Below are 56,758 nucleotides of genomic sequence, written 5' to 3' on the forward strand. Positions count from 1 at the left end.
CTGGACACGACCGAACCGTCCGGCTGGGCGGCCAGCGCGACATCGACATTGCGCCAGGCGCCCGTGGCGGCATCCTGGAAACGTATCGGCCCGGCGGCCAGTTCGGTGGTGAGGGAACCGTCCTTGTTGACCCACGTGGTCGACGTCTCGGTCCGCTCCGACAGGGCTTCGACCCTCTTGCCGGACAGCTTCGCGGCCACGCGCGCCGACGCGATGTCGGCTGCCTGCGTCACCGTCTCCTGCCGCGTCTCGGCCGCGGGTGCCTCCGGCGACCGGGCCGCGGCGGCACCGGTCCCGTCGAGCACGGTGACGGCCAGGGCGAGGGCGAGACCGCCCGCGATGTGCCGCAGGCTCCTTCCCGTCCAGGGCCGTCCCCGCTCCTCCGGAGCGGGTATGTGAATCGTCATGATTCCTCGGTCTCGTAGTTCCTGACGCACCGTCTTGCGGTGCATCCGCGAAGATACAGAGGGATAAATCGACAAAGAACTCGCAAAGGTTGCGCAAAGTGATGGGATGGTTCCGTTCGGTGGAGTGATGTGCGGCACTCTTCTCCGCGCGTTCACGTACCGGTCCCGAAGGCGGGGAGGGTGCTCCCGCCCGTGCGGCGGGCGGCACGCATGCCCATGGCATCGGAGTGGAGGGCGGCGGTTCCGTGCGCGGGCGGAAGTCCGGTCAGGGGGCGGCCGATGGGTGGACCGCGCAGGGGCGGCGCTCTCTTCGCACCGCCCCTCTCGCGGGCTGTGGGCGGCTCTCGTCGCACGGGTTCGTGGCGGGGGCGGCGACCGTCTGGCACGGGGCGGCGGCATGCGGCGACCGCGGTGGCGGCGGAGGTGGTGAACGCGCCGTTCGCGGAGTCGGTGTACGCGCCGTTCGCGGAGTCGGGCGCGAGGCGGCACGGACGACGGACGCCACCTGGGACCCCGGGCATCACCCCGAGGCGGATGAGCGGGCGGACGGGCCTCGGGTGCCGGCCACGGCGATGCCGGCCGGGGCCGGGTACGGGGCCACCCCCGCTTCGGTGCGGGCCTGCTCGCCTTCGCGCCGACCAGGTCCGAGGCCAACGCGTACGACATGCCCGGTGGGCGCTGCGTCCGCCTCTACGCCCACGAGGGCGTCCCGCACGGCACCCGCCTCCGCCTCCGGCCCCACCGTGAACCCGGGACCGCCCGCCCGGCGTCTCGGCCTCCGCCGACCCGAGAAAGGCTTCGGGCCGACGGCCCCGCTTGCGCATCCGGTACGTGACCACGGGCGGAGACCGCCTGCTCCTTGTGGGAAGGGGCCCGGCGCACCCCTCTCATGGGGTTTCGTGCTGCGATCGGCCCGCTCCGGCAGCGGGAGGCGGATGCCGCGGGCGGAGTCAGATGTTGATGATCGTGGTGTGTCCGCCGCACAGGACCGTGAGGTCCTCCGGGTCCGAGGTCAGGATCGTGACGGGCCCGGGTGCTGCCAGGGCGGTGGCCGCGAGCATGGCGTCGATGGCGTACTTGTGGCCGTGCAGGCCGGCGTCGGCGAGGAGGGCGGCGGCACGGCGAGCGATCGGCTCGGTGACCGGTTCGACGACCAGGCGGGAGAGCGTCCACTCCAGGGCCGGGCGGTTGATGCGGGGGTGGACCACTTCGACGAGGGTGGCCGCCGAGGTGATCACACGGAGGTCGTCGGCGCGGGCCAGGGCGAGCCAGGCGGTGACCGCGCGGTCGCGCAGGACGGCCTTGGCCAGCCCTTCGCTGTCGAGGACGAGGGTGCCGCCGGGGACCGCGGGGGAGAAGGTCACGCGGCGCTCGCTCCGCGTCCCGTCTGCTCGCGTCGTGCCTGGGTGAGCCGGTCGCGGAGAGACTGGACCTCTTCGTCCGTGACGGGGCCGTGCTCGGCCTCGGCGACGGCGATGAGTTCGTTGAGGTTGTCGCGTTCGATCTGGCGGGCGACGGCCGCGGCCACATAGGCGGACAGGCCGGAGGGGCCACCGCGGGCCTTGGCGGCTTCGGCGATGTCGCGCGGCATGGTGATCGAGTACTTGCCGGTGGGCTCACTCATGCTACTGATCCTACCTCTCATCCTCCGCCTTTCTCGGGAGATGCGATCTCCTCTCTCTGGCATTGCCCCACGGGCGATGCGCTGATCTGGAGGGAGGGGGTGGTTGCGATGCGGAAGCTCACAGAGCGGCCACGAGGAGTGCCGAGGGGAGGCATGGGGAGAGGGTGGTGATCGCTTCACGGCCTCGGCGGGGTGATCTGCTGGAGACGGAGACGGAGGGAACGTCGGGGCGCCGGCCGGCGGACGCGGTGCCTCATCGGTCCGGGCCGTTCGGAAAGCCGCGGCGGATGATCATGGTCCGGTACGCGAAGTGCCCGCATGGACGCCAGGTCCTTTCCAGCAGGCGCATCGACGCGCTTCCGAACGCGTACGGCTGAGTGGTCGTCACCTTTTCCGTGAGCGTCCCACGGATGTCCCGCATGGGCCGGTTTCGGGACGGCGGAGCGCCTCACCTGACGGGCGGATTGAGATAAAAGGGCAGGTCACGGGTGTTTCGGTGAGGGGAAGTCGAGAAGTGCAACGGCCGTATGGCCTGTGTGTGTTCCGGCATCAACAGAGAAGCCCCTGACCCGCATTTCTGCGGGTCAGGGGCTTCTCTGGCACTTCCTGCGAAGTGCCCCCGGCAGGATTCGAACCTGCGCACACGGCTCCGGAGGCCGTTGCTCTATCCCCTGAGCTACGGGGGCGTCCGCCGCGTTCGGCGGCGACGGGTAGAACACTACCAGCTCCCGGGGCGTGCCCGTGAACAGGTATTTCCGGGGGTGTCACCGGGGGAGGGGTCCCCCGCACGGGGCGGAAGTGGGTAAAACCCGGACGCGGTCGTCGGGGGCGCCCTACTCTCGTTCGTGTGTCAGGCGCGTCCGGCCGGGTGCTCGTTGTCGACGACAACAAGGTGATCCGGCAGCTGATCAGGGTCAATCTCGAACTCGAGGGGTTCGAGGTCGTGACCGCGGCCGATGGTGCCGAGTGTCTGGATGTCGTGCACCGGGTCCGTCCGGATGTCGTCACCCTGGATGTCGTCATGCCTCGTCTCGACGGGATCAGGACGGCCGAGCGGTTGCGGGCCGATGCCCGGACCCGGCATCTCCCGGTCGCCCTCATCAGCGCCTGCGGCGAGCGCGAGGTCGCCGAGGCCGTCGCCTCCGGCGTCGACGCCTTCCTCCCCAAGCCCTTCGAGCCGAACGAACTCATCGCTGTCGTGAGGCAGTTGTTGTTCTGCGAGCGGTCGAAGCGTTCGGGGGCGGCCGGGCCCGACGGCGGAGAGGAGCCGGCCACAGCGGTCGGTGGGCCGGCCTCCGCCCTGGTGGACGCGGCCGGGGACGGTCTCCTCGGTCCCCGGGGCGGTCCTCCCGGGTCCCGGGAGGGCGTTCCCGGGCCCCGCGATGGTCTTCTCGGGCCCCGCGACGGCCTTCCCGGCCCTCGCGACGCCTTTCCCGGCCCCCGTGACGGTCTCCTCGGGCCCCAGGATCGCTTCCTCGGTCCCCAGGACGGGCTCCTCGACTGACCGGCCGAGCCCCTTTCCGACCGGAACCGGCCGAAGGCAACCGGAACCGACCGGAGTCGGCCGATCATTCGCTCCAGCCGGTCCGTCGATCACTCGTCCCGGTCGGTTCAGCGGTCCGTCGCCTTCCGATCGGCTCGCCGACCGACATCGCCACCCCCGCCCGGCCGACCAGCCGACCAGTCGCCCCGCCCCTGCCGGTCCGGGAACCTCCCCGGCCGGGAACCTCCCGGTTCGGGAACCTCCCGGTTCGGGAACCTCCCGGTTCGGGAACCTCCCGGTTCGGGAACCTCCCGGTCCGGAAGCCTCCCGAACCGAAACCCCCAGGACCGGCAACCCCCGGGACCGGCAAACCCCCCGCACCCCCTGCCCGCATGCCGAAACCGGTTCGCGTCGGTACCCCCCTCCTCCCCTAGGCTGGTCCCGTGACCCCCGCTGACCTCTCCCTGACCGTGTTGCGCGCCGTGCGCCGCGCGGTCGACGACGGTGCCCTGCGGGTCGACGTCCCTCCCCGGGTGAAGGTCGAGCGGGCCCGGCCCGGCGGCGCGGGGGAGTACGCCAGCAGCATCGCCCTCGTCCTCGCCCGGCCCGCCGGGCGCAGCGCCCTCGACGTCGCCGGGATCATCGAGGAGCGGCTCCGGGACGTCCCGGAGCTCCGGCGCGTCGAGATCACCGGGCCCGGGTTCCTGAACTTCACCCTGCGGGGAGACGCCGACGCCGACCTCGTACGGGGGATCCACGACGCCGGCCCCTCCTACGGGCACGGCGACGCCCTCGCCGGCACCACCGTCCGCCTCGCCCGCGCGACCGAGCCGCGCGCCGTGCTCGTGACCGGCGTCCTCGTCCGGCTGCTGCGCACCCAGGGAGCCGACGCCGGGACCGGGGAAGGCGGCGAACGGGTCCACGTGCGTCCCGGGACCCCCGCCGCCTCCGCCACCTCCCGCGAAGACGCCGACGCACTCCGGTGGGCCTTCCTGCGCCCCGCCCCCCACGACCGGCCCCTCGACCCCGCCCCCCTCCTCGTCCAGCACGAGCGCAATCCCCTCTTCCGGGTGCGCTACGCGTACTCCCGGACCCGCAGACTGCTCGTCAACGCACAGCAGCTCGGCTTCTCCCCCTCGTACGGCACGCACGACGCACACGGCACGTACGACGCACACGGCACGCACGACGCACACGGCTCGTACGACACGTACAGCTCGCACGACGCGCACGAGCCCCACGGGGCCCCCGCCGGCGCGGCCGTACTCCTCGGCCTCCTCCGTGACCACCCCGCCGTCCTCCTCGCCGCCGCCCGCCACCGCGCCCCCGACCGGGTCGCCCGGCACCTGGAGGCCGTCGCCGACGCGCTGCTCGCGTTCCAGCACACCGTCCTGCCGCTCGGCGACGAGAAACCCTCGGCCGCCCACCGCTCCCGGCTCGCGCTCGCCGAAGCCGCCGGGACGGTGCTCGCCGGCGGCCTCTCCGTGCTCGGCATCAGCGCACCCGACCGGATCTGAGAGAGCAGACACAGACATGAGCCGTTCCGCCCACCCCGCAGGGCCCCGCCACGCCGACGTCCTTCCCGAGGGCCACTACTCCGCCCCGCCCGCCGACCTCAACGTCCTCGACCCGAAGGTGTGGTCCAGGACCGTCACGCGGGACGAGCGCGGGATCGTCACCGTCGGCGGGATCGGGGTCGACGCGCTCGCCGAGGAGTTCGGCACGCCCGCCTACTTCCTCGACGAGGCCGACTTCCGCGCCCGCTGCCGTGCCTGGGCCGACGCCTTCGGCCGGGACGCGGACGTGTTCTACGCCGGGAAGGCGTTCCTCTCCCGGGCCGTCGTGCGGTGGCTCGCGGAGGAGGGACTGAACCTCGACGTCTGCTCCGGCGGCGAACTCGCCACCGCGCTCTCGGCCGGCATGCCCGCCGAGCGCATCGCCTTCCACGGCAACAACAAGAGCGAGCAGGAGATCGAGAAGGCGGTGAGCGCCGGCGTCGGGCGCATCGTCCTCGACTCCTTCCAGGAGATCGTCCGCGTCGCCCACGTCGCCCGGTCCCTCGGCAGGCGGCAGCGCGTGCAGATCCGGGTCACGGTCGGCGTGGAGGCCCACACGCACGAGTTCATCGCCACCGCCCACGAGGACCAGAAGTTCGGCATCGCGCTCGCCGGCGGACAGGCCGCCGAGGCCGTGCGGCGGGCGCTGGAGCTCGACGGACTCGAACTCGTCGGCATCCACTCGCACATCGGCTCCCAGATCTTCGACATGGCCGGTTTCGAGGTGTCCGCCCGCCGTGTCGTGGGGCTCCTCGCCGAGGTGCGCGACGAGCACGGCGTCGAGCTGCCCGAGATCGACCTCGGCGGCGGCCTCGGCATCGCGTACACCTCCGAGGACGACCCGCGCGAGCCGCACGAGATCGCCAAGGCGTTGAACGAGATCGTGGGGCGGGAGTGCGAGGCCGCCGGGCTCCGGACGCCCCGGATCTCCGTCGAGCCCGGACGGGCCATCGTCGGTCCCACGGCCTTCACCCTCTACCGGGTCGGCACGATCAAGCCGCTCGAAGGGCTGCGGACGTACGTGAGCGTCGACGGCGGCATGTCGGACAACATCCGCACCGCCCTCTACGACGCCGAATACAGCGCCAGCCTCGTCTCGCGGACCAGCGACGCCGAGCCGATGCTCTCCCGCGTCGTCGGCAAGCACTGCGAGAGCGGTGACATCGTCGTGCGGGACGCCTTCCTCCCCGCCGACCTGGCGCCTGGCGACCTCCTCGCCGTGCCGGCCACCGGTGCGTACTGCCGCTCCATGGCCAGCAACTACAACCACGCGCTCCGCCCGCCCGTCGTCGCCGTCCGCGACGGCGAGGCGCGCGTCATCGTCCGCCGCGAGACGGAGGAAGATCTCCTGCGCCTGGACGTCGGGTGATGAAATAGTCGGGTGATGGAATTCATGTCTCACGATCCGGACGAGGGGCGGAAACCCCCGTCCGGTGAGTGAGACTGGTCCTCGCCGCAGAGGCCGTAGAGACCGTAGAGATACGAACGCAGTAACTACGAAGCAGTACGAGAAACGAGGTCGGATGATGCGTACGCGTCCGCTGAAGGTGGCGCTGCTGGGCTGTGGAGTGGTCGGCTCAGAGGTGGCGCGCATCATGACGACGCACGCCGACGACCTCGCCGCGCGCATCGGCGCCCCGGTCGAGCTCGTCGGCGTGGCGGTCCGCCGTCGGGACAAGGTCCGCGAGGGCGTCGCCCCGGAGCTGGTCACCACCGACGCCACCGCCCTGGCCGCGCGCGAGGACATCGACGTCGTCGTGGAGGTCATCGGCGGGGTCGAACCGGCCCGCACCCTCATCACCACCGCCTTCGAGCACGGCGCCTCCGTCGTCTCCGCCAACAAGGCGCTGCTCGCCCAGGACGGCGCGACCCTCCACGCCACCGCCCAGAAGTACGGGCAGGACCTGTACTACGAGGCCGCCGTCGCCGGCGCCATCCCGCTGATCCGGCCGCTGCGCGAGTCCCTCGCCGGCGACAAGATCAACCGCGTGATGGGCATCGTCAACGGCACGACCAACTTCATCCTCGACAAGATGGACACCTCCGGCGCCGGCTACTCCGAGGCGCTGGACGAGGCCACCGCCCTCGGGTACGCCGAGGCCGACCCGACCGCCGACGTCGAGGGCTTCGACGCCGCCGCCAAGGCCGCCATCCTCGCCGGGATCGCCTTCCACACGCGGGTGCGCCTGGACGACGTCCACCGCGAGGGCATGACCGAGGTCACCGCCGCCGACTTCGCCTCCGCCAAACGGATGGGCTGCACCATCAAACTGCTCGCCATCTGCGAGCGGGCCGCCGACGGGGACTCCGTCACCGCGCGCGTGCACCCCGCGATGATCCCGCTCAGCCACCCGCTGGCCTCCGTCCGCGAGGCGTACAACGCGGTCTTCGTGGAGGCGGAGGCCGCCGGGCGGCTCATGTTCTACGGCCCCGGCGCCGGTGGCGCGCCCACCGCCTCGGCCGTGCTCGGCGACCTCGTCGCCGTGTGCCGCAACAAGCTCAACGGGGCCAACGGCCCCGGCGAGTCCGCGTACGCCCAGCTGCCCGTCAGCCCCATGGGCGAGGTCGTCACGCGGTACCACATCAGCCTCGACGTGGCCGACAAGCCGGGCGTCCTCGCCCAGGTCGCGACGGTCTTCGCCGAGCACGGCGTGTCCATCGACACGGTGCGCCAGCACGGCCGTCAGGACGGAGGCGGCGAGGCGTCCCTCGTCGTCGTCACCCACCGCGCGCCCGACGCCGCCCTCTCCGGGACCGTCGAGGCACTGCGCAAGCTCGACACCGTGCGCGGTGTCGCCAGCATCATGCGTGTTGAAGGGGAGTAAGGACCCATGACCAGCAAGGGCACCCACCAGTGGCGCGGCATCATCGAGGAGTACCGGGACCGCCTTCCGGTCACGGACACGACGCCGGTCGTCACGCTCCGTGAGGGCGGTACGCCGCTCGTTCCCGCTCAGGTCCTCTCCGAGCGCACGGGCTGCGAGGTGCACCTCAAGGTCGAGGGCGCCAACCCCACCGGCTCCTTCAAGGACCGGGGCATGACCATGGCCATCACGCGGGCCAAGGAGGAGGGCGCGCGGGCCGTCATCTGCGCCTCCACCGGCAACACCTCCGCCTCCGCCGCCGCCTACGCGGTGCGCGCCGGCATGGTCTGCGCCGTCCTCGTGCCCCAGGGCAAGATCGCCCTCGGCAAGATGGGCCAGGCCCTCGTGCACGGCGCGAAGATCCTCCAGGTCGACGGCAACTTCGACGACTGCCTCACCCTGGCCCGCTCCCTCTCCGACAACTACCCGGTGGCGCTGGTCAATTCGGTCAACCCGGTCCGCATCGAGGGCCAGAAGACCGCCGCGTTCGAGGTCGTGGACATGCTGGGCGACGCCCCCGACATCCACGTCCTGCCGGTCGGCAACGCGGGCAACATCACCGCGTACTGGAAGGGGTACGGGGAGTACGCCGCCGACGGCACGGCCTCCCGCCGGCCGCGCATGTGGGGCTTCCAGGCGTCGGGTTCCGCCCCGCTCGTGCGTGGCGAGGTCGTCAAGGACCCGTCGACGATCGCCACCGCGATCCGCATCGGCAACCCGGCCTCGTGGGAGTACGCGATCGCCGCGCGCGACGCGTCGGGCGGCTTCATCGACGAGGTGACGGACCGTGAGATCCTGCGCGCCTACCGCCTGTTGGCCGCGCAGGAGGGCGTCTTCGTCGAGCCCGCCTCGGCCGCCTCGGTCGCCGGTCTGCTGAAGGCCGCCGAGCAGGGCAAGGTCGACCCCGGCCAGCGGATCGTCTGCACCGTCACCGGCAACGGCCTCAAGGACCCCGACTGGGCCGTGGCCGGCGCGCCGCAGCCGGTCACCGTCCCGGTCGACGCCGCGGTCGCCGCCCAGCGCCTCGGCCTGGCCTGATCCCGCCCTTCGCGGGGCCCCCGTCCGGGCCCCGCGCGCGGAAGGTCCCCGCTCGCCGTGCGGGGGACCGGCACCGCTCGAAACCCGATCAGGAACGTACATAGGCGCACAGGTTGGCGCGCGACACGCATCGTGCGCCTCCTGTGCGCCCTATGTCGCCGCGGAACCTTCCTTCGATAGGCTGTACCGACCCGCCCCGACGCATATGCGCGGTGTTGTTGCCGTTGTCGCCCCCGTGGCCGAAACGGTCCCCGGGTCCCGGTGTACTTCTCTCGAAATACCCGTTGTCCGACATACCCGTTGCCGCAATCAAGGAGAGTCAACGAGCGATGGCCGGTCCAGCGTTCCGCGCCGCCGCCGTACGGGTGCGCGTCCCCGCCACCAGTGCCAACCTCGGTCCGGGGTTCGACGCCTTCGGGCTGGCCCTCGGCCTCTACGACGACGTGGTCGTCCGGGTCGCCGACTCCGGGCTGCACGTGGACATCGCGGGCGAGGGCGCCGGGACGCTCCCGCGCGACGAGAGCCACCTGCTCGTACGCTCCCTGCGCACGGCCTTCGACCTGCTCGGCGGGCAGCCGCGCGGCCTGGAGGTCGTCTGTGCCAACCGCATCCCGCACGGCCGGGGCCTCGGCTCCTCCTCCGCCGCCATCTGCGCCGGCATCGTCGCCGCCCGCGCCGTGACCATAGGCGGCGACGCCCGGCTCGACGAGGCCGCCCTCCTGGAGCTGGCCACCGAGATCGAGGGCCACCCCGACAACGTCGCGGCCTGCCTGCTGGGCGGTTTCACGCTCGCCTGGACCGAGTCCGGCGCCGCCCGCGCCATCAGGATGGACCCCTCGGACTCCATCGTTCCGGTGGTTTTCGTCCCCGGGAAGCCGGTCCTGACCGAGACCGCGCGCGGCCTCCTCCCGCGCACCGTCCCGCACGTAGACGCCGCCGCCAACGCCGGCCGCGCCGCCCTCCTCGTCGAGGCCCTGACCCGCCGTCCCGAACTCCTGCTCGCGGCCACCGAGGACCGGCTGCACCAGGAGTACCGGGCCCCCGCGATGCCCGAGAGCGTCGCCCTCGTCAACCGGCTGCGGGAGGACGGCGTTCCCGCCGTCATCTCCGGCGCGGGCCCCACGGTGATGGCCCTCGCCGAGCCCGGGACGGCCGACAAGGTCGCCCTGCTCGCGGGCGACGGCTGGGCCGCCAACCGGCTCGGCCTCGACGCGTCCGGAGCGAGCGTCCTGCCGCTGGCGTCCCCGTGAGGGGACCGGGACGCGGGGCGGCGCCCCGGACGAACGGGGGGACCGGGGCGTGGAACGCCACCCCGGCCGGGTGCGGAAAACCGCCGACGACAGGAGATTGCCGGTGAGGGAGAGGGGGAATGTTTGTTGGAGCCGGTAGTGTTAACCTCAAGTCTGCACCCGACCTCCTTGTGGAGCGGTGCGGAGTGTCCCCTCAGGGACCACCCTTTCTTCCGGGAGCCTCCCCAACTGCCTGAGCAGCCCGCCTGAGCAGTTTCGAGCACGCTCCGGAACCGGCACGACACCCCTCGCTCTTCCTCCGTGAGGGCCGAGCAGGGGGCCTCGGGCCGGACCCACAGCACGTTTCCTCTCTTCCGCCGCACCCGGCGGGACCACCGCCCCGGACTCGGTCCACACATCAGGACCCTGCCGGACAGCACAACCGGTCGCCGAGCCAGATGGCCGACGTCCGCTCCAGGGAAGGACCCTTCGTGAGCGACACCACCGATCTGATGGGCGTGACTGCCGACAGCAGTGTCGACAACGCCGCGCCCGCCGAAGGTGCTGCCACCGGCGGCACCGCACGGCGCCGCCGCTCCGGCACCGGCCTCGACGGCATGGTCCTGGCCGAGCTGCAGCAGGTCGCGTCCGGCCTCGGCATCAGGGGCACCGCGCGGATGCGCAAGAGCCAGCTGATCGAGGTCATCAAGGAGGCGCAGGCCGGAGGAGGCTCCGCCGCCCCCGCCAAGACCGCCGACGCCGCCGAGGCCAAGCCGAAGCGCCGCGCCACCTCCAAGGCCCGCACGGGCGAGACGGCCGCCGAGCCCGTCGCCGAGGCCCCCGCCGCTCCCCAGGCGGAGAAGGCCGAGAAGACCGCCGGCCAGCAGCAGATCGAGATCCCGGGCCAGCCCTCCCCCAAGACTCCGTCGGAGCAGGGGAGCGCCGCCGACGAGCAGCCGGCCGGCGAGCGCCGCCGCCGTCGCGCCACCGCCCCCGCCGGTTCGCCGGAGGGCGGGACCGAGGCCGACCGGGCGGTCAGGACCGAGACCCGTACGGACACCCGCACCGAGCCCCGTGAGACCAGGGCCGACGCGCAGACCGACACCAGGGCCGAGGCCGCCGTGGACGGCGCCGAGGGCCGCGGCCGCCGTGACCGCGGCGAGCGGGGCGACCGGGGGGAGCGCGGCGACCGCCGCGACCGCCGGGACCGCCAGCGCGACCGCAAGGGCGACGACCAGCAGCAGGGCGGCGGCCAGCAGGGCGGCCAGCGCAAGGAGCGCCAGGGCCAGGGCCAGGGCGGCGGTCAGGGCCAGCAGGGCGGCCAGCAGAGCGGCCCGCAGGACGACTACGACGACGAGGCCGGCGGCCGCCGGGGCCGTCGCGGCCGCTACCGCGACCGCCGCGGACGCCGTGGCCGCGACGACTTCCAGGCCGGCGAGCCGCAGGTCGCCGACGACGACGTCCTGATCCCCGTCGCGGGCATCCTCGACATCCTCGACAACTACGCGTTCATCCGGACCTCCGGCTACCTGCCCGGCCCGAACGACGTGTACGTCTCCCTCGCCCAGGTCCGCAAGAACGGCCTGCGCAAGGGTGACCACGTCACCGGTGCCGTGCGCCAGCCGAAGGAGGGCGAGCGCCGCGAGAAGTTCAACGCGCTGGTCCGCCTGGACTCCGCGAACGGCATGGCCGCCGACTCCGGCCGCGGCCGCCCGGAGTTCAACAAGCTGACCCCGCTCTACCCGCAGGACCGGCTCCGCCTGGAGACCGACCCGGGCGTGCTGACCACGCGGATCATCGACCTCGTGTCGCCGATCGGCAAGGGCCAGCGCGGTCTGATCGTGGCCCCGCCGAAGACCGGCAAGACCATGATCATGCAGGCGATCGCCAACGCGATCACCACCAACAACCCCGAGTGCCACCTGATGGTCGTCCTGGTCGACGAGCGTCCGGAAGAGGTCACCGACATGCAGCGGTCGGTCAAGGGCGAGGTCATCTCCTCGACCTTCGACCGCCCGGCCGAGGACCACACCACCGTCGCCGAGCTGGCCATCGAGCGCGCCAAGCGCCTCGTGGAGCTGGGCCACGACGTGGTCGTCCTGCTCGACTCGATCACCCGCCTGGGCCGCGCGTACAACCTCGCCGCCCCGGCCTCCGGCCGCATCCTGTCCGGTGGTGTCGACTCGACCGCGCTCTACCCGCCGAAGCGCTTCTTCGGTGCCGCGCGCAACATCGAGGACGGCGGCTCGCTGACCATCCTCGCCACCGCGCTCGTGGACACCGGTTCGCGCATGGACGAGGTGATCTTCGAGGAGTTCAAGGGCACCGGCAACATGGAGCTCAAGCTCGACCGGAAGCTCGCCGACAAGCGCATCTTCCCGGCCGTCGACGTCGACGCCTCGGGCACGCGCAAGGAGGAGATCCTGCTCGGCAGCGACGAGCTGGCCGTCACCTGGAAGCTGCGCCGCGTGCTGCACGCGCTCGACCAGCAGCAGGCGATCGAACTGCTCCTCGACAAGATGAAGCAGACGAAGTCGAACGGCGAGTTCCTCCTCCAGATCCAGAAGACCACCCCCGGAGCGAACAACAACGACTGACGCGGTCCACCGGACCCGCGTCGCACGGCGGAGGCCGGGCCCCGGCCCGTGACTCCGCCGTGGTCCGCGCCGCCCGCCGCGCCCACCGTGTCCGCACGGTGGGCGCGGCGTCGTCTCCGGCCGGCGTCGTCTCCGGCCGGTGCCGGGCCCGGCACGGTGTACGGCCCCGGCGGCCCCGTGCCGGACCCCCGCGGTCCCGGACGGCCCCCGCCCGTTCCCGTACGGCCGCGGGCGCGGCTCCGGCGGCCCGGACGGCACCGGGGGCCGGTTCCCGCCGGGGAGTCGTCGGGGCGGTCGCGGGAGCCGCGGAGGCGCCCGGGAATACCTCCGGGCCGCCCCCGGTTTTGGGAGATGCGGCCGGTCCTGGCAGACTGGTACGTCGGCCCCGGTTCACGCATGCCGCAACCCGCAGCAGCGACCCGGTGCCCTCCCGGAACATAGGAGACACCTTGAAGCGCGAGATCCACCCCGAGTACGTCGAGACCCAGGTCAGCTGCACCTGTGGCGCGTCGTTCACCACCCGCAGCACCCTCACCGACGGCACCATCCGTGCCGAGGTCTGCTCCGAGTGCCACCCGTTCTACACGGGCAAGCAGAAGATCCTCGACACCGGCGGCCGCGTCGCCCGCTTCGAGGCCCGCTTCGGCAAGGCCGCCGGCTCCGCCAACAAGTAGCGAGCCCCTGCGCCGGTCCACGGTCGCCCCGCGCGGGTGGCCGGGACCGGCGCTTTGGCGTCCCCGTAGCAATCCGACGAAAACCAGGAGCCCCCGATGTTCGAGGCGGTCGAGGAACTGATCGGCGAGCACGCCGACCTCGAGACGAAGCTGGCGGACCCCTCGGTCCACGCGGACCAGGCGAACGCGCGCAAGCTCAACAAGCGCTACGCCGAGCTGACCCCGATCGTCGCCACCTACCGCTCCTGGAAGCAGACCGGTGACGACATCGAGACCGCCCGCGAGCTGGCGCACGACGACCCCGACTTCGCCGCCGAGGTCAAGCAGCTGGAGAAGGACCGGGAGGAGCTGACCGACAGGCTCCGCCTGCTCCTCGTCCCGCGCGACCCCAGCGACGACAAGGACGTCATCCTGGAGATCAAGGCCGGCGCCGGCGGCGACGAGTCCGCGCTCTTCGCCGGCGACCTGCTCCGCATGTACCTCCGGTACGCCGAGCGCGTCGGCTGGAAGACCGAGATCATCGACGCCACCGAGTCCGAGCTGGGCGGCTACAAGGACGTCCAGGTCGCCGTGAAGACCAAGGGCGGCAACGGCGCCACCGAGCCCGGCCAGGGCGTCTGGGCCCGGCTCAAGTACGAGGGCGGGGTGCACCGCGTCCAGCGCGTGCCCGCCACCGAGTCCCAGGGCCGCATCCACACCTCCGCCGCCGGCGTCCTCGTCACGCCCGAGGCCGAGGAGGTCGAGGTCGAGGTCCACGCCAACGACCTGCGCATCGACGTCTACCGCTCGTCCGGCCCCGGCGGCCAGTCGGTCAACACCACCGACTCCGCCGTCCGCATCACCCACCTGCCGACCGGCATCGTCGCCTCCTGCCAGAACGAGAAGAGCCAGCTCCAGAACAAGGAGCAGGCCATGCGCATCCTGCGCTCCCGGCTCCTCGCCGCCGCCCAGGAGAAGGCCGAGGCCGAGGCCGCCGATGCCCGTCGCAGCCAGGTCCGCACGGTCGACCGCTCCGAGAAGATCCGGACGTACAACTACCCGGAGAACCGCATCTCGGACCACCGCGTCGGTTTCAAGGCGTACAACCTGGACCAGGTGCTCGACGGCGAACTGGACGCGGTGATCCAGGCGTGCGTCGACGCCGACTCGGCGGCGAAGCTCGCCGCCGCGTAAGGACCCGAGCCCCACCCCGCACCACGGAGGACCAGCGTGCAGTCACTTCCTGAGGGGCGATCCCCAGGCCCCCGCAGCCTGCTGCTCGCCGAGGTGGCCCAGGCCACCCGGCGGCTGGCCGACGCCGGCGTCCCCTCCCCGCGCTTCGACGCGGAGGAGCTCGCCGCGTTCGTGCACGGCGTCAAGCGGGGGGAGCTGCACCAGGTCAAGGACGCGGACTTCGACGCCCGCTACTGGGAGACGATCGCCCGCCGTGAGGCCCGCGAACCGCTCCAGCACATCACCGGACGGGCGTTCTTCCGCTACCTGGAGCTCCAGGTGGGGCCCGGCGTCTTCGTGCCGCGACCGGAGACCGAGTCGGTCGTCGGCTGGGCCATAGACGCCGTGCGCGCCATGGACGTCGTCGAGCCGCTCATCGTCGACCTGTGCACCGGCTCCGGGGCCATCGCCCTCGCCATGGCGCAGGAGGTGCCGCGCTCCCGCGTGCACGCCGTCGAGCTGTCCGAGGACGCCCTCGTCTGGACCCGGAAGAACGCCGAGGGCTCCCGCGTCACCGTCCACCGGGGCGACGCCCTGACCGCCCTGCCGGAGCTGGACGGCCAGGTCGACCTGGTCATCTCCAACCCGCCGTACATCCCGCTCACCGAGTGGGAGTACGTGGCGCCCGAGGCCCGCGACCACGACCCGGACATGGCGCTCTTCTCCGGCGAGGACGGCCTCGACACCATCCGGGGCATCGAACGCACCGCCCACCGTCTGCTCCGCCCCGGCGGCCTCGTCGTCATCGAGCACGCGGACACCCAGGGCGGCCAGGTGCCCTGGATCTTCAACGAGGAGGCCGGCTGGACCGACGCCGCCGACCACCCCGACCTGAACAACCGGCCGCGCTTCGCGACCGCCCGCAAGGCGACGCCGTGACGGCCACGACTGCCCCGACCGCGGCGTCCGCGACCGCGACGACCGCGACGAACCACGCGTACGAGGAGGCCGGGAACTGATGGCACGGCGATACGACTGCAACGAGGCGACCGACCGCGTGACCGGCCTGCGCGAGGCCGCGTCCGCCGTCCGCCGGGGCGAACTGGTCGTGCTGCCCACCGACACCGTGTACGGGATCGGGGCGGACGCCTTCAGCAGCGAGGCCGTGGCGGACCTCCTCGCGGCCAAGGGACGCGGCCGCAACATGCCCACGCCCGTGCTCATCGGCTCCCCGAACACCCTCCACGGCCTCGTCACCGACTTCTCCGAGCAGGCGTGGGAGCTGGTCGACGCCTTCTGGCCCGGCGCGCTCACCCTGGTCGCCCGGCACCAGCCGTCCCTCCAGTGGGACCTCGGCGACACCCGGGGCACCGTCGCCGTCCGGATGCCGCTGCACCCGGTCGCGATCGAGCTGCTCACCGAGGTCGGCCCGATGGCCGTCTCCTCGGCGAACCTCACCGGCCACCCCTCGCCGGAGGACTGCGACGCGGCGCAGAACATGCTCGGGGACTCCGTCTCCGTCTACCTCGACGGCGGCCCCACGCCCGGCATCGTCCCCTCGTCCATCGTCGACGTGACCGGCCCGGTGCCGGTGCTGCTGCGCCGGGGCGCGCTCTCCGCGGAGGAGCTGCGGAAGGTCGTACCCGACCTCGAGGTGGCCAGTTGACGGCCCCTGAGGGGCGTGGCATAGCGGGGTACGACGACAGCGACACCTTCCGCATCCTCCACGTCAGCACCGGCAACGTCTGCCGCTCGCCGATCACCGAGCGGCTGACCCGCCACGCCCTGAGCGACCGCCTCGGCGATCCCCTCGGCGGCGGCCTGATCGTGGAGAGCGCGGGCACCTGGGGGCACGAGGGCGCCCCGATGGAGGCCAACGCGGAGCTGGTCCTCGCCGACTTCGGCGCGGACCACAGCGGGTTCGTGGGCCGCGAGCTGCTCGACGAGCACGTCATCCGCGCGGACCTCGTCCTGACCGCGACCCGCGACCACCGGGCGCAGGTCATCTCCATGGGCCACTCGGCGGGCCTGCGCACCTTCACCCTGAAGGAGTTCACCCGCCTGGTCCGCGCCATCGACCCGGCCACGCTCCCGGACCCGCGCGGCGAGGGCATGGTCGAACGCGCCCGCGCCCTGGTCCGCGCCGCCGCCGCCCTGCGCGGGTGGCTCCTGGCCCCGTCCCCGGACGCGGACGAGGTCAACGACCCGTACGGCGCCCCGATCACGTTCTTCCGCTCGATCGGGGACGAGATCAACCAGGCGCTCGACCCGGTGGTGACGGCGCTGACGGGGGTCACGGCGCGGCGCTGAGCCGCCCGGACCGGTCCCGGCCCCGTGTGCGGCGGGCGGAGCCCGGCGCGGCGCCGGCGGGCGCCCGGCGCGGGGCCCCCGGGAGCCCCGGAGCGGGCGCCGTTCCCGGCGCGCGCGTCCGGCGGGAGGTGCCTACATTGGTGCTGACATCCCTCCACGTCCGGAGCCAGCCATGCCGGTCACCGCGCCCCCCGACGAGGCACTCGACGTCCTGCGCCGACAGGACCCGGAGGTCGCCGACGTCCTCCTCGGCGAGGAGCGCCGGCAGGCCGAGGACCTCCAGCTGACGGCGGCCGAGAACTTCGCCTCGCCCGCCGTCCTCGCCGCCCTCGGCTCGTCCCTCGCGAACAAGTACGCCGAGGGCTACCCCGGCGCCCGGTACCACGGTGGTTGCGCCTACGCCGACGCCGTCGAGCGGATCGCCGTGCGGCGGGCCACCGCGCTCTTCGGAGCCGACCACGCGAACGTCCAGGCCCACTCCGGTTCCTCGGCCGTCCTGGCGGCGTACGCGGCCCTTCTCAGGCCCGGGGACACGGTCCTGGCCATGGGCCTCGAACACGGCGGGCACCTCACCCACGGCTCGCCCGCCAACTTCTCCGGCCGCTGGTTCGACTTCGTCCCGTACGGCGTCGACGCCGAGACCGGTCTCGTCGACTACGAGCAGGTCGCCGCCCTCGCGCGCCACCACCGCCCCAAGGCGATCGTCTGCGGCTCGATCTCCTACCCCCGCCACCTCGACCACGCGGTCTTCCGCGAGATCGCCGACGAGACCGGCGCCTATCTCGTCGCCGACGCCGCCCACACCATCGGCCTGGTCGCCGGGGGAGCGGCGCCCAGCCCCGTCCCGTACGCCGACGTCGTCTGCGCCACCACCCACAAGGTGCTGCGCGGTCCGCGCGGCGGGATGATCCTGTGCGGGGAGGAGCTGGCGGGCCGGATCGACCGCGCCGTGTTCCCGTTCTCGCAGGGCGGCGCCCAGATGCACACGATCGCGGCCAAGGCCGTGGCCCTGGGCGAGGCCGCCGCCCCCGCGTTCACCGCGTACGCCCACCGGGTCACGGAGAACGCCCGCGTCCTCGCCGCCGCGCTCGCCGCCGAGGGCTTCGTGATCACCACCGGCGGCACCGACACCCACCTCGTCACCGCCGACCCCGCCCCCCTCGGCGTCGACGGCCGCACCGCCCGCGCCCGGCTCGCCGCCGCCGGCGTCGTGCTCGACACCTGCGCCCTGCCCCACGGGGCGGGGCGGGGCGTCCGGCTCGGCACCGCCGCCGTCACCACCCAGGGGATGGGCGCCCCCGAGATGGCGAGGATCGCGGGACTGTTCCCCGCGGCGCTCCGGGACGACCCGGCCGGAACGGCCCGGGTGCGGGCCGAGGTACGTGCGCTGACCGGCCGGTTTCCCCCGTACCGCCCTTGACCGGAGGCCGGGCGCAACCGTTCGGGCGACCCGGGTGTCTCCCAGCACATGGACGGCACGGCTAGGGTGTGGGGCTGAGATGGCCAGCGATTCCTGTGGGGCAGCCCGTGCGTGATTACCTGCTGACGCTCTGTGTCACGGCGGCGGTGACCTACCTGCTCACCGGCCCGGTGCGGAAGTTCGCCATCGCGACCGGGGCGATGCCGGAGATCCGCGCCCGCGACGTGCACCGAGAACCGACTCCGCGGCTCGGTGGCATCGCCATGTTCTTCGGGCTGTGCGCCGGACTGCTCGTCGCCGCGCACCTGCAGAACCTGAGCAGCGTCTTCGACCTGTCGAACGAGCCCCGCGCCCTGCTCTCCGGCGCCGCCCTGATCTGGCTGATCGGCGTCCTGGACGACAAGTTCGAGCTGGACGCGCTCATCAAGCTGGGCGCGCAGATGATCTCGGCCGGCGTGATGGTCGCGCAGGGCCTGACGATCCTGTGGCTGCCGATCCCGGGCGTCGGCGTCGTCTCCCTGACGCCCTGGCAGGGCACGCTCCTCACGGTCGCCCTCGTGGTCCTCACCATCAACGCCGTGAACTTCGTCGACGGCCTCGACGGCCTCGCCGCCGGCATGGTCTGCATCGCCGCCACGGCCTTCTTCCTGTACGCCTACCGCCTCTGGTACGGCTACACGATCGAGGCGGCCGCCCCCGCGACCCTCTTCACCGCCATCCTCATGGGCATGTGCCTGGGCTTCCTGCCGCACAACATGCACCCGGCGCGGATCTTCATGGGCGACTCGGGCTCGATGCTGATCGGCCTGATCCTGGCGGCCTCCGCCATCTCGATCACCGGCCAGGTCGACCCCGACGTGCTGAAGATCTTCGAGGGCTCGACCCGTGAGGCCACGCACGCCGCCCTGCCCGTCTTCATCCCGCTCCTGCTGCCGCTGACGATCATCGCGATCCCGATGGCCGACCTGTTCCTGGCGATCGTGCGCCGTACGTGGAAGGGCCAGTCGCCGTTCGCGGCGGACCGGGGACACCTGCACCACCGGCTCCTGGAGATCGGGCACTCGCACAGCCGCGCGGTGCTGATCATGTACTTCTGGTCGGCGCTGATCGCCTTCGGGACGCTGGCGTACTCGGTCCACTCGACCTCGATGTGGATCGTCCTCGGCGTGGTCGCGCTCAGCGCGATCGGCCTGGTGCTGCTCCTGATGCCGCGGTTCACGCCGCGCGCGCCCCGCTGGGCGCAGTCCGTGGTGCCGCCCCGCTACCGGCGCCGCACGCCGGCCCCCGTCGCCGTGGAGGAGGCCGGGCCGGAGCCGGACGCGGTCGGGGAGGAGCGGGTTCCGGTGCCCGCCGGCCTCCACGGCTCCACGGCCATCGGCAACCGCGCGCGCTTCACCGACCGGCGGAAGGCCGGAACGCCGAGTTGACGAAAGCCGCGACGGCGGTCAATACCAGACAAGCCGCCGCCGTGTCGCGCACACACGCGCGGTGTAACTCTCATGTGTGACTGTTGGCACACCGTATGGGTAAAGACCTATTCAAATAGTTTGTGATACGGTTCACGAGACCCGGCGACAGTGCCGAAAGACCGTAGTGCGACGGTCCGTTGGCCCCGAGACCCACCTCGGACCGGGATTACGCTCGTCCACGACGACACCACCGCCCCCTCCAGCAAGCGGAGACACCGCCATGCCGTCCAACGACGCACGCATCCTCCTGCACACCGTTGTACCCACCGCAGCCGTCGGCGTCGTCGCCACGGTCGTCAGCGGGGTGGTCGCCGGTGGCAAGGGCGCGCTCGGCGGAGTCGTCGGCACCCTGGTGGTCCTGCTGTTCATGGGGATCGGGCAGGTGGTCCTCCAGCGGACGGCGAAGTCGCTGCCGCACCTCTTCCAGGCCATGGGGCTGCTGCTCTACACGGCCCAGCTGCTGGTGCTCTTCGTCTTCCTCGCCCTGCTCAAGAACACGACGCTGTTCCACTTCAAGGCCTTCGCCTTCACGCTCCTCGCGACGACCGTCGTGTGGGTCGCCGCACAGGCCCGCGCCTACATGAAGGCCAAGATCGCGTACATCGACCCCGGAAACAAGGGGTCCTCGTCGTGAAGGGTAGGGCCGGGATAAAGCCGTGCCCGGCTTCCTGCTATCGTCCGGTGCCAACTGCGGCACTGCGGACGCGGGCAACCGAAACGCCTGTCCCAGCGCGAGGCTCGACGCCGAACCGCCGCCCCCTTATCCGTAAGACCAGTCCAGTGCCGACCCGCGGCCGCGTGCCGCGCCGACACAACGAGGTTGCCGTACCTATGCGCCACGCTGAAGGAGCCCGCGGTGAGTGCTGACCAAACGCTTGCCTTCGACCCGGATTGTCACATCTTCAGTGGATGTGGCTTCCCGGCGCCGGGCCTGCACACGTTCATGTACGAGCCCATCGCCACGGTGGCCGGCATCGAGATCACCAAGCCGATGCTGCTCGCCGTTCTCGGCTCCATCGTGGTCGTCGGGTTCTTCTGGGCCGCCTTCGCCAAGCCCAAGCTGATCCCCGGCAAGATGCAGATGGTCGGCGAGGCCGGTTACGACTTCGTGCGCCGCGGCATCGTCTACGAGATCATCGGCAAGAAGGACGGCGAGAAGTACGTCCCCTTCATGGTGTCGCTGTTCTTCTTCGTCTGGATCATGAACCTCTGGTCGATCATTCCGCTCGCCCAGTTCCCGGTCACCTCGCTGATCGCCTTCCCGGCCGGTCTCGCGCTGATCGTGTACGTCATGTGGATCTCGCTCACCTTCAAGAAGCACGGCTTCGTGGGCGGCTGGAAGAACATCGTCGGCTACGACAAGTCCCTCGGCGCGATCCTCCCGATGGTCGTCGTCCTCGAGTTCTTCTCGAACCTCCTCATCCGGCCCTTCACGCACGCGGTCCGACTGTTCGCGAACATGTTCGCCGGTCACCTGCTCATCGTGATGTTCTCGCTGGCCACCTGGTACCTCATGAACGGCCTGGGCTTCGTCTACGCCGGCGCCTCGTTCGTGATGGTCCTCGTGATGACCGCGTTCGAGCTCTTCATCCAGGCCGTCCAGGCGTACGTCTTCGTCCTCCTGGCCTGCAGCTACGTCCAGGGCGCGCTCTCCGAGCACCACTGAGCCCGGCCCGTACCGGCTGCTCCCCACCCAAGCCAACAGTCGTCCGGTGGCCAACCCCCATCGGGTCATTGAAAGAGAAGGAAGTAACGGCATGTCCGCTGCTCTCGACATGATCAACCTCGCCGCCGAAGGTGGCAGCGCCAAGACCAACGTCGTCGGCAACGTCGCCTCGATCGGTTACGGCCTCGCCGCGATCGGCCCCGGCGTCGGCGTCGGCATCATCTTCGGCAACGGCACGCAGGCCCTCGCCCGCCAGCCCGAGGCCGCCGGTCTGATCCGCACCAACCAGATCATGGGCTTCGCCTTCTGTGAGGCGCTCGCCCTCATCGGCATCGTCATGGGCTTCGTCTACCAGTAAGCCCGGACCGACAGCCCGATTCTTTTTACGGAAGGCACTGATGTGAACGCTCTGCTTCTTGCGGCGGCGGAGGAGCCCCAGCCTCCTCTGATCCCGCATCTTGACGAGCTCGTCATCGGCCTGATCGCCTTCGTCATCGTCTTCGGCTTCCTCGCCAAGAAGCTCATCCCGAACATCAACAAGGTTCTGGAAGAGCGCCGCGAGGCCATCGAGGGTGGCATCGAGAAGGCCGAGTCGGCCCAGATCGAGGCTCAGAGTGTGCTGGAGCAGTACAAGGCCCAGCTCGCCGAGGCCCGCCACGAGGCCGCGCGTCTTCGCCAGGAGGCGACGGAGCAGGGCGCCGCGATCATCCAGGAGATGAAGGCGGAAGGCCAGCGCCAGCGCGAGGAGATCATCGCGGCCGGCCACACGCAGATCGAGGCCGACCGCAAGGCCGCGGCCGCCTCGCTGCGTCAGGACGTGGGCAAGCTCGCCACGGACCTGGCCGGCAAGCTGGTCGGCGAGTCCCTCCGGGACAGCGCTCGCCAGAGCCGCACGATCGACCGCTTCCTCGACCAGCTCGAGGAGAAGGCCGAGGCCGTCCGATGAACGGAGCGAGCCGTGAAGCACTGGCAGCCGCCCGCGAGTCCCTCGACGCGCTGACCGACAACACGTCGGCCGACGCGACGAAGCTCGCGGACGAGCTCGCCTCCGTCACCGCGCTGTTCGACCGTGAGGTGTCGCTGCGCCGGGTCCTGACCGACCCCGCCCAGCCGGGTGAGGCCAAGGCCGAACTCGCGCAGCGACTCCTGCGCGGTCAGGTGGGCGGCGAGACCGTCGACCTGGTTTCGGGCATGGTCCGTTCCCGCTGGTCCGGTTCGCGCGACCTGGTCGACGCGACCGAGGAGCTGGCGAACACCGCCGACCTCACCGCGGCGCAGAAGGCGGGCACGCTGGACGACGTCGAGGACGAGCTGTTCCGCTTCGGCCGGATCGTGTCCTCCAGCACCGAGCTGCGCTCGGCGCTGACGGACAAGGCCGCCACGGCCTCCGCCAAGGGCGCGCTGCTCCGCAGCCTGCTCGGCGGCAAGGCCCACGCGACCACCGAGCGCCTGGTCGTCCGTCTGGTGACCCAGCCCCGGGGACGTAGCCTGGAAGCGGGACTCGAGTCCCTGTCCAAGCTCGCCGCGGCGCGCCGGGACCGGATGGTCGCCGTCGTCACCTCGGCGGTGCCGCTGTCGGACGGGCAGAAGCAGCGTCTGGGAGCCGTACTGGCCAAGCTGTACGGCCGCGCGATGCACCTGAACCTGGACGTGGACCCCGCGGTCCTCGGCGGGATCACGGTGCGGGTCGGCGACGAGGTCATCAACGGCACCATCGCGGAGCGCCTCGACGAGGCGACCCGTCGACTGGCCGGCTGACGGCCACCACAGCAGAAAAGCATCACAGCATCACCAGCGGCCCGGTTGGGCCGTGCAGAGATTGCAGAAGATTCCTGGGGGTCGGCCCCCAGACCCCTTAAGAAACTTCGGGCCCAACAAGGAGAGCAGGGAACCCAGATGGCGGAGCTCACGATCCGGCCGGAGGAGATCCGGGACGCACTGGAGAACTTCGTCCAGTCGTACCAGCCGGACGCGGCCTCGCGCGAGGAGGTCGGCACGGTCAGCCTGGCCGGCGACGGCATCGCGAAGGTCGAGGGTCTTCCCTCGGCCATGGCGAACGAGCTGCTGAAGTTCGAGGACGGCACCCTCGGTCTCGCGCTGAACCTCGAAGAGCGCGAGATCGGTGCGATCGTCCTCGGCGAGTTCAACGGCATCGAGGAGGGGCAGTCGGTGCAGCGCACCGGCGAGGTCCTCTCGGTCGGTGTCGGTGAGGGTTACCTGGGTCGCGTCGTCGACCCGCTCGGCAACCCGATCGACGGTCTCGGCGAGATCGCGACCGAGGGCCGCCGCGCCCTCGAGCTGCAGGCCCCGGGCGTCATGGCCCGCAAGTCCGTGCACGAGCCGATGGAGACGGGCTACAAGGCCGTCGACGCCATGACGCCGGTCGGCCGTGGTCAGCGCCAGCTGATCATCGGTGACCGCCAGACCGGCAAGACCGCGCTGTGCATCGACACGATCATCAACCAGCGCGACAACTGGCGCTCGGGCGACGTGAACAAGCAGGTCCGCTGCATCTACGTCGCCGTCGGCCAGAAGGGCTCGACCATCGCGTCCGTCCGCGGCGCCCTGGAAGAGGCCGGCGCGCTCGAGTACACGACGATCGTCGCCGCCCCGGCGTCCGACCCGGCCGGCTTCAAGTACCTGGCGCCGTACACCGGCTCCGCCATCGGTCAGCACTGGATGTACCAGGGCAAGCACGTCCTGATCGTCTTCGACGACCTGTCGAAGCAGGCCGACGCCTACCGCGCCGTGTCGCTGCTGCTGCGCCGTCCGCCGGGCCGTGAGGCCTACCCGGGCGACGTCTTCTACCTGCACTCGCGTCTCCTGGAGCGCTGCGCGAAGCTCTCGGACGAGCTGGGTGCCGGTTCGATGACCGGTCTGCCGATCGTCGAGACCAAGGCGAACGACGTGTCGGCGTTCATCCCGACCAACGTCATCTCCATCACCGACGGCCAGTGCTTCCTGGAGTCCGACCTGTTCAACGCCGGCCAGCGCCCGGCCCTGAACGTCGGCATCTCGGTCTCCCGCGTCGGTGGCTCCGCCCAGCACAAGGCGATGAAGCAGATCTCCGGCCGCCTCCGCGTGGACCTCGCCCAGTTCCGTGAGCTGGAGGCGTTCGCCGCCTTCGGTTCGGACCTGGACGCGGCCTCCAAGGCGCAGCTGGAGCGTGGACAGCGGATGGTCGAGCTGCTCAAGCAGCCCCAGTACCAGCCGATGCCCACCGAGAACCAGGTCGTCTCCGTCTGGGCCGGCACCACCGGCAAGATGGACGACGTCCCGGTCGTGGACATCCGCCGCTTCGAGGCCGAGCTCCTGGCGTACCTGCGCCAGAACCACTCGGGCCTCATGACCTCCATCCGTGAGGGCGGCAAGATGTCGGACGACACCCTGCAGGCCGTGGGCGACGCCATCGCGGAGTTCAAGAAGCAGTTCGAGACCTCTGACGGCAAGCTGCTGGGCGAGGACGCTCCTGCCGCCGTCAACGTCTCGAAGTGACGACGGAAGGGACCTGACTCATGGGAGCGCAGCTCCGGGTCTACAAGCGTCGCATCAAATCCGTCACCGCGACGAAGAAGATCACCAAGGCGATGGAGATGATCGCCGCCTCGCGTGTCGTCAAGGCGCAGCGCAAGGTGCAGGCGTCGACTCCGTACGCGACCGAGCTGACGCGCGCGGTCACCGCGGTGGCCACGGGTGCCAATGACAAGCACCCGCTGACCACCGAGGCGGAGAACCCGGTCCGTGCCGCGGTCCTGCTCCTGTCGAGCGACCGCGGTCTGGCCGGTGCCTTCAACTCCAACGCCATCAAGGCGGCGGAGAAGCTGACGGCGAAGCTGGAGGGCGAGGGCCGCGAGGTCGTCGTCTACGTCGTCGGCCGTCGCGGCATCGCGCACTACAACTTCCGTGAGCGGAAGCTGGCCGGCACGTGGACCGGGTTCACGGACCAGCCGACGTACGGCGACGCCAAGACGGTCGCGGCTCCGCTGATCGAGGCGATCGAGAAGGACACGGCGGAGGGCGGCGTGGACGAACTCCACATCGTCTACACCGAGTTCGTCTCGATGATGACGCAGACGGCGGTCGAGGCCCGGCTGCTGCCCCTCAGCCTCGACGAGGTGGCGAAGGAGGCGGGCGAGCCGGACACGCTCCGCCCGCTGTACGACTTCGAGCCGTCGGCGGAGGACGTCCTCGACGCCCTGCTGCCCCGGTACGTCGAGAGCCGGATCTACAACGCGCTGCTCCAGTCGGCCGCCTCCAAGCACGCCGCCACGCGCCGCGCGATGAAGTCGGCGACCGACAACGCGGGAGACTTGATCAACAACCTCTCCCGACTTGCCAACGCGGCCCGCCAGGCCGAAATCACCCAGGAAATCAGCGAGATCGTCGGCGGCTCGGCAGCCCTGGCCGACGCGACCGCGGGGAGTGACAAGTAAGTGACGACGACTACTGAGAATGCCGTGACGGCCGCCACGGGCCGCGTCGCCCGGGTCATCGGCCCGGTCGTCGACGTGGAGTTCCCCGTCGACGCGATGCCGGAGATCTACAACGCGCTGCACGTCCAGGTTCCGGACCCGGCCGAGGCGGGCGCGACCAAGACGCTGACCCTCGAGGTCGCCCAGCACCTCGGCGACGGCGTCGTCCGCACCATCTCCATGCAGCCCACCGACGGCCTGGTCCGCCAGGCCCCGGTGACCGACACGGGCACGGGCATCACCGTCCCGGTCGGCGACGCCACCAAGGGCCGCGTGTTCAACACGCTCGGCCAGGTGCTGAACGCCGACGAGTCCACCGTGGCCGACGCGCCGCGCTGGACGATCCACCGCAAGGCCCCGGCCTTCGACCAGCTCGAGTCCAAGACCGAGATGTTCGAGACCGGCCTGAAGGTCGTCGACCTCCTCACCCCGTACGTCAAGGGTGGAAAGATCGGTCTGTTCGGTGGTGCCGGTGTCGGCAAGACCGTTCTGATCCAGGAGATGATCGTCCGTGTGGCCAAGCTGCACGACGGCGTGTCGGTCTTCGCGGGCGTCGGCGAGCGCACCCGTGAGGGCAACGACCTCATGGTGGAGATGGAGGAGGCCGGCGTTCTCGACAAGACCGCGCTGGTCTTCGGCCAGATGGACGAGCCCCCGGGCACCCGTCTGCGCGTGGCCCTCGCCGGTCTGACCATGGCGGAGTACTTCCGCGATGTGCAGAAGCAGGACGTGCTGTTCTTCATCGACAACATCTTCCGCTTCACCCAGGCCGGTTCCGAGGTGTCGACCCTGCTCGGCCGCATGCCCTCCGCGGTGGGCTACCAGCCGAACCTGGCCGACGAGATGGGTCTCCTCCAGGAGCGCATCACCTCGACCCGTGGTCACTCGATCACCTCGATGCAGGCGATCTACGTCCCCGCCGACGACCTCACCGACCCGGCGCCGGCGACCACCTTCGCCCACCTCGACGCGACGACGGTTCTCTCCCGTCCGATCTCCGAGAAGGGCATCTACCCGGCCGTGGACCCGCTGGACTCCACGTCCCGGATCCTGGACCCGCGCTACATCGCGCAGGACCACTACGACGCCGCCACGCGCGTCAAGGGAATCCTGCAGAAGTACAAGGACCTCCAGGACATCATCGCGATCCTCGGTATCGACGAGCTGAGCGAGGAGGACAAGCTCGTCGTCCACCGTGCCCGGCGTGTCGAGCGCTTCCTGTCCCAGAACACCCACGCGGCGAAGCAGTTCACCGGTGTGGACGGTTCGGACGTTCCGCTCGACGAGTCGATCGCCGCGTTCAACGCGATCTGCGACGGTGAGTACGACCACTTCCCGGAGCAGGCCTTCTTCATGTGTGGTGGTCTCGAGGACCTCAAGAAGAACGCCAAGGAGCTCGGCGTCTCCTGAGCCCCGTGCTCGCCTCGGAGGGGGCGGGACCCGTCCCGCCCCCTCTCCACGCCCCCTAGAATTGATCCCAACACCCGGCACGACCGCCGGGTGCTGACCCGAGGAGCCACCCTTGGCCGCTGAGCTGCACGTCGAGCTGGTCGCCGCGGACCGGAGTGTCTGGTCCGGCGAGGCCACCCTGGTCATCGCGCGTACCACCTCCGGCGACATCGGCGTCATGCCCGGCCACCAGCCGCTGCTCGGTGTGCTGGAGTCGGGCCCGGTGACCATCCGTACGAGCGAGGGCGAGACCGTCGTCGCCGCCGTCCACGGCGGATTCATCTCCTTCGCCGACGACAAGCTGTCCCTGCTCGCGGAGGTCTGCGAGCTGGCGGACGAGATCGACGCCCAGCGCGCCGAGCGCGCCCTCGAGCGTGCCAAGACGGACTCCGACGCCGCCGCCGAGCGGCGCGCCGAGGTCCGGCTGCGCGCGGTAGCGGTCCGCTGACGGTCCGCGCGGAAGTAGTGCCCTCAGCCGCGGCACGGCTGGAATTCTCCAGACCGTGCCGCGGCTGAGGCGATGCAGATGCAGGTGGTATTCGGTTCTGCCGGCCGGTCCGGCTACGGGACGCAGCGAGGAGGTCGGTGAAGATGTTCCTCGCTCTGCTCGTGTGCGGCCTGGTCGTCGCACTGGTGGTGATCGGGCTCTTCGTCTTCGGGTTGCGCCGGAGACTGATCCAGCGGGCCGGGGGCACCTTCGACTGCTCCCTGCGCTGGAACGTCCCCGACGAACCGGACCCGGCCGGCAAGGGCTGGGTGTACGGCGTCGCCCGCTACAGCGGCGACGAGATCGCCTGGTTCCGCGTCTTCTCCTACGCGCCCCGGCCGCGCCGGGTCCTGGAGCGCTCCTCCATCGTGGCCCTGGAGCGCCGGACGCCGGAGGGCGAGGAGGAGCTGGCGCTGCTCTCGGACGCGGTGATCCAGCCCTGTATGTACGAGGGCGTCCGCCTGGAGCTCGCGATGAGCGAGGACGCCCGGACGGGCTTCATGGCCTGGCTGGAGGCGGCGCCTCCCGGGCAGAGGGTCAACGTCGCGTAGGACGGTCTCCGCGCACGACGGGAGCGGGGGACGGCGTGCTGCGCCGTCCCCCGCTCCTTCGTGCCGTACGGGCTAGCTCAGGCCGCTGTTGATCGCGCCGACCAGCTCGCCGTTGGTGGTGTCACCGCTGAACTCCCAGAAGAACGCGCCGCCCAGGCCCTGGTTCTTCGCCCAGCCCATCTTGGACGTGACCGTGGCCGGGGTGTCGTAGCTCCACCAGTTGGTGCCGCAGTGGGCGTACGCCGTGCCGGCGATCGTGCCGGTGGCCGGGCAGGAGTTCTTCAGGACCTTGTAGTCCTCGATGCCCGCCTCGTACGTGCCGGGTGCCGCGCCCGTCGCCGTGCCGCCCGGGGCGGACTGGGTGACGCCGGTCCAGCCGCGTCCGTAGAAGCCGATGCCGACGAGCAGCTTGTTGGCCGGGACGCCCTTCGCCTTGAACTTGGCGATCGCCTCGGCGGTGTTGAAGCCCGCCTGCGGGATGCCGTCGTAGGCGGTGAGCGGGGAGTGCGGGGCCGTCGGGCCCTTGGCCGCCCAGGCGCCGAAGAAGTCGTACGTCATCACGTTGAGCCAGTCGTAGTACGGCGCGGCGCCGCCGTAGTCCGCGGCGTCGATCTTGCCGCCGGAGGAGGCGTCGGCCGTGACGGCCGCGGTGACCAGGTTGTTCGGGCCGAACTTGGCGCGCATGGCCTGCATCATGTTCTTGAAGGAGGCCGGGCCGCTGGTGTCACAGGTCAGACCGCAGGCGTTGGGGTACTCCCAGTCCAGGTCGATGCCGTCGAAGACGTCGGCCCAGCGCGGGTCCTCGACCAGGTCGTAGCAGGACTGGGCGAACGCGGCCGGGTTCTGCACGGCCTGGCCGAAGCCGCCGGACCAGGTCCAGCCGCCGAAGGACCACAGGACCTTGATGTTCGGGTACGCCTTCTTCAGCTTGCGGAGCTGGTTGAAATTGCCGCGCAGCGGCTGGTCCCAGGTGTCGGCGACGCCGTCGACGGACTGGTCGGCGGTGTACGCCTTGTCGTAGTCGGCGTAGGCGTCGCCGATGGTGCACTTGCCGCCCTGGACGTTGCCGAAGGCGTAGTTGATGTGGGTGATCTTGGACGCGGAGCCCGAGGTCACGATGTTCTTCACGTGGTAGTTGCGCCCGTAGACGCCCCAGTTGGTGAAGTAGCCCATCTTCACGGCCTTCGGGGGCGGGTTGGGCCCGCCGCCGCCGGTGGTGCGGACGGCGACCGGGCCGGCGGCCGGGCCGGTCTGGTCGATGGTGTCGCGGGCGACGACCGTGTAGCTGTAGTCGGTGCCGGCGGTGAGGCCGGTGTCCGTGTAGGTCAGGCCCGTGGTGGTGGTGACCTTCGCGCCGTCGCGCAGCACGTCGTAGTTCTTGACGCCCTTGTCGTCGGTGGCCGCGGTCCAGGTGAGCTTCACCGAGGTGTCGGTGACGTTCGAGGCGACCGGGGTGCCGGGGGCGGAGGGCGCCTTGTCGCCGGGCTCCGGCTGGGTGGAGCCGTCGCAGGCGGCCCCGTTGATCTTGCAGCCGGCGGGGGCACCGGAGCCGGCGCCGTTGTAGCCGAAGGAGAGGGAGGCGCCGGGGGCGAGGGTGCCGTTCCAGCCGACGTTCTTGGCGGTCCAGTGGTTCCCGGAGCTGGTCACCGTGGCGTCCCACGCGGAGGTGACGGAGGTGCCGGCGGGGTAGTCCCACTCGACGGTCCAGGAGTTGATGGTGGTGGTGCCGGTGTTCTTGATGGTCCAGCTGGCTCCGAAGCCGGAGCCCCAGTCCTGGGTCTTGGTGTAGGTGGCGGTCACCGAGGTGGCCGCTTCGGCGGGGGAGGCGAGGCCGACCATGGCGGCCAGCGGCAGGATCAGGGCGGTCAGGCCGGCGGCGGTCCGGTGCCTGAATCCTGATCTGCGCGACGGTGCTTGAGTGCTCAACGGTGCTCCTCAAGGTGCGGACGGGGGGTGGGGGTGGTCCGTGGAGATGCGCGCGCCCCGCGAGCGTAGGAAGGTCTGGACCAATCGTCAAGAGGTCTGGACCAACGTCGGGGCGCTCCCGTCACACGCCCAACTCCCGCGCCAGAACCGCCGCCTGGGCCCGGCTCCGCACCCCCAGCTTCCCCAGCACCTTGCTGACGTGCGTCTTCACCGTCGCCTCCGCCATGCCGAGCCGCACCGCGACCTCCGCGTTCGACAGCCCCCGGCCGAGCGCCGAGAGCACCTCCCGCTCCCGGGGCGTCAGCGCGTCCAGGACGGCGGGGTCCGTCCCCCGCTCCGACGGGGAGGGCCGGCCGGACGCGGCGAACTCGGCGATGAGCCGCCGGGTCACCGCCGGGGCGATCAGCCCCTCGCCGCGCGCCACCGTCCGTACCGCCCCGATCAGCTCCCGGGCGTCCGCGTCCTTCAGGAGGAAGCCCGCCGCGCCCGCCCGCAGCGCCCCGAAGACATGGGCGTCGAGGTCGAAGGTGGTCAGGACGAGCACGTCCGCCAGCCCCTCCGCCACCACGATCCCGGTCGCCGTCACCCCGTCCATCCGGGGCATCTGCACGTCCATCAGGACCAGGTCCGGACGCAGCTCGCGCGCCAGCTCCACCGCCCGCTCCCCGTCGGCCGCCTCCCCGACCACCTCGATGTCCGGCGCGCTGCCGAGGATCAGCACCAGACCCGCCCGCACCGCGCTCTGGTCCTCGGCGACCACCACCCGCACCGTCACGTCCGCTCCTCGTCGCTCGCGTCCACGGGCAGCTCCGCCCGCACCCGCCACAGTCTCCGTCCTCCGCCCTCCGTCACCGGGCCCGCCTCGAAGACCCCGCCGAGCAGCGCCGCCCGCTCCCGCATCCCCACCAGACCGGCGCCCGAGCCGGGCGCGGTCGGGCCGGGTCGCTCCCCGTACGGACTGGTGACGGAGACGGAGAGTGCGCCCGCCGGGCTCCCGAGGACGACCCTCACCTCGCCCGGGGCGGCGTGCTTCACCGCGTTCGTCAGGGATTCCTGCACGATCCGGTACGCGGCCAGCTCCACCGGCGCCGGCAGCCCGCCCACCGTCTCCCGGGCGTCGTCCAGGACGAAGACGAGCCCGCCCGGACCGCCGTTCGCCCGCGCCTGGGCGATCAGCGCGTCGAGCCCGGCGAGGCGGGGCACGGCGACCGGCCCCGCGTCCGCCCCGCTGTCCCGCAGGATGCCGATCAGCCGCCGCATCTCCGCCAGGCCCGCCACGCCGTTCTCCCGGATGACCGCGAGCGACCGCCGGGTCGTCCCCGGATCGTCCAGCGAGAGCGCGGCCGTCGCGTGGATCGCGATCGCCGACAGGTGGTTCGCGACCACGTCGTGCAGCTCCCGCGCCATCCGGGCCCGCTCGGCCACCACCGCCTGCGTCCGGTCCATCTCGGCGAGGAGCGCCGTCTGTTCCGCGCGCAGCCGGGCCGCCTCCGCCGCGTCCCGGTGGTTGCGCACGATCGCGCCCGTCACGGCGGGCAGGAAGGAGACCATGCCGGTGAGCACGCCCACGAGCAGCGCGACGGCGTTCTGCCACCGGACGAGGAACACCACCGTGACCGCGACGGTGAGGAGGCCGGTGGCGTACGGGACGCGCCGGGCCAGGGCGGACGTGCCGTACACCACCGAGGCGTAGACGACGTCCGTGAACATCAGCACCGTGGCGAGGTTGCCGTTGGTGAGCTGGTCCCCGGCGATCGCCAGGGCGCCGACGAGCAGGGCGGTCAGCGGGGCGGCGCGGCGCAGCGCCTCCGTCGCGGCCATCACGGTCAGCGGGATCAGCGTCGCCCAGCGCTGCCCGATGACGTGGTCCCCCGTCACGAACAGCCCGAACGACCACAGGACCAGGCCGCCGGCCAGGCCGGCGGCGGCGATCAGCAGGTCGACGCGGTGCGGGCGGGGGAGGCGGAACACCGGACGGGAGGGCCTCACCGGGCGGGGGAGCGTCACGCGTTCATCCAACACGCCCCCGCGCGCGCCGGCCTCCTCGTCCCGGCCGATCCGTCCTCCGCCGAACGATGTAGACGCGATTCCTCACCGGCGACGACGTGCCGCACCGGGCCCCACGGGAGGCTGGAGGGGAACGGAAAGGGGAACCCCCGTGATCGTCACGCTGGTCGTCGTCTGCGAGGTCGGCTTCTGGGTCCTGCTGGCCGCCGGCCTCGCCGCCCGCTATCCGCTGAAGATGCCCAGGACGGGCCTGGCGCTGCTGCTGTGCGAACCGCTCCTGGAGGTCCTGCTCCTCGTCGTCACCGCGATCGACCTCGGGAACGGCGCCTCCCCCGACTGGACCCACGGCCTCGCCGCCCTCTACATCGGCTACACCGTCGGCCACGGCCACCGCACCGTGAAGTGGCTCGACGGCCACGCCGCCCACCGCCTCGGCGGCGCCCCGCCGCCGGTGGGGCCGCCGAGGTACGGCATGGCGCGCGCCCGCCACGAGGGGGCGGTCTGGCTCGGTTCGGTGATCGCCGCCGCCGTCGCCTCGGGCCTGCTGCTCCTGGCGGCCCTGTACGTCGGGGACCGGGGGAACACCGACGGCCTGCGCGACTGGATGTCCTTCGCCTGGCGGGCGGCCGGCGTCCACGGCCTGATCGCGCTCAGCTACGCGATCTGGCCGAAGAAGGCGCCGCCGGAGGAGGCACCGGAGGGGAGCCGGGAGAAGGCGCCGGAGGGGAGTCGGGAGGAGACGCCGGAGGGGAGCCGGGAGGAGAGGCCCGAGAACCCCCTGCGGAAGACCCCGTAGGGCGCCCGGGGCCCCTCAGGACGTGCTCAGCGCTCCCCTCCCGGCACCCAGAGCACGTCCCCGACCGCCTTGTTCGCGGTCCGGGCGAGGATGAAGAGCAGGTCCGACAGGCGGTTCAGGTACGTGGCGGTCAGGGCGTTCATCGTCTCGCCGTGCACCTCCAGGGCCGCCCACGTCGAACGCTCCGCCCGCCGGACCACCGTGCACGCCTGGTGCAGCAGCGCCGCCCCGGGCGTGCCGCCCGGCAGGATGAAGGAGCGCAGCTTCTCCAGCTCCTCCAGGAAGCGGTCGCAGTCCGCCTCCAGCCGGTCGACGTACGCCTGCTCCACCCGCAGCGGCGGGTACTCCGGGTCCTCCACGACCGGGGTGGAGAGGTCCGCGCCCACGTCGAAGAGGTCGTTCTGGACGCGGACGAGGACCTTCACGACCTCCTCGTCCAGCTGCCCCAGGGCGATCGCCGTGCCGATGACGGCGTTGGCCTCGTTGGCGTCGGCGTAGGCCGAGATCCGCAGATCCGTCTTGGCGGTCCGGCTCATGTCGCCCAGGGCGGTGGTGCCCTTGTCGCCGGTACGGGTGTAGATGCGCGTCAGATTGACCATGGCGCCAGCGTAGGGCCTGTCCGGCCCTCCTCCGCCGGGCGCGCCACCGCCGCCGTCCCGCGCGGGCCCCGCCCCGGGCGGGAGGACCCCGGCACGCCCCGTACGGACCCGAACGGACGCACCCGCCGCCCGTCGTGGGTGTGACGTCCGTCAAAGAGGGCGTGACGCGCGTTACTTAGCGGTCACATGGCGCTCCCCGACCGCTAATCTCCGCCGGAGAGCCAGAAGTGAACAGGCGTGGAGGGGTGGAACATCGTGGGCAGGAAGCTCGCCGTCATCGGGGCCGGACTCATGGGGTCCGGCATCGCACAGGTTTCGGCACAGGCGGGCTGGGACGTCGTCCTGCGCGACGTCACCGACGCCGCCCTGACCCGCGGCACCGACGGCATCAAGGCGTCGTACGACCGCTTCGTCGCCAAGGGCAAGCTGGACGCGGCCGACGCCGGGGCCGCGCTCGGGCGGATCACCGCCACCACCGAACTCGACGCCGTCGCGGACGCCGACGTGATCGTGGAGGCCGTCTTCGAGAACCTCGACGTCAAGCACGAGATCTTCCGCTCGCTCGACAAGGTCGCCAAGGACGGCGCCGTCCTCGCCTCCAACACCTCCGCGATCCCGATCACCAAGATCGCCGCGGTGACGGAGCGCCCCGAGGCCGTCGTCGGCACCCACTTCTTCTCCCCGGTCCCGATGATGCAGCTCTGCGAGCTGGTGCGCGGCTACAAGACCAGCGACGCCACCCTCGCCGCCGCCCGCGCGTTCGCCGAGTCCGTCGGCAAGACCTGCATCGTCGTCAACCGCGACGTGGCCGGCTTCGTCACCACCCGGCTCATCGCCGCCCTCGTCGTCGAGGCCGCCAAGCTCCAGGAGTCGGGCGTCGCCACCGCCGAGGACATCGACATCGCCTGCAAGCTCGGCTTCGGCCACGCCATGGGCCCGCTCGCCACCGCCGACCTCACCGGCATCGACATCCTGGTGAACGCCGCCCAGAACATCTACACCGAGTCCCAGGACGAGAAGTTCGCCCCGCCGGAGCTGATGCGCCGAATGGTGGACGCGGGTGACATCGGCCGCAAGAGCGGGCAGGGCTTCTACACGTACTGAGCCCGGCCGCCCACCCCGCCCTCACTCCACGGGGTGAATTTCGACGGCTGTTCGCTGACAAGGCGCAACGCTTCTGCCGGTGCGGCAGTCAGTTGTTGCGAAGACGGAGCACTCTCGGGGAGCGCATATGCACATCAGGGGCGATCATGTCGAGCTGGTCGTCGGGGGCCGCCTCGACGTCCGCAGCGCGGCGGACGCCCGTACGGTCCTGCACTCGGCCGTCGACGACGGAGTCGGCGACCTGGTGCTCGATCTGACCGGCCTGGACTCCTGGGACGCCACCGGACTCGGCGTGATCATGGGAGCCCACCGGAGGGCCGGCCGGTGCGGCCGGCGTCTGGTCCTGCGCGGGGTGCCGCCCCAGATGCAGCGCCTCCTCGTCGCCACCAGGCTGCACCGCATCCTCGCCATCGAGGGCGGCCTCGCCCTGGAGTCCCTGCCCCGGGTCTGAGGCCCGCCCGCCCCCGGGTCTGAGGCCCGCCCGCCCCTGGGACCGGCACCCGCCCCTGGGTCCGGCACCCGCCCCCGGGCCCGGCACCCGCCCCCGGGTCCGAGGCCCGTCCGCCCGCGGTCGGGTCGCACCGGACGGCGGCCCGGATCCCCGCCGGGACCCGTCCCGCTCCCCGGCCCCGGGAGCGACCGCGCGTACCGGGCGTCACGCGCAATCCTCACAAGACCGTGACGTCTTGGTCTCGGGAGGACCCCGCCTGTTCCCGGCCGTCCCGCCACGGTCTAGGGTTCGGTCGGCCCGCCCATCGACGGAAACCCACCCGGCGGGCCCCGCACACCGCTTCTTGGGGGCTAGGACCATGGACCCGATCAACCGTGGGTCGGAGGAGTACGGTCACGACACCGAGGGCGAGGAAGCCCGCCAGGGCCGTGGCACACCCGCTCCCGCACCCGCGCGTGCCCGTGTCGTCCGGCTCGTCACCGGCGGCCTCCTCCTCACCGTCAACCCCGTCGACGGCAGCGAGATCGAAGCCTGCCCGCCCGGCCGGGAACCCGAGGCCCCCCGCCCCCGCACCCCCGAGGAGCGCGCCGAGGCCGCCCGTGCCGCCGCCCCGCCCGTCCCGCCCGGACCGGTGGCCCCCACCCTGCCGCTCCTCGAACGCGAGGAGGAGCGCGAACGGCTCGCCGCGATCCTCGGACGCGGCCGCTCCGCCCGGCTCCTCGGCGTCCCCGGGTCCGGCCGCACCACGCTCCTCGACGCGGTCGCCGCCGACTGCGCGGACCTCGCCCCCGACGGCGTCGTCCGCCTCTCCGGCCGTCACCGCGCCCCCGCCGACCTCCTCCACGAGCTCTTCGCCGCCGTACGGCACGCTCCGGGCAGGCGGCCCGACCGCGCCGAACTCCTCGACGGGCTCCGTGACGTCGGCGCCGTGGTCGTCGTGGACGACCTGGAGTTCGGCGGCGCCGCCCTGGACGAGTTCCTCGCCGCCGCCCCCGAGTGCGCCTTCCTCCTCGCCGCGGAACCCGGGACGCCCACCCCCTCGCCCGGCACCCTCCTCGAAGAGGTCCTGCTCGCCGGCCTCGGCCGCGCCGCCGCCCTGAAGCTCCTGGAGAGCGCCGTCGGCCGCACCCTCACCGACGAGGAGGCCAACTGGGCCGGCGACCTCTGGTTCGAGTCCGAGGGCCTGCCGCTCCGCTTCGTCCAGGCCGGGGCCCTGCTCCGCCAGCGCGACCGGCTGCGCGTCACCCCCGCCGAGTTCGACGCCTTCGGCGCCCTGGAGGAGGCGTTCGGGCCCACCGACCCCGACGCGGCGGCGGCCGCCGCGGCCGCCGCCTTCGACGGCACCGCCGACCCCGACGTCGAACTGCGCGAGATACCCCTGCCCAGCCTCGGCGAGGGCGCCGCCCCCGCCGCCCTCCTCGCCTCCCGGCTCAGCCGCTCCGCCCAGACCGCCCTGCGCTTCGCCGTCGCCCTCGGCGGCGAGATCCCGCACCAGGCCCACCTGCCCGCCCTGACCGGCGACACCCACGCCGACACGGCCCTCGGCGAACTCCTGGCCTGCGGACTGCTCTCCCCGGCCGGCCCCCGCCACCGGCTCGCCGCCGGGGTCCTCACCCAGCTCCTCGCCCACGGGTACGCGGAGGGGGCCGCCGACCGCGCCCACACCGTCGCCCGTCACTACGCCTGGTGGACCGCCCACCCCTCCGTCACCCCCGAGCGGGCCGCCGCCGAGTCCGACGCCGTCATCGCCGCCCTGACCGCCCTCGTCTCCGGCAACGGCAACGGCAACGACAACGGAGACGAGTCCGGTACCGAGCACCGGGCCACCGCCGTCCTCCTCGCCCGCGCCGCCGCCCCCGCCTTCGCCGCCGGACGCCACTGGGGCGCCTGGGAGCGGACCCTGCGCGCCGGGCAGCAGGCCGCCCGGCTCACCGGGGACGTCGCCGAGGAGGCGTACTTCCACCACGAACTCGGCGTCCTCGCGATCTGCGCGGGCCACCTGGAACGGGCCCGTGCCGAACTGGAAGCCTCCATCGGCATGCGCGGGGCGCTCGCCGACAAGCGCGGCACCGTCGCGGGCCGCCGGGCCCTCGCCCTCGTCGCCGACCTCTCCGGCGACCATCCCGCCCCGGCCGCCCTCCGCCCCGAGGAGTTCGTCTCCCCGCCGCGCGGCATCCCGGCCGCCCGCCCGGTGCCCGAGCCGGTCACGGCCCCGCTGCCGGGCGGGCCCGTACGGACGCCGGACCGACCCGTGCCCCCCGTGTTCCCCGGCTTCGCCGACACGGTTCCGGCACCCGTCAAGCCCACCGGTCCCGCTGGTCCCGCCGGTCCCGCCGGGAGCCCCCGGCGCCCCGGTCTTGCCGCCGGCCTCCTCGACGGCGCCCGCCGCAACCTCGCGGCCGTCGGCGCGGGCGCGCTCCTCCTCGTCGTCCTCGGCACCGTCGTGACCCTCGGCGCCGCCTCCGGCGACGGCGAGCACCCGGCCCCCCAGCGCGTCACCTCCGACAGCACGGCGCCCGAGGGCGGCAACGGCGACGACGACGGCACGGACGCCGGGGAGACGCCCGCGGACGACGGCACCGGGGAGCCCGGAAGGACGAAGGGTCCCGCCGGCACCGGCTCCCCGGACCCCTCCGGTTCCGGGGGCCCTTCGCCGTCCTCCTCCACGAGCCCCGGCGCCGGCACCGGCACGCCCTCGCCCTCGGACTCCCCGGGCGGCCCGTCGCCGACCGGCTCCCCGACCGGGACGGCGCGGCCCACGACGTCCTCGTCGCCCTCCGCCACGACGGGCGGACCGAGCCGGCCGACGAGGACGCCCCCGCAGCCGTCCTCCTCGACGTCGTCGCAGCCCCCGGCGAGCCCGTCCACGACCCCGGCGACCTCCGCCCCGACGCCCACCTCCGAGCCGACCACCCCGCCCGGCACCGAAGAGGGCAGCCCCAGCAACTCCGCCTCCGCCCCCCTCGGCGACCGCCCCGGCACCACCACCGCCCCGCAGCCGCCCGTCTGACGCCCGCCCGGCACACGGCGAAGGGGGCGGCCCCGGACGCGTTCACCGCGTCCGGGGCCGCCCCCTTCCTCCGTACCGTGCCCGGAACGTGCCGCGGGGGCCCGTCCGGGACGCGCCTCAGAACAGGCGCAGCTTGTCGTCCTCGATGCCGCGCAGCGCGTCGTAGTCGAGGACCACGCAGCCGATGCCCCGGTCCGTCGCGAGGACCCGCGCCTGCGGCTTGATCTCCTGTGCCGCGAAGACGCCCCGCACCGGTGCCAGGTGCGGGTCGCGGTTGAGCAGTTCCAGGTAGCGGGTCAGCTGCTCGACGCCGTCGATCTCGCCCCGCCGCTTGATCTCCACCGCGACCGTCGCGCCGTCCGCGTCCCGGCACAGGATGTCCACGGGACCGATCGCGGTCGGGTACTCGCGGCGGATCAGGGTGTGGCCGGGGCCCAGGGTCTCGATGCGGTCGGCGAGCAGTTCCTGGAGGTGGGCCTCCACGCCGTCCTTGATGAGCCCCGGGTCCACGCCCAGCTCGTGCGAGGAGTCGTGGAGGATCTCCTCCATCGTGATGATCAGTTTCTCGCCCGCTTTGTTGATCACGGTCCAGACGCCCGCGTCGTCGCCGGTGCCCTCCTTCAGGACGCACGGCGGGGACATCCAGTTGAGCGGTTTGTACGCCCGGTCGTCCGCGTGGACGGAGACGCTGCCGTCTGCCTTGACCAGGATCAGACGGGGTGCGGAGGGCAGGTGGGCCGTGAGCCGGCCCGCGTAGTCCACGGAGCAACGGGCGATGACGAGACGCATGGTCGGCAACGCTACAAGACGGGCGCTCCTCCGCGCGATCCGGGCACGGTACGGGCGCTGCCCGGGCACTGGCCGGGGACGCCGCGGGCACCGGGAAGCGATCTTGATGAGCCGAACACCCGTCGGTTATCAGCCGGTTGTGTCCTCCCTCTTCTGGTGCCGCCCGCACTGCGCGCTTACGGTGGAAGCTGGAGGTCGTCGTCCGTGCACCCTGCGTGGCGTGGTCCGGCCTTCGCCCCTGCCCGCAAGACCCCGTCCGCGGGGTCGCGAGAGGAGAACCCATGTCGCTCGACGTCTCACCGGCCCTGTTGGAACAGGCCGAGCGAGGCGAGGTCGACGAAGCCGACTTCGTCGACTGCGTCCGGACCTCCCTGCCCTACGCGTGGGAGATGATCAGTTCTCTGGTGGCCCAGCTGGAGGTCGACGGCGGAGAGTTCGCCGACAACCAGACGCCGCCGCCGAACGAACAGGCACGTGGTCAGCTGCTGCGAGCCCTCGCGAGCGATGCCATTCGTGGCGCCCTGCAGCGGCACTTCGGGGTGCGTCTCGCCTTCCAGAACTGCCACCGGGTGGCGGTCTTCCCGCTGGACCCGGCGGTGGACGACCGGCTCGCCCGTTTCACCTCCGTACGGGGGCAGCTCCTGAACCAGTCGCCGGAACTGCGCGACTGCTGAGACACGGTGCTGCCGCTCCCCGTCGTGGGAGAACGTGGCCGGTGCGCGTCGGCGCGCACCGGTACGGAGGAACGCCGGAGCGGCAGCACGGTCCCGGGGGAAGCAGCGGACCCCGCAGCCGCCCGACCGGGGACCTCCTCGCCGGGAGCCGCCGGGCCGTGCGCCCTCAGACCAGGAGCGGCAGGACCTCCGCACCGAGGCGCCGGACGTTCTCCTCGGTGGCCGCGAGATCGCCCGAGCCCTCCGCGAGCAGGGCGAAGCGTGTGATGCCCGTACGTTCCGCCGTCGCCGCGAGCCGGTCCGCCGCGAGCCGGGGGGTGCCCACCGGATGCAGACCGCACAGCAGCTCCGTGTACGCCACGGGGTCCCGCATGGTCCGGTGCCGGCCGTCCACCGTCACGTGCGCGTCGAGCCCCTGCCTCAGCCAGCCGGGCATCGCCTTCACCAGCGCCTCGGCCGCGTCCTCGCGCCGGTCCGCGAGCTGGGCCACCCCCGCCGACACGTGCCGGGAGCCGGTCCGCGCGATCTCGTCCGGGTCCCGCCCGGCCTCCCGGGCCCAGCGCGCCCAGGCCCCGACCGCCTCGGCCTTCTCCTCGTCGCCGCAGTGCATCCCCAGGAGCATCGGCAGCCCGCGCTCCGCCGCCAGCCGCACGCTCTTCGGCGAGGTGCACGCCACCACCACCTCCGGGCCCGCCTCCCCGCCGATCAGCTCGCCGGGCCGGGGCACCACCGGCACCTCGCGGAAGGCGAACCTCTCGCCCCCGGCGCCCACGCGCGGCTCGGTGAGCCAGCGCAGCAGCAGGTCGAGCGATTCGGGAAAGCCCTTCTCGTACGCCTCCAGGCCGGACCCGAACACCTCCAGGTCCACCCACGGCCCGCCCCGGCCCACCCCGAGGGTGAACCTGCCGCCCGAGGTGAGGTGCAGCAGCGCCGCCTGCTCGCCCAGCGCGACCGGGTGGACGGTCGGCAGCACGCTCACCGCGGTGCCCACCCGCAGCCGCCGGGTGCGGCCCAGGAGCAGGGCGGCCAGCGTCACGGCCGAGGGACAGACCCCGTACGGTACGAAGTGGTGCTCGGCCAGCCAGACCGAGTCGAGCCCCGCCTCCTCGGCGACCTCGGCGGTCCGCACCGCCCGGTGCAGCGCCTCTCCCTGCCCCTGGCCCGGGAACTGTGCGGCCAGAACGAACGTACCCACGCGCATCGCCTTCTGCCTCCTCGCGGCCGACGCGTATCTCCCCCCGCACCGGCAACAACGCCTGACACGTGCCGGAGGCAACGGCCGTTCATGAAGTTCTTGCGATTTTCGGCCGGGCTCCCGCCCACCGGGCCCGGGGCACCCCGCCGCGGCCCGTAGGCTGATGAGAGCCGTACGCGCCCCCCTAGCCCCGTGAGGTGTGCCCGTGTCCCCGCGCCACAACCGCTCCCGCGGCCGCGAGAAGTCCGCGTCCCAGGACGACCCCGGCGGCCGGTACGGCGGAGTGCAGCGCACCGAGACCTGGCAGGACGAGGAGTGGTACGTCCGGCTCGTCGCCGGTGCCGCCGCGCCCGGCAAGCGCTACCGCTGCCCCGGCTGCGACCAGGAGATCCCGTCCGGCGCCCCGCACGTGGTCGCCTGGCCGGAGTACGGGGGAGTGGACGACCGGCGCCACTGGCACAAGGCGTGCTGGAACGCGAAGGACCGCCGCACCAGCCGGGTGCAGCGGTCCCGCAACGCGCCGAGGTACTGAGGCCGGGATCGTCCGGACCGGGTCACACGTCCCGGCTGTTCAGCAGGGCGTAGGCGCCGCCCAGGGCGGCGGCGGCGCAGCCGGCCATGATCAGCAGCGGCTCCCAGCCCGCCGGACCGCTCGTGCCGAACGGCGGGTCCTCGCTGTACAGCGCGATCATCTGCGAGGGGATGGCGTACGTGAGCAGCCACTCCTGCGCCGACTTCAGCGTCTCGGAGAACATGAACATGGCGGCCACCAGCGGCAGGAGCAGCACCCCGATCATCACGGTGATCGCGCCCGCCGAGTGCCGGACGATCGTGCCGACCGCCAGCGACACCAGGCCGAGCAGGGCCAGGTAGGCGCTCGCCCCGACCGTCGCGCGCAGCCAGTCCCCGGCCGACGGCACCGCCGCGTCCACGATCGCGACCTGCGCCAGCGAGACCAGCGACGCGACCACCGCGGTGACCGTGAAGACCAGCAGGAAGAAGACGACCGCCTTCGCCGTCAGCACCCGCGCCCGGCTCGGGCAGGCCGTCAGGGTCGTGCGGATCATGCCCGTGCCGTACTCGGAGGCGACCGTGAGCACGCCGAGCGTGATCACGCAGATCGAGGCCGGCAGCATGCCGAAGAAGCCGAAGGCGAGCGCCGTCTCCTCGCCCATCGACGCCTCGGCGGTCGAGGCGAGGGCCGCCACCCCCAGGCCGATGGCCACCATCAGCAGGATCATGACGCCGAGCGTCCACACCGTCGAACGCACCGAGCGGATCTTCGTCCACTCGGAGGCCAGGGCGTCCCCGAGGTGCGCCCGGCGGACCGGGATGGGGGAGACGTAGGAGTGCGGTGCCGGGGCGGGGTGGTGCGCGGGGGCGGTCATCGGGCGTCCTCGGTGGTGTCGCTCGGCTGGGAGGTCGGCGGGGGACCCGGCAGGGGAGGGGCGCCCGGCGCGGGGGCCCCCGGCGCCGCGGCGTACGGGTTCTGCCCGGGCGGCGGCGGGGCGTACCAGCCCTGCTGCGGCACGTCCGGGACCACCGGCGGCGGCGTCCCGTACCCCGGCCGTCCGGGCTGGAGCGGCGGCTGGAGGTGGGCGAGCCGGTCGTCGGTGGAGCGGTAGTCCACGGCGCCCTGCGTCATCCGCATGTACGCCTCCTCCAGGGACGCCTGGTGCGGGGACAGCTCCCAGAGCCGTACGTCCGCGTCGTGCGCCAGGTCGCTGATCCTGGACAGGGGCAGGCCCGTGACCCGCAGCGCCCCGTCCGGCTCGGAGAGCACCTTCCCGCCGGCCTCCGTCAGGACCGCCGTCAGCCTGTCCCGGTGGGCCGGTTCGGCCGCCGGGGTCCGCACCCGGGCGAAGTCGGCGGAGTTCGCCGAGATGAAGTCCTTGACGCTCATGTCCGAGAGCAGCTGCCCCCGGCCGATCACGATCAGGTGGTCGGCCGTCAGCGCCATCTCGCTCATGAGGTGGCTGGAGACGAAGACCGTCCGGCCCTCCGAGGCCAGCTTCTTCATCAGGTTCCGCACCCAGAGGATGCCCTCGGGGTCCAGGCCGTTGACGGGCTCGTCGAAGAGCAGCACCTGCGGGTCGCCCAGGAGCGCCGCCGCGATGCCGAGCCGCTGTCCCATGCCGAGGGAGAAGCCGCTGGACCGCCGCCTGGCCACGTCCTGGAGGCCGACCACGCCGAGGACCTCGTCCACCCGCCGCGCCGGGATGCCGGCGAGCTGGGCGAGCGACAGGAGGTGGTTGCGGGCGCTCCGGCCGCCGTGCACGGCCTTGGCGTCGAGGAGCGCGCCCACCTGGCGGGGCGCGTTCGGCAACTGCCGGAAGGGGTGCCCGCCGATCGTCACGTGGCCCGCGGAGGGCCGGTCGAGCCCGAGGATCATGCGCATCGTCGTCGACTTCCCGGAGCCGTTGGGCCCCAGGAAGCCGGTGACGACGCCGGGCCTCACCCGGAAGGAAAGGTCGTACACGGCCGTTTTGGCGCCGTAGCGCTTGGTCAGGCCGACTGCCTCGATCATTCTGCAGCCCCATCGACAGGTCGGTCGCGTCCTCTTCGGGGCGTGGCGGCCGTCGGCCGGAGCCCCCCGTATGAGCTAGGAGCTTATCGAGCCGTTGACGGTTCCGGCCAAACGCGGAGGACCGGGGGCGCTTCCTCCCGGGGGCTCGGGCGCCCCGTCCCCTCCGGAGGTCCGGGCGCCTCGCCTCCCTCCCGGGATCAGGCGTCCCGCCTCCCTTCCGGGATCAGGCGTCCCGCCTCCGCAGCACCAGGTAGCCGCCGGCGAGCGCCGCCACCACCCAGAGCACCATGATCCCGAGCCCGCCCCACGGGCCGTACGGAGCCTCGTCCGAGGCCATGGCGCCCGGCACGACCTGCATGATCTTCGAACCCGCCTGGTCCGGGAAGTACCGCGCCACCTCCTTGGCCTTCGGCACCTGCGCCAGGATCTGCGAGACGAGGAAGAAGAAGGGCATCAGGATGCCGAGCGAGAGCATCGAGGAGCGCAGCATCGCCGTCACCCCCATCGAGAAGACCGCGATCAGCCCCATGTAGAGCCCGCCGCCGACCACCGCCCGCAGCACGTTGTCCGCGCCGATCGTGGTCCCGTGCTCCCCGAGCAGGGCCTGTCCCAGGAAGAAGGAGAGGAAGCTCGTCGCCAGGCCCACGGCGAACGCCGGCACCGCCGCCACCGCGATCTTCGAGAAGAGGAAGACCGACCGCCGCGGCACGGCCGCCAGCGAGGTGCGGATCATGCCGGAGGAGTACTCGGTCCCCACCACCAGGACGCCGAAGACCACCATCGCCAGCTGGCCCAGGGCCGTCCCCGAGAAGCTGATCAGGGTCGGGTCGAAGGTGAGCCGCTCGGCCTCGCTCATGTCGTCGAAGGTGTGCGCCACGAGCGCGCACAGGGCCGCGCTCATCGCCACCGTGACGATCAGGGCGCTCGCCAGCGTCCAGACGGTCGACGCCACCGTCCGGATCTTGGTCCACTCGGAGCGGAGGACCGCGGATGCCGCTGTCATCGTTCAGACTCCCTCGGAGGTCGTGCCCCACCGGGGGCCGGGCGCCGCGGCGCCGCCGTGTACGTCGGTGCCGTGCGCGTGGTACTCCACCGCGCCCGCCGTCATCCGCATGAAGGCGTCCTCGAGCGAGGCGCGCTGGGCGCTCAGCTCGTGCAGCACGATCCCGTTCTCCGCCGCCAGCTCGCCCAGCCGCTCGGTCGTCGCCCCGTCCACCTCCAGGGCGCCGTCGTCGGCCTCGGCCGCGGTGAGGCCGTTCGCGTGCAGCACGTCCCGCAGCCGTTCCCGCTGCGGCGAGCGCAGCCGCGCATAACTCCGGGAATTCTGCTGGATGAAATCCGCCATCGACGTGTCGGCCAGCAGTTTTCCCTGCCCGATCACGATCAGGTGATCGGCCGTCAGCGCCATTTCGCTCATCAGATGACTGGAAACGAAGATCGTCCGCCCCTCGGCGGCCAGCGCCTTCATCAGATGGCGAATCCAGTGAATTCCCTCGGGGTCCAGACCATTGACGGGTTCGTCGAACATCAGGATCTCGGGATCGCCCAGGAGTGCCGAGGCGATGCCGAGCCGCTGCCCCATGCCGAGGGAGAAACCCTTCGACTTCTTCTTCGCGACCGGGGTCAGCCCCACCAGGCCGAGCACCTCGTCCACCCGGCTCCGGGGGATGCGGTTCGACTGCGCCAGGCACAGCAGGTTGTTGTACGCCGAACGGCCGCCGTGCATCGCCTTGGCGTCGAGCAGCGCCCCGATGTGCTTCAGCGGCTCGTCCAGCTCCCGGTAGTGCCTGCCGTCGATCCGGACCGTCCCGCTCGTCGGGTTGTCCAGGTCCAGCATCATCCGCATCGTCGTCGACTTGCCCGCCCCGTTCGGTCCGAGGAAGCCGGTCACCACACCGGGCCGCACCCGGAAGGACAGATGGTCGACCGCGGTCTTCGCCCCGTAACGCTTGGTCAGGCCCTCAAGCTCGATCATGCGTCCAACCTACGGGCGCGCAAAACCCTCCGCCACCGGAATGACGGAGGGTTTCGACGGACTTCGCACCCCTGTTTACCGGCGTGCGGTCACCGGGTCTGCTGGGCCGGGACGCCGCTCTGGCGCTCGTCGTCGACGGGGGAGCCGGCCGCCGCCACGGCGGCGCCGGTCAGCGTGGCCAGCATCTCGCGGACGTTGGTCAGCTGCGCGTTGATCGAGTCCCGGCGGTTCGTCAGGGCCGCCAGCTCGCGCTCCGATTCGCTGCGGATGCGGTCGGCCTTGGCGTTCGCGTCGGCCACGATGTCCTCGGCCTGGCGCTGCGCCGTCTCCACCGTCTGGCGGGCGCGGCGCTCCGCGTCGGTCCGCAGCTTCTCCGCCTCCAGGCGGAGCTGCTCGGCCCGGTGCTCGATCTCCGCCAGGCGCTTCTCGGCCTTCGCCTGACGCGAGGCCAGGTCCCGCTCCGACTGCTCGCGGCGCTTCGCCAGGTTGGTCTCGAAGTCCGCGGCGGCCTGGGCCGCCTTGGCGCGGGTCTCCTCGAAGAGGGCCTCCGCCTCCTCGCGCTTCGACTGCGCGTCCTTCTGCGCCTCGGCGCGCAGCGAGTTGGCCTCCCCCTGGGCCTTCTCGACGATCCGGACACCCTCGTCCTCGGCCTTCGCCTTGCGGTCGACGGCGAACGACTCCGCGTCGTTGCGCACCTGCTGGGCGGCCGACTCGGCCAGCTCGCGGTGCTGCTCGGCGGCGCGACGGGCCTCCTCGCGCAGGTCCTTGGCCTCCTCCTCGGCGAGCCGGAGGATCTTCTCGACCCGGGCGCCCAGACCCGCGTACGACGGCTCGGCGTCGGTGACCTGCGCCTGGGCGTTCTGCGTCTCGAGGTGCAGCTCCTCGATGCGCTTCTCCAGAGAGGTGATGCGGGAAAGGGCACTGTCGCGGTCGGCCACGAGCTTGGTAATGCGGTCGTCCACCTGACCGCGGTCGTAACCGCGCCGCACGAGCTCGAAGCCGAAGGGGGAGGAAGTGTCGCTCATGGGGTTCCTGTCGAATGAGACCGGTGAGGTGTTAGAGGGAATCCTAGGGGCCGAAGCGGCGTGTCATCGAGCGTATGCCGGTTTGGCCCGGAGAATGTCCAGTCTTTTGAGTGGCTTAGCCGTCCTGGGACTTGCCGCCCGTACGGGTGGAACCCGCCGGGGCCCCCGCCCTGGCGCCCGGCGCCCCCGACGGCTTCGCGCCGCCCGGGGCCTCGAAGGACTCCAGCGCCTCCAGCACGTCCTGGACACGGGAGATCTCGGCGTTGATGTCCTTGCGCCGGCGCACCAGGACCTCCAGTTCGCGCTTGCCCTCCGCGATCGTCTCCGCCGCCTCGGCCTCCGCCTCGGCCCGCATCCGCTCGGCCTCCGCCTTGATGCCCTCGGCCTCCGCGACGAGCGACGCCTTCTTCTGCTCGGCCTCCTTGAGGAGCGCCTCCGCCTTCCGCACGGCGGCGATCCGGACCTTGCTCGCCTCCGAACTCGCTTCGGAGAGCATCTCCTTCGCCTTCTCCTCGGCCTCGGCGCGCTGCTCCGTCGCCGCCTTCACCAGCTTGTCGACCCGCTCGCCGGCCGTCTTCATCTGCTCGGCCGTCTCGCGCCGCGCCCGGTCGTGCAGCTCCTCGATCTCGCTCTCGATCCGGCCCCGCAGCTCCTCGGCCCGCTCCCTTATGGCGGTCGCGTCGCTGCGCGCCCCGACCAGCAGCTCGTCCGCGTCCGTACGCGCCTTCTCCACCAGCGAGTTGCCCTCGACGGTCGCCTCGGCGACGATCCGCTCGGCCTCCTTGCGGGCCGCGCCGACCATCAGGTCCGCCTGCGCCTCGGCCTCCGTGGTGGCGCGCAGCGCCTCCTCCTGGGCCTTGGCGACGAGCTGGTCCGCCTGCTCGGCCGCGTCCGAACGCTTCTTGGCCCCGGCCTCCCGCGCCTCGTCCAGGACCCGGTCGGCCTCCTCGCGGGCCTCCGCCCGCATCCGCTCGGCCGCCGCCTCGGCGTCCGCCCGCACCCGCTCCGACCCGGCGCGGATCTCCTCGGCGTCCCGCCGCGCGGACCCCACGGTCCCCTCCGCCTCGGCGCGCGCCTCCGCCACGACCGACTCGGCCAGTTCGGCCGCCTCGCGGGTGAGCCGTTCGGCCTCGTTCGTGGCCTCGGCGAGGAGGGCGTCGGCCTGTTCGGCGGCGTCGCTCCGCCGCTTGTCGGCGGCCTTGCGGGCCTCGTCGAGGACCTGCTCGCCGTCCGCGAGAGCGGCCGCCCGCAGCGCCTGGGCGTGCGCCTCCCCGTCGACCCTGATCTGCTCGGCCTCGGCGCGCAGGCGCAGGGCGTCCCGCTCGGCGGTCTCCCTCAGCTCCTCCGCCTCGCGGGTGAGCCGTTCGGCTTCGCCCGTGGCTTCCGCGAGGAGGGCGTCGGCCTGTTCGGCGGCGTCGCTCCGCCGCTTGTCGGCGGCCTTGCGGGCCTCGTCGAGGACCTGCTCGCCGTCCGCGAGCGCGGCCGCCCGCAGGGTCTCCGCGTGTGCCTCGCCCTCGGCCCTGATCCGTTCGGCCTCGGCGCGCAGGCGCAGGGCGTCCTGCTCGGCGGTCTCCCTCAGCCCGGCCGCCTCGGCGGTGAGCCGGTCCGCCTCGGCCCGCGCCTCGCCGACCACCGTCTCGGCCCGCTCCGCGGCCTCCGAACGGATCCGGTTCGCGTCGTCCCGGGCGTCCGCCCGGGTACGGGCCGCGTCCTGCTCGGCCGCGGCGAGCGAGTCCGTCACCTCGGTCCGCACCCGCTGCGCGTACTCGGCGGTGTCCGCCCGCAGCTTCTCCGCCTCGGCGAGCGCGTCCGTGACCGTCCGCTCGGCCAGCGCCTTCGCGGCCTCCGTCTCCTCCTGGGCGAGCGTCCGGACACGGGCCGCGTCCTCGGTCGCCCGCTCCCGCTCCTCGTACGCGTCGGCGCGGACCCGGTCCGCCTCCTCCTGCGCCTCGGTACGGGTCCGCTCGGCGGCGTGCTCGGCCGCCGACCGCAGCCCGGCGATCTCCTCCTCGGCCTGCTCGCGCAGACCGGCCACCGACTCCCGCACCTCCTGGGCGGTCTGCTCGGCCGCGGCGACCACCTCGGCCGCCCGCGCGTCCGCCTCTTCGGCCAGCCGCTGCGCCTCGGCCTGCGCCTCCTCGACCCGCTTGCGGGCGGCGGCGAGCAGTTCCTCGGACCGCACCCGGGCGTGTTCGCGCTCCCGGCCGGCCTCGGAACGGGCCGACTCCAGCGTCTCCTCGGCCTCCCGGCGGCGCCGTACGGCCTCCTCCTGCGCGGCGGCCAGCGCCTCGGCGGCCTCGGCGGCCACCCGCTCGGCGGCGGCGGCGGCCTCGGCCCGCATCCGGTCGGCGGTCTCCTGGGCCTCCGACCGCAGGCGCTCGGCCTCGCCGGACGCCTCCTCGCGGAGCCGTACCGCCGCGGTCTCGGCCTCGGTGCGCGCGGCGGTCGCGTCCGCCGCGGCCTCGGCCCGCAGCCGCTCGGCCTCCTGCTCCGCCTGCTCCCGGAGGGTGCGGATGCGCTCGGCGGCCTCGGTCCGCAGCCGCTCCGTCTCCTCGGCGGCCTCGCGCCGGATGCGCTCGCCCTCGGCCCGCGCGTCGGTCAGCTCCTCCCCGGCCGCCGCCACCTTCGCCCCGGCCTCGGCGTGCAGCCGGGTCAGCTCCTCGGCGGCCTCCGCGCGCCGGGCCTCGGCGGCCCGCTCGGCGTCCGCGCGCAGCCCCGCCGCGGCCTCCTCGGCCGCCGCCCGTACGGACTCGGCCTGCTCCTCGGCCTCGGCGCGCAGCCGCTCGGCCTCGGCGCGGGTGCGCTCCAGGGTCTCCTCGGCCTGGGTCCGGAGCGTCTGGGCGCGCTCCATCGCCTCGGACTTGACCTTCTCGCTCTCGGCGCCGGCCTTCGTCCGCAGCTCCTCGGCGTCCGTACGGGCCTTGGACAGCAGCTCCTCGGCGGTCTTCGCCGCCTCCTCGATCTGCTGCAGGGCCTCGCGGCGCGCCTCGCCCCGGATGCGCTCGCCCTCGTCGACGGCCTCGCCGCGCAGCTGCTCGGCCTCGCCGCGCAGCCGCCGCGCCTCCTCCTGGAGCTCGACGGTCTTGGCGCGGTACTCCTGGGTGTCGTCCTTCGCCGAACCGAGCAGCTCGTCCGCCTGCTCCTCGGCCTGGGTGCGCAGCCGGTCCGCCTCGGCCTCGGCCTCGCGGCGCACCCGCTCGGCCTCCTCGGCGGCCTTGCGGGTGGTCTCCCGGGCGTCCTCGGACGCCTTGGTGAGGATCTCCTCGGCGCTGCGGGCGGCCTTGGCGAGCGCGGCGGCGGAGTCCTCGGCGGCGGCCGTACGGGCCTTCTCGGTCGCCTCCGTGACCAGCTTCTCGGCCTGGGCGGTGGCCTCGCGCAGCTTCTCCTCGGCCTCGGCCCTGAGCGCCTCGGCGTCCTTGGTGGCCTCGCCGACGAGCCGGGCGATCTCCGCCTTCGCGGTACGGGTGCGCTGCTCGTTGACCGACTCCGCGGCGGAGAGCTGCCGGGCGGCGGCCTCCTTGGCCTCGGTGAGGGCCTTCTCCGCCTCGGCGCGGGCGAGCCGGAGCCGTTCCTCGGCCTCCTGCATGCGCTGTTCGGCGGCGCGGGACAGCTCGGTGGCCCGGCGGCGGGCCTGGTCGGTCTCGGCGGTGGTGGACGAGCGCAGCTGCTCGGCGTGGCTGGTGGCCTCCTGCGCCTGGCCCGCGGCGTTGGCGAGGAGCCTTTCGGCGTCCTTGCGGGCGCGCAGCAGGATCGCCTCGGCCTCGGCACGGGCGGCCTCCGCCTCGGCGCCGGCGCGGCGGCCGGTCTCCTCCGCGAGCCGGGCGGCCTCGGCGCGGGCGGTGGCGAGCGCCTGCTCGGCCTCCGCGCGGGACTCCTCCATCAGCCTGCGGGCCTGCGCCTCCGTACGGGCGCGGAGCTGCTCGGCCCAGGCGACGTTCTCGTTGACGTGCGCCTCGACGGTCTGGCGGCGCTCGTTCAGCTCCTGGTCGAGCTGCTGGCGGCGCTGGACGGCCTCGTTGTGCAACTCGGCCTGGAGCCGCGCCTGGTGCTCGGCGTGCTCCTGGAGGATGCGCTGGGTCTGCGCCCGCGCCTCGCGCAGCTCGCGCTCGGCGTCCTGGCGCAGCTGTTCGGCCTGCGCCTGCGCGTTCCGCAGCATCTGCTCGGCCTGGTAACCGATGTCGGCGCTGTCGTACGCGGGCCGGGACGCGATGGTGCGCCGTGCCTCGTGGAGCTTGGCACGCAAGACCTCGACCTGGTAACCGAGGTCCTCGGCGTGCTGGACGGCCTTCTCCCGCTCGGTCTTCAGCCGGTCCATCTCGGCTTCGAACCTGGCGAGATGGTCGTCTTCAGCCCGGTGGCTCTCCTGGCGTTCGTAGCCCCGCACTGCGCGGTCCCACCCGTCCCCTGGTCGCGACACTCCTGCTGAGCACCGTCCCCCCGGACGAGGACGGACCCCCGGGGAATCGTGGCAGATCGGACGACCCCGACATCCCGACTTCGGTGCCACGCGGGGCAGCCCCGACCGGCCCCGGCCCGGAGCCGCCCACTCTACCGGGCCGGGAATCCGGTGGTCAGTGCTCCGCCGGGGAGTGGCCGGCGGACGGTTCGGCCGAAGTGACCAGTTCGGTGAGGACGCCGTGGCAGTCCTTGGGGTGGAGGAAGGTGATCCGGGAGCCCATGGAACCGGTGCGGGGCTCGTCGTAGAGGACCCGTACGCCCTTCCCCCGGATGGCGTCGGCGTCGCCGTCCACGTCGGCGGTGCCGAAGGCGATGTGGTGCACGCCCTCGCCGTTCTTGGCGAGCCACTTGCCCACCGCCGAGTCCTCCCGGGTCGGTTCCAGGAGCTGGAGGTAGGAGGCGCCGCCGTCCGAGGTGCCGTTGATCCTGAGCATGGCCTCGCGGACGCCCTGCTCCTCGTTGACCTCGGTGTGGAAGACCTCGAAACCGTAGGTCGCGCGGTAGAACTCGACGGTCGCGTCGAGGTTGGAACAGGCGATCCCGATGTGGTCGATTCGCGTCAGCATGGATCCAGTGCAACCCCGGAGGAGTGGTTACGCAACGTGCGCGCCGTCACACCGTCGGGCCGATGACCGGGCGCCGCGCCCCTCAGTACATTGGCGGTGCACCTCCGTTTTGGGGGGACACCCCCCGGATCCCCCTCTCGTTCACCTCTCATCCCAAGGGGCCGTGCCTCATGTCTGGAACGACCGGTACCACCTCAGTGATCGTCGCGGGCGCCCGCACGCCCATGGGTCGCCTGCTCGGCTCGCTCAAGTCCTTCTCGGGCGCCGAACTCGGCGGCTTCGCCATCAAGGCCGCCCTCGACCGGGCCGGCATCGGCGGCGACCAGGTGCAGTACGTGATCATGGGTCAGGTGCTCCAGGCGGGCGCCGGCCAGATCCCCGCCCGCCAGGCCGCCGTCAAGGCCGGCATCCCCATGAACGTCCCGGCCCTCACCGTCAACAAGGTGTGCCTCTCCGGGCTCGACGCCATCGCCCTCGCGGACCAGCTGATCCGCGCCGGCGAGTTCGACGTGGTGGTCGCCGGCGGCCAGGAGTCGATGACCAACGCGCCGCACCTGCTCCCGAAGTCCCGCGAGGGCTTCAAGTACGGCGCGATCGAGATGCTCGACGCCATGGCGTACGACGGTCTCACCGACTCCTTCGAGGGCGTCGCCATGGGCGAGTCCACCGAGAAGCACAACACCCGCCTGGGCATCAAGCGTCCCGAGCAGGACGAGATCGCCGCCCTCTCGCACCAGCGCGCCGCCGCCGCCCAGAAGAACGGCGTCTTCGAGGCCGAGATCACCCCGGTCGAGATCCCGCAGCGCAAGGGCGACCCGGTGATCTTCGCCAAGGACGAGGGCATCCGCGCCGAGACCACCGTCGAGTCCCTCGGCAAGCTCCGCCCCGCCTTCGCCAAGGACGGCACCATCACGGCCGGCACCTCCTCGCAGATCTCCGACGGCGCCGCCGCCGTCGTCGTGATGAGCCGGGCCAAGGCCGAGGAGCTGGGTCTGGAGTGGATCGCGGAGATCGGCGCCCACGGCAACGTGGCCGGCCCGGACAACTCCCTCCAGTCGCAGCCGTCCAACGCCATCCTGCACGCGCTGAAGAAGGAGGGCCTCGCCGTCGGCGACCTCGACCTGATCGAGATCAACGAGGCGTTCGCGGCGGTGGCCGTCCAGTCCATGAAGGACCTCGGCGTCACCTCCGACAAGGTGAACGTCAACGGCGGCGCCATCGCGCTCGGCCACCCGATCGGCATGTCCGGCGCCCGGGTCGTGCTCCACCTCGCCCTGGAGCTCAAGCGGCGCGGCGGCGGTGTCGGCGCGGCGGCCCTCTGCGGCGGCGGCGGCCAGGGCGACGCGCTGATCCTCCGCGTCCCCGGCAACGGCAAGTAGTCCCGCACCCAAGGAGCAACGCACATGGTGGACGTCCCCGCTCTGGTCGCCCAGGCACGGGAGGGCCGGCCGCGCGCCGTGGCCCGGCTGATCTCGCTCGTGGAGGGGGCGTCCCCGCAGCTGCGCGAGGTGATGGCGGCGCTCGCGCCGCTCACCGGCGGCGCGTACGTGGTGGGCCTGACGGGCTCGCCCGGCGTCGGCAAGTCCACCTCGACGTCCGCGCTCGTCTCCGCGTACCGCCGGGCGGGGAAGCGCGTCGGCGTCCTGGCCGTCGACCCGTCCTCCCCGTTCAGCGGCGGAGCGCTGCTCGGGGACCGGGTCCGGATGTCGGAGCACGCCTCCGACCCGGGCGTCTACATCCGCTCCATGGCCACCCGGGGCCACCTGGGCGGCCTCGCCCGGTCCGCCCCGCAGGCCGTCCGCGTCCTCGACGCGGCCGGCTGCGAGGTGGTCCTGGTGGAGACCGTCGGCGTCGGGCAGTCGGAGGTCGAGATCGCCGCCCAGGCCGACACCTCCGTCGTCCTGCTCGCGCCGGGCATGGGCGACGGCATCCAGGCCGCCAAGGCGGGCATCCTGGAGATCGGCGACGTGTACGTGGTCAACAAGGCCGACCGGGACGGCGCGGACGCCACCGCCCGGGAGCTGAACCACATGCTGGGCCTCGGCGAGGCGCGGGCGGCGGGCGACTGGCGGCCCCCGATCGTCAAGACGGTCGCGGCCCGGGGCGAGGGCATCGACGAGGTCGTGGAGGCCCTGGAGAAGCACCGCGCCTGGATGGAGGAGCGGGGGGTCCTGGCGGAGCGCCGCCGCGCCCGCGCGGCCCGCGAGGTCGAGACCATCGCGGTCACGGCGCTGCGCGAGCGCATCGGGGACCTGCGGGGCGACCGGCGCCTGGACGCGCTCGCGGAGCGGATCACGGCGGGCGGCCTCGACCCGTACGCGGCCGCCGACGAGCTGGTCGCGGGCCTGACGGGCCGCTGAACGTCCCGCGTGTGCGGGAGGGGCCTCACCGGCCGGCCGGTGAGGCCCCTCCCGCACACGCGACCGGTTACGGCTTGCCGCGCCGTCCGCGCAGCTGCTCCGCGATCGGCTTCAGGGACTCGTGGAGGTCGCCGAGCGCCTCCGGGGAGAGCTGGTCGATGAAGTGCCGGCGCACGGACTCGACGTGGTGCGGGGCGACCTTCCGCATGGTCTCCATGCCCTGGTCGGTGAGGACGGCGTAGAGGCCGCGCCGGTCGGACTCGCAGTTCTCGCGCCGGACGAGCCCGGCGCTCTCCATCCGGGTGATCTGGTGGGAGAGCCGGCTCTTCGACTGGAGGGTGACCGAGGCGAGGTCGCTCATGCGCAGCCGGCGCTCGGCCGACTCCGAGAGGTTCACCAGGATCTCGTAGTCGTTCATCGTCAGGCCGAAGGGCTGGAGGTCCTTCTCCAACTGGTACGCCAGCATCCTCTGGACGTCCAGGAAGGTGCGCCAGGCACACTGCTCGCCGTCGGTGAGCCACGGGGTGGCCGTCTCGGTCTCCATGTATGGATTCTACCTAAGAAGTTGAATTCTTGACGAAGTCTGGGAGCGTGACGCCGGGCACCCGGTGCCCCGCCCCGATCCGGCTCCCGGCTCCGCCACCGGCGCGGACGTCCGGGGACGTCACACTCCGCAGACTACCGCTCACAGCCCGAAACGACGCTGGAGGTCCCCCAGCTGGCCGGGAAGGCGCGGTGCCGAGCCCTGCTGACCCTGGCCCGATCCGTACCCTCCGTGACCACCCGGCACTCCCGGCTCGGCCGGCGGCTGCCCGGCGGCCCGCTCCGCCATCAGCAGCTCCGTCGACTGGAGCAGGACCGTCCCCGCCCCCACGAACTCGAACTGGTGCTCCTCGCCCGACGTGCCGCCGAGCCCCGTCAGGGACCGCAGGCCGCCCATCACGCCCGTCAGGTAGCCGTGGTCGTAGTGGTGGCAGGGCGAGGGGCAGTCCGCCCAGCCCACCAGGGCCTGCGGGTCCACCCGCAGCGGCGGCTCCATGAAGACCACCGGCCCGTTCGACGCGGCCACGAACGTGCCGGTCCCGATCAGCGTCACGAAGCCCGGCACGATCGACTGCTTCAGCGCCAGGGTCGGCTGGTAGGCCAGCAGGTTCCCGGACCGGATCGTCAGGTTGCCCTCGTCCAGGTCGTACGAGTTCACGTCGAACGACCGGTCCGCGAGCAGCATCTTCCCGCTGCCCTCGGCCACCACCCAGTCGCTCGCGTGCAGCGGCGAGTGGAAGGACGTCCGCACCAGCCGGTCGAGCCGCCCGTGCCCGACGCCGTTGAACTCGATCCGCCCGTAATAGGCGATCATCTTGCCCTTCTGGAGGAACCACGGGGATCCCTTCAGCTCGACGCAGAACGTGTACGGGTTGACGTTGTCGTCCGACGGCAGGGTCTGCGGGTCGTGGATGACGGGGGTGCTCACAGCTTCTCCTCCGATGCCTGCACGTACACCGTGCCGCTGCCGCTCAGCTCCAGCTGGAACGCCTCGCCCGAACCGCGCCCCACCATGTCCCGCCAGCCGAGCGCGGTGGAGAGCTTGTTCCGCACGTCCCCGTGGTGGGCCACGTACGCCTGCGGGTCCACGTGGACCGGGCGGCCCGGGACGACGGGCAGTTCGAACACGCCGCCGTGCGCCATGACGGCCACCGAACCGTGACCCTTCAGGGTGGTCGTGAAGAGGCCCTGACCGGTCACCTGGCCCCGGACCATGCCCATGACCCCGCCCTGCGAGCCCATGAACATCGTGCCCTGCTCCAGGGACCCGTCGAAGGCGAGCAGCCGGTCGGCCTCGACGTACAGGGTGTCGCCGGTCAGCGCGATCACCTGGATGTGGTGGCCGCCGTGCCCGAACATCACCGTGCCGCTGCCCTCGACCGTCATCAGCGGGGTCGCCTCGCCCGCCACCCGGCGGCCGATCATCGACATCAGGCCACCCTGGCCCCCCACCGTGTTCGGCGTGAAAGTGACGTCGCCCCGGTACGCCAGCATCGCGCCGCGCTGGCTGAACATCCGCTGCCCCGGGACGACGGTCGCCTCGACCATCTTCGAGTTGATCTCGCGGAACGGCATCAGACGTCACCCCCGATCGTGTTCCGCTCGCTGGGCTGGACGTACACCAGGCCGTCCCCCTCGAAGCGGATCTGGAACGCCTCGCCGCCGCCCTCGCCCACGAAGGTGCGGAAGGTCACCCCCGACTGGAAGTGCTGCTGGAGGTTGCCCTGGTGGGCGATGTACGCGCCGGGATCGACCTGGAGCGGGTACTGCGGGGTCACCCGCAGCACCACCGCCGGACCGTCCGACATGATCGCGGCCTGGCCCGTCCCCTCCACGGTCGTGGTGAAGAGACCGTTGCCGGTGGCCCCGCCGCGCAGACCCGTGAAGGTCGTGCCGGTGCGCAGCCCCCCGTCGGCGCACAGCAGATTGCTCGCCTCCACCCACAGCTTGTCGCCGTGCAGCGAGACGAGGTTGATCTCCGAGGCCCGGTCGGCGAACCAGCAGGTCCCCTGGCCCCGCACCTCCATCACCTCCATCTGCTCACCCGTGAGCCGGCGGGTCACCATGCCGCGCAGGCCCTCGCCACCCCCACTCATCTTCTTGAACGCCATCTGGCCGTCGTAGGCGACCATCGAGCCGTTCTTCGCCTTGACGGCGTCGCCGGCCATGGAGACGGCGAGCACCTTGCTGCCCTGGAGTCGGAACGTTGTCACGGGCCGAAGGTACTGGGGACCCGCTTAAAGGGACAGCAAAGTCGGCGTGCACAATGGACGCGCCCTTGTGCATCCGTTCACAAGATCGAACG

General features: G+C 72.4%; 51 protein-coding genes, 1 tRNA gene and 1 pseudogene. 32 read left to right on the forward strand and 21 right to left on the reverse strand.

Annotation, left to right across the window (positions count from 1 at the left end):
• The 4 genes from ACZ6AQ_RS15240 to ACZ6AQ_RS15255 all read right to left on the reverse strand — a co-directional run.
• Positions 1–407: hypothetical protein (locus tag ACZ6AQ_RS15240; RefSeq protein WP_468760239.1), on the reverse strand; the 407-nt coding region annotated here is incomplete at its 3' end.
• 950 nt (positions 408–1,357) lie between these two features.
• Entirely contained in the window at positions 1,358–1,771 is a 414-nt protein-coding gene (locus tag ACZ6AQ_RS15245) for a PIN domain-containing protein (protein WP_468760240.1), read from the reverse strand.
• Positions 1,768–2,031, reverse strand: a complete 264-nt coding sequence (locus ACZ6AQ_RS15250; RefSeq protein ID WP_468760241.1) for a CopG family transcriptional regulator — start codon at positions 2,029–2,031, stop codon at positions 1,768–1,770. Before ACZ6AQ_RS15250 ends, ACZ6AQ_RS15245 begins: the two co-directional genes overlap by 4 nt.
• A gap of 614 nt (positions 2,032–2,645) precedes the next feature.
• Positions 2,646–2,717 (reverse strand) — tRNA-Arg (locus ACZ6AQ_RS15255).
• Positions 2,718–2,878: 161 nt separating this feature from the next.
• On the opposite strand from ACZ6AQ_RS15255, the pseudogene ACZ6AQ_RS15260 reads away from it, so the two are divergent.
• The 24 genes and pseudogenes from ACZ6AQ_RS15260 to ACZ6AQ_RS15375 all read left to right on the forward strand — a co-directional run.
• A pseudogene (locus ACZ6AQ_RS15260) lies at positions 2,879–3,379 on the forward strand (response regulator); the annotation flags it as partial.
• 578 nt (positions 3,380–3,957) lie between these two features.
• On the forward strand, positions 3,958–5,031 hold the full coding sequence (nrtL, locus tag ACZ6AQ_RS15265; RefSeq protein ID WP_468760242.1) for an ArgS-related anticodon-binding protein NrtL: 1,074 nt from the start codon (positions 3,958–3,960) through the stop codon (positions 5,029–5,031).
• A gap of 16 nt (positions 5,032–5,047) precedes the next feature.
• Positions 5,048–6,439, forward strand: coding sequence for a diaminopimelate decarboxylase (lysA, locus tag ACZ6AQ_RS15270; RefSeq protein ID WP_468760243.1), 1,392 nt, complete (start codon positions 5,048–5,050; stop codon positions 6,437–6,439).
• Between the two features lie 154 nt (positions 6,440–6,593).
• Positions 6,594–7,895: a homoserine dehydrogenase gene (locus ACZ6AQ_RS15275; RefSeq protein WP_468760244.1), complete on the forward strand. Its 1,302-nt coding sequence runs from the start codon at positions 6,594–6,596 to the stop codon at positions 7,893–7,895.
• A gap of 6 nt (positions 7,896–7,901) precedes the next feature.
• Positions 7,902–8,972, forward strand: coding sequence for a threonine synthase (gene thrC, locus ACZ6AQ_RS15280; RefSeq protein WP_468760245.1), 1,071 nt, complete (start codon positions 7,902–7,904; stop codon positions 8,970–8,972).
• 329 nt (positions 8,973–9,301) lie between these two features.
• Positions 9,302–10,222 (forward strand): homoserine kinase, encoded by a 921-nt coding sequence (thrB, locus tag ACZ6AQ_RS15285; protein ID WP_468760246.1) that lies wholly within the window; start codon positions 9,302–9,304, stop codon positions 10,220–10,222.
• A 470-nt stretch (positions 10,223–10,692) separates the two neighbouring features.
• Positions 10,693–12,798 (forward strand): transcription termination factor Rho, encoded by a 2,106-nt coding sequence (rho, locus tag ACZ6AQ_RS15290; protein WP_468760247.1) that lies wholly within the window; start codon positions 10,693–10,695, stop codon positions 12,796–12,798.
• A gap of 449 nt (positions 12,799–13,247) precedes the next feature.
• Complete coding sequence (gene rpmE / locus ACZ6AQ_RS15295) at positions 13,248–13,472, forward strand: 50S ribosomal protein L31 (RefSeq protein ID WP_030218896.1); 225 nt, start codon at positions 13,248–13,250, stop codon at positions 13,470–13,472.
• Between the two features lie 96 nt (positions 13,473–13,568).
• On the forward strand, positions 13,569–14,645 hold the full coding sequence (gene prfA / locus ACZ6AQ_RS15300) for a peptide chain release factor 1 (protein WP_468760248.1): 1,077 nt from the start codon (positions 13,569–13,571) through the stop codon (positions 14,643–14,645).
• A gap of 36 nt (positions 14,646–14,681) precedes the next feature.
• The gene (gene prmC, locus ACZ6AQ_RS15305; RefSeq protein WP_388688967.1) at positions 14,682–15,563 is read left to right on the forward strand and encodes a peptide chain release factor N(5)-glutamine methyltransferase; all 882 of its coding nucleotides are present in this window, start codon (positions 14,682–14,684) and stop codon (positions 15,561–15,563) included.
• Positions 15,564–15,642: 79 nt separating this feature from the next.
• Positions 15,643–16,290, forward strand: a complete 648-nt coding sequence (locus ACZ6AQ_RS15310) for an L-threonylcarbamoyladenylate synthase (protein WP_388688968.1) — start codon at positions 15,643–15,645, stop codon at positions 16,288–16,290.
• Positions 16,287–16,934, forward strand: a complete 648-nt coding sequence (locus ACZ6AQ_RS15315) for an arsenate reductase/protein-tyrosine-phosphatase family protein (protein ID WP_388688970.1) — start codon at positions 16,287–16,289, stop codon at positions 16,932–16,934. The genes ACZ6AQ_RS15310 and ACZ6AQ_RS15315 overlap by 4 nt, the downstream gene beginning before the upstream one ends.
• 172 nt (positions 16,935–17,106) lie before the next feature.
• Positions 17,107–18,354, forward strand: a complete 1,248-nt coding sequence (locus ACZ6AQ_RS15320) for a serine hydroxymethyltransferase (RefSeq protein WP_468760249.1) — start codon at positions 17,107–17,109, stop codon at positions 18,352–18,354.
• A 107-nt stretch (positions 18,355–18,461) separates the two neighbouring features.
• Positions 18,462–19,781 carry an MraY family glycosyltransferase gene (locus ACZ6AQ_RS15325; protein WP_468760250.1) on the forward strand — a complete coding sequence of 440 codons (1,320 nt, stop codon included), beginning with the start codon at positions 18,462–18,464 and terminating at the stop codon, positions 19,779–19,781.
• A 262-nt stretch (positions 19,782–20,043) separates the two neighbouring features.
• Positions 20,044–20,457 (forward strand): hypothetical protein, encoded by a 414-nt coding sequence (locus ACZ6AQ_RS15330; RefSeq protein ID WP_388688976.1) that lies wholly within the window; start codon positions 20,044–20,046, stop codon positions 20,455–20,457.
• Between the two features lie 222 nt (positions 20,458–20,679).
• On the forward strand, positions 20,680–21,489 hold the full coding sequence (atpB, locus tag ACZ6AQ_RS15335) for a F0F1 ATP synthase subunit A (protein WP_468760251.1): 810 nt from the start codon (positions 20,680–20,682) through the stop codon (positions 21,487–21,489).
• Positions 21,490–21,580: 91 nt separating this feature from the next.
• On the forward strand, positions 21,581–21,847 hold the full coding sequence (atpE, locus tag ACZ6AQ_RS15340; protein WP_024761915.1) for an ATP synthase F0 subunit C: 267 nt from the start codon (positions 21,581–21,583) through the stop codon (positions 21,845–21,847).
• A gap of 42 nt (positions 21,848–21,889) precedes the next feature.
• On the forward strand, positions 21,890–22,435 hold the full coding sequence (locus ACZ6AQ_RS15345; protein ID WP_388688979.1) for a F0F1 ATP synthase subunit B: 546 nt from the start codon (positions 21,890–21,892) through the stop codon (positions 22,433–22,435).
• Positions 22,432–23,247, forward strand: a complete 816-nt coding sequence (locus ACZ6AQ_RS15350; RefSeq protein ID WP_468760252.1) for a F0F1 ATP synthase subunit delta — start codon at positions 22,432–22,434, stop codon at positions 23,245–23,247. Before ACZ6AQ_RS15345 ends, ACZ6AQ_RS15350 begins: the two co-directional genes overlap by 4 nt.
• Before the next feature lie 138 nt (positions 23,248–23,385).
• Entirely contained in the window at positions 23,386–24,984 is a 1,599-nt protein-coding gene (atpA, locus tag ACZ6AQ_RS15355) for a F0F1 ATP synthase subunit alpha (protein WP_388688982.1), read from the forward strand.
• A 20-nt stretch (positions 24,985–25,004) separates the two neighbouring features.
• Entirely contained in the window at positions 25,005–25,922 is a 918-nt protein-coding gene (locus ACZ6AQ_RS15360) for a F0F1 ATP synthase subunit gamma (protein ID WP_388688984.1), read from the forward strand.
• A complete protein-coding gene (atpD, locus tag ACZ6AQ_RS15365; protein WP_468760253.1) occupies positions 25,923–27,371 on the forward strand; it encodes a F0F1 ATP synthase subunit beta in 1,449 nt (482 codons plus the stop codon).
• Between the two features lie 112 nt (positions 27,372–27,483).
• The gene (locus tag ACZ6AQ_RS15370) at positions 27,484–27,858 is read left to right on the forward strand and encodes a F0F1 ATP synthase subunit epsilon (RefSeq protein ID WP_388688987.1); all 375 of its coding nucleotides are present in this window, start codon (positions 27,484–27,486) and stop codon (positions 27,856–27,858) included.
• Between the two features lie 143 nt (positions 27,859–28,001).
• A complete protein-coding gene (locus ACZ6AQ_RS15375) occupies positions 28,002–28,448 on the forward strand; it encodes a DUF2550 domain-containing protein (protein WP_388688989.1) in 447 nt (148 codons plus the stop codon).
• Positions 28,449–28,520: 72 nt separating this feature from the next.
• Here ACZ6AQ_RS15375 and ACZ6AQ_RS15380 read toward each other — a convergent pair whose 3' ends face one another.
• The 3 genes from ACZ6AQ_RS15380 to ACZ6AQ_RS15390 form a co-directional block, all read right to left on the reverse strand.
• Positions 28,521–30,374, reverse strand: coding sequence for a glycosyl hydrolase family 18 protein (locus ACZ6AQ_RS15380; protein ID WP_468760254.1), 1,854 nt, complete (start codon positions 30,372–30,374; stop codon positions 28,521–28,523).
• Positions 30,375–30,495: 121 nt separating this feature from the next.
• Entirely contained in the window at positions 30,496–31,149 is a 654-nt protein-coding gene (locus tag ACZ6AQ_RS15385) for a response regulator (RefSeq protein ID WP_388688992.1), read from the reverse strand.
• Positions 31,146–32,381 (reverse strand): sensor histidine kinase, encoded by a 1,236-nt coding sequence (locus ACZ6AQ_RS15390; RefSeq protein WP_468760255.1) that lies wholly within the window; start codon positions 32,379–32,381, stop codon positions 31,146–31,148. Before ACZ6AQ_RS15390 ends, ACZ6AQ_RS15385 begins: the two co-directional genes overlap by 4 nt.
• A 151-nt stretch (positions 32,382–32,532) precedes the next feature.
• On the opposite strand from ACZ6AQ_RS15390, the gene ACZ6AQ_RS15395 reads away from it, so the two are divergent.
• Complete coding sequence (locus ACZ6AQ_RS15395) at positions 32,533–33,177, forward strand: hypothetical protein (RefSeq protein WP_468760256.1); 645 nt, start codon at positions 32,533–32,535, stop codon at positions 33,175–33,177.
• A gap of 26 nt (positions 33,178–33,203) precedes the next feature.
• Here the strand turns inward: ACZ6AQ_RS15395 and ACZ6AQ_RS15400 are convergent, their stop codons facing one another.
• Positions 33,204–33,776: a cob(I)yrinic acid a,c-diamide adenosyltransferase gene (locus ACZ6AQ_RS15400; RefSeq protein WP_388688996.1), complete on the reverse strand. Its 573-nt coding sequence runs from the start codon at positions 33,774–33,776 to the stop codon at positions 33,204–33,206.
• Positions 33,777–34,031: 255 nt separating this feature from the next.
• Between ACZ6AQ_RS15400 and ACZ6AQ_RS15405 the strand changes: the two genes are divergently transcribed.
• The 3 genes from ACZ6AQ_RS15405 to ACZ6AQ_RS15415 all read left to right on the forward strand — a co-directional run bounded on the left by ACZ6AQ_RS15405 (position 34,032) and on the right by ACZ6AQ_RS15415 (position 38,341).
• Complete coding sequence (locus ACZ6AQ_RS15405) at positions 34,032–34,880, forward strand: 3-hydroxyacyl-CoA dehydrogenase family protein (RefSeq protein ID WP_388689361.1); 849 nt, start codon at positions 34,032–34,034, stop codon at positions 34,878–34,880.
• Positions 34,881–35,007: 127 nt separating this feature from the next.
• A complete protein-coding gene (locus ACZ6AQ_RS15410; protein WP_030210572.1) occupies positions 35,008–35,331 on the forward strand; it encodes an STAS domain-containing protein in 324 nt (107 codons plus the stop codon).
• 358 nt (positions 35,332–35,689) lie between these two features.
• The gene (locus tag ACZ6AQ_RS15415; RefSeq protein WP_468760257.1) at positions 35,690–38,341 is read left to right on the forward strand and encodes an ATP-binding protein; all 2,652 of its coding nucleotides are present in this window, start codon (positions 35,690–35,692) and stop codon (positions 38,339–38,341) included.
• Between the two features lie 117 nt (positions 38,342–38,458).
• Here the strand turns inward: ACZ6AQ_RS15415 and nucS are convergent, their stop codons facing one another.
• Entirely contained in the window at positions 38,459–39,130 is a 672-nt protein-coding gene (gene nucS, locus ACZ6AQ_RS15420) for an endonuclease NucS (protein ID WP_468760258.1), read from the reverse strand.
• Between the two features lie 281 nt (positions 39,131–39,411).
• Between nucS and ACZ6AQ_RS15425 the strand changes: the two genes are divergently transcribed.
• Positions 39,412–39,804 (forward strand): SCO5389 family protein, encoded by a 393-nt coding sequence (locus tag ACZ6AQ_RS15425; protein WP_388689001.1) that lies wholly within the window; start codon positions 39,412–39,414, stop codon positions 39,802–39,804.
• Between the two features lie 166 nt (positions 39,805–39,970).
• Here ACZ6AQ_RS15425 and ACZ6AQ_RS15430 read toward each other — a convergent pair whose 3' ends face one another.
• Complete coding sequence (locus ACZ6AQ_RS15430; protein WP_468760259.1) at positions 39,971–41,005, reverse strand: LLM class flavin-dependent oxidoreductase; 1,035 nt, start codon at positions 41,003–41,005, stop codon at positions 39,971–39,973.
• A 199-nt stretch (positions 41,006–41,204) separates the two neighbouring features.
• On the opposite strand from ACZ6AQ_RS15430, the gene ACZ6AQ_RS15435 reads away from it, so the two are divergent.
• Positions 41,205–41,531 (forward strand): ATP/GTP-binding protein, encoded by a 327-nt coding sequence (locus tag ACZ6AQ_RS15435; protein WP_388689005.1) that lies wholly within the window; start codon positions 41,205–41,207, stop codon positions 41,529–41,531.
• A gap of 22 nt (positions 41,532–41,553) precedes the next feature.
• Here ACZ6AQ_RS15435 and ACZ6AQ_RS15440 read toward each other — a convergent pair whose 3' ends face one another.
• The 7 genes from ACZ6AQ_RS15440 to mce form a co-directional block, all read right to left on the reverse strand.
• Positions 41,554–42,387, reverse strand: coding sequence for an ABC transporter permease (locus tag ACZ6AQ_RS15440; RefSeq protein WP_468760260.1), 834 nt, complete (start codon positions 42,385–42,387; stop codon positions 41,554–41,556).
• Positions 42,384–43,526, reverse strand: a complete 1,143-nt coding sequence (locus tag ACZ6AQ_RS15445; protein WP_468760261.1) for an ATP-binding cassette domain-containing protein — start codon at positions 43,524–43,526, stop codon at positions 42,384–42,386. Before ACZ6AQ_RS15445 ends, ACZ6AQ_RS15440 begins: the two co-directional genes overlap by 4 nt.
• Positions 43,527–43,749: 223 nt before the next feature.
• The gene (locus ACZ6AQ_RS15450) at positions 43,750–44,529 is read right to left on the reverse strand and encodes an ABC transporter permease (protein WP_388689011.1); all 780 of its coding nucleotides are present in this window, start codon (positions 44,527–44,529) and stop codon (positions 43,750–43,752) included.
• Between the two features lie 3 nt (positions 44,530–44,532).
• The gene (locus ACZ6AQ_RS15455) at positions 44,533–45,501 is read right to left on the reverse strand and encodes an ABC transporter ATP-binding protein (RefSeq protein WP_468760262.1); all 969 of its coding nucleotides are present in this window, start codon (positions 45,499–45,501) and stop codon (positions 44,533–44,535) included.
• A gap of 89 nt (positions 45,502–45,590) precedes the next feature.
• On the reverse strand, positions 45,591–46,526 hold the full coding sequence (locus ACZ6AQ_RS15460; RefSeq protein ID WP_388689015.1) for a coiled-coil domain-containing protein: 936 nt from the start codon (positions 46,524–46,526) through the stop codon (positions 45,591–45,593).
• A 115-nt stretch (positions 46,527–46,641) separates the two neighbouring features.
• The gene (gene scy, locus ACZ6AQ_RS15465; RefSeq protein ID WP_468760263.1) at positions 46,642–50,910 is read right to left on the reverse strand and encodes a polarized growth protein Scy; all 4,269 of its coding nucleotides are present in this window, start codon (positions 50,908–50,910) and stop codon (positions 46,642–46,644) included.
• 187 nt (positions 50,911–51,097) lie between these two features.
• Positions 51,098–51,550, reverse strand: coding sequence for a methylmalonyl-CoA epimerase (mce, locus tag ACZ6AQ_RS15470; RefSeq protein WP_388689019.1), 453 nt, complete (start codon positions 51,548–51,550; stop codon positions 51,098–51,100).
• Between the two features lie 170 nt (positions 51,551–51,720).
• On the opposite strand from mce, the gene ACZ6AQ_RS15475 reads away from it, so the two are divergent.
• Positions 51,721–52,929 carry an acetyl-CoA C-acetyltransferase gene (locus ACZ6AQ_RS15475; RefSeq protein WP_468760264.1) on the forward strand — a complete coding sequence of 403 codons (1,209 nt, stop codon included), beginning with the start codon at positions 51,721–51,723 and terminating at the stop codon, positions 52,927–52,929.
• Positions 52,930–52,953: 24 nt separating this feature from the next.
• Entirely contained in the window at positions 52,954–53,910 is a 957-nt protein-coding gene (gene meaB, locus ACZ6AQ_RS15480; RefSeq protein WP_468760265.1) for a methylmalonyl Co-A mutase-associated GTPase MeaB, read from the forward strand.
• A 67-nt stretch (positions 53,911–53,977) separates the two neighbouring features.
• Here the strand turns inward: meaB and ACZ6AQ_RS15485 are convergent, their stop codons facing one another.
• The 4 genes from ACZ6AQ_RS15485 to ACZ6AQ_RS15500 all read right to left on the reverse strand — a co-directional run bounded on the left by ACZ6AQ_RS15485 (position 53,978) and on the right by ACZ6AQ_RS15500 (position 56,666).
• Positions 53,978–54,454: a MarR family winged helix-turn-helix transcriptional regulator gene (locus tag ACZ6AQ_RS15485; RefSeq protein WP_468760266.1), complete on the reverse strand. Its 477-nt coding sequence runs from the start codon at positions 54,452–54,454 to the stop codon at positions 53,978–53,980.
• Between the two features lie 141 nt (positions 54,455–54,595).
• Positions 54,596–55,381: an AIM24 family protein gene (locus ACZ6AQ_RS15490; RefSeq protein ID WP_468760267.1), complete on the reverse strand. Its 786-nt coding sequence runs from the start codon at positions 55,379–55,381 to the stop codon at positions 54,596–54,598.
• Positions 55,378–56,028 (reverse strand): AIM24 family protein, encoded by a 651-nt coding sequence (locus ACZ6AQ_RS15495; protein ID WP_388689027.1) that lies wholly within the window; start codon positions 56,026–56,028, stop codon positions 55,378–55,380. The genes ACZ6AQ_RS15490 and ACZ6AQ_RS15495 overlap by 4 nt, the downstream gene beginning before the upstream one ends.
• Complete coding sequence (locus ACZ6AQ_RS15500; RefSeq protein WP_468760268.1) at positions 56,028–56,666, reverse strand: AIM24 family protein; 639 nt, start codon at positions 56,664–56,666, stop codon at positions 56,028–56,030. The genes ACZ6AQ_RS15495 and ACZ6AQ_RS15500 overlap by 1 nt, the downstream gene beginning before the upstream one ends.
• Positions 56,667–56,758: the final 92 nt, after the last annotated feature.

The organism is Streptomyces sp. NPDC041191, from assembly GCF_055591945.1.

Bases quoted from the DNA above. Each gene is read 5' to 3' on its own strand.
- ACZ6AQ_RS15250 (WP_468760241.1), bottom strand. From the start codon at position 2,031: ATGAGTGAGCCCACCGGCAAGTACTCGATCACCATGCCGCGCGACATC.
- lysA (WP_468760243.1), top strand. From the start codon at position 5,048: ATGAGCCGTTCCGCCCACCCCGCAGGGCCCCGCCACGCCGACGTCCTT.
- ACZ6AQ_RS15275 (WP_468760244.1), top strand. From the start codon at position 6,594: ATGATGCGTACGCGTCCGCTGAAGGTGGCGCTGCTGGGCTGTGGAGTG.
- thrC (WP_468760245.1), top strand. From the start codon at position 7,902: ATGACCAGCAAGGGCACCCACCAGTGGCGCGGCATCATCGAGGAGTAC.
- thrB (WP_468760246.1), top strand. From the start codon at position 9,302: ATGGCCGGTCCAGCGTTCCGCGCCGCCGCCGTACGGGTGCGCGTCCCC.
- prfA (WP_468760248.1), top strand. From the start codon at position 13,569: ATGTTCGAGGCGGTCGAGGAACTGATCGGCGAGCACGCCGACCTCGAG.
- ACZ6AQ_RS15310 (WP_388688968.1), top strand. From the start codon at position 15,643: ATGGCACGGCGATACGACTGCAACGAGGCGACCGACCGCGTGACCGGC.
- ACZ6AQ_RS15320 (WP_468760249.1), top strand. From the start codon at position 17,107: ATGCCGGTCACCGCGCCCCCCGACGAGGCACTCGACGTCCTGCGCCGA.
- ACZ6AQ_RS15330 (WP_388688976.1), top strand. From the start codon at position 20,044: ATGCCGTCCAACGACGCACGCATCCTCCTGCACACCGTTGTACCCACC.
- atpE (WP_024761915.1), top strand. From the start codon at position 21,581: ATGTCCGCTGCTCTCGACATGATCAACCTCGCCGCCGAAGGTGGCAGC.
- ACZ6AQ_RS15350 (WP_468760252.1), top strand. From the start codon at position 22,432: ATGAACGGAGCGAGCCGTGAAGCACTGGCAGCCGCCCGCGAGTCCCTC.
- atpA (WP_388688982.1), top strand. From the start codon at position 23,386: ATGGCGGAGCTCACGATCCGGCCGGAGGAGATCCGGGACGCACTGGAG.
- ACZ6AQ_RS15360 (WP_388688984.1), top strand. From the start codon at position 25,005: ATGGGAGCGCAGCTCCGGGTCTACAAGCGTCGCATCAAATCCGTCACC.
- ACZ6AQ_RS15375 (WP_388688989.1), top strand. From the start codon at position 28,002: ATGTTCCTCGCTCTGCTCGTGTGCGGCCTGGTCGTCGCACTGGTGGTG.
- ACZ6AQ_RS15400 (WP_388688996.1), bottom strand. From the start codon at position 33,776: ATGGTCAATCTGACGCGCATCTACACCCGTACCGGCGACAAGGGCACC.
- ACZ6AQ_RS15410 (WP_030210572.1), top strand. From the start codon at position 35,008: ATGCACATCAGGGGCGATCATGTCGAGCTGGTCGTCGGGGGCCGCCTC.
- ACZ6AQ_RS15415 (WP_468760257.1), top strand. From the start codon at position 35,690: ATGGACCCGATCAACCGTGGGTCGGAGGAGTACGGTCACGACACCGAG.
- nucS (WP_468760258.1), bottom strand. From the start codon at position 39,130: ATGCGTCTCGTCATCGCCCGTTGCTCCGTGGACTACGCGGGCCGGCTC.
- ACZ6AQ_RS15425 (WP_388689001.1), top strand. From the start codon at position 39,412: ATGTCGCTCGACGTCTCACCGGCCCTGTTGGAACAGGCCGAGCGAGGC.
- ACZ6AQ_RS15430 (WP_468760259.1), bottom strand. From the start codon at position 41,005: ATGCGCGTGGGTACGTTCGTTCTGGCCGCACAGTTCCCGGGCCAGGGG.
- ACZ6AQ_RS15440 (WP_468760260.1), bottom strand. From the start codon at position 42,387: ATGACCGCCCCCGCGCACCACCCCGCCCCGGCACCGCACTCCTACGTC.
- ACZ6AQ_RS15445 (WP_468760261.1), bottom strand. From the start codon at position 43,526: ATGATCGAGGCAGTCGGCCTGACCAAGCGCTACGGCGCCAAAACGGCC.
- ACZ6AQ_RS15450 (WP_388689011.1), bottom strand. From the start codon at position 44,529: ATGACAGCGGCATCCGCGGTCCTCCGCTCCGAGTGGACCAAGATCCGG.
- ACZ6AQ_RS15455 (WP_468760262.1), bottom strand. From the start codon at position 45,501: ATGATCGAGCTTGAGGGCCTGACCAAGCGTTACGGGGCGAAGACCGCG.
- ACZ6AQ_RS15460 (WP_388689015.1), bottom strand. From the start codon at position 46,526: ATGAGCGACACTTCCTCCCCCTTCGGCTTCGAGCTCGTGCGGCGCGGT.
- mce (WP_388689019.1), bottom strand. From the start codon at position 51,550: ATGCTGACGCGAATCGACCACATCGGGATCGCCTGTTCCAACCTCGAC.
- ACZ6AQ_RS15475 (WP_468760264.1), top strand. From the start codon at position 51,721: ATGTCTGGAACGACCGGTACCACCTCAGTGATCGTCGCGGGCGCCCGC.
- meaB (WP_468760265.1), top strand. From the start codon at position 52,954: ATGGTGGACGTCCCCGCTCTGGTCGCCCAGGCACGGGAGGGCCGGCCG.
- ACZ6AQ_RS15485 (WP_468760266.1), bottom strand. From the start codon at position 54,454: ATGGAGACCGAGACGGCCACCCCGTGGCTCACCGACGGCGAGCAGTGT.
- ACZ6AQ_RS15495 (WP_388689027.1), bottom strand. From the start codon at position 56,028: ATGCCGTTCCGCGAGATCAACTCGAAGATGGTCGAGGCGACCGTCGTC.